This is a genomic window from Spartobacteria bacterium UBA695, assembly GCA_002298145.1.
Classification (GTDB): Bacteria; Verrucomicrobiota; Verrucomicrobiia; order Chthoniobacterales; family Chthoniobacteraceae; genus UBA695.
In genome coordinates this window covers 1-55,978 of the sequence record DBMP01000001.1, presented here as the reverse complement: position 1 = coordinate 55,978, position 55,978 = coordinate 1, and the positions used below count along the sequence as shown (strand labels likewise).

The following is a 55,978-nucleotide window of genomic DNA, read 5'->3' as shown; positions in this document are numbered from 1 at the left end:
CCAGCCTCCCCGGGGACCGGCCCTGGAAAAACGGCGCGTATCCCTCGAGCGGCCCGTGAAGGGAGGCGGCGCTCTTCGGTTCCAGGATTTATTCGACCTGGGGGAAATCCAGCGCATCCAGGACGCGTTTTCCACCGCCACGGGCGTAGCCTCCATCATCACCGACGCCAACGGGCGCCCCCTCACCAAGCCGAGCAACTTCTGTACGCTTTGCCAATTAATCCGCGCCACGCCCAAGGGCCGCCGGAACTGCTATCGATCCGACGCCACCCTGGGCCGGACCCACCCCGAGGGGCCCATCATCGCCCCGTGCCTCAGCGGCGGGCTCTTTGACGGCGGCGCCAGCATTTGCGTGGGCACCGAGCACATCGCCAACTGGCTGATCGGCCAGGTCCGGGACGAATCCATTTCCGACGAGCAGCTCATGGGCTATGCCCGGGACATCGGCGCGGACGAGGGCCGTTACCGCGAGGCCCTTGCCCAAGTGCCGCACATGTCGACCCAGCATTTCAAGCAAGTGGGGGAGGTGCTCTACCTCATCGCCGGGCAGCTCTCCAAGCTGGCGCTGCGCAACGTCCAGCAGGGCCGGGTGATCGACCAGCTCGAAGAGATCCAGGCCGAGCTGCGGGCGGCCAAGGAAACCGCCGAAGCCGCCAGCAGCGCCAAGGACCAGTTCCTGGGCGTCCTGAGCCACGAGCTGCGCACCCCGCTCACCGCCGTCCTGGCCACCGTCGCCATGCTTCGCGAAGAGAGCGGCTTCTCCGACGAATCCCGCGAAGACCTGGAGCTCATCGGCCGCAACGTCGCCCTCGAAGCGCGCTTGATCGACGACCTCCTGGACGTCACCCGCATCGGCAAGGGCAAGCTGGAGATCACCCCATCCGACACCGACGTCCATGCCTGCCTTCGCAGCACCGTGGAGATCTGCAAAAGCGACGCCGTGGCGAAAAAGCAGACCGTCAGCCTCCATCTGGAAGCCCCGCATCACCACGTCAACGGCGACGGAGCGCGGCTCCAGCAGGCCTTCTGGAACCTCCTCAAAAACGCCATCAAATTCACGCCCGAGGGGGGCCGCATCGACGTCAGGACCCGCGACGACGGCGACCGGATCGAGGTCGAAGTGGCCGACACCGGCATCGGTATCGAGCCCCGGGACATCCCGCGCATCTTCGAGGCCTTCGAGCAGCTGGGGCAGAAACGGGGCTCCGGCGGGCTGGGCCTGGGCCTCAGCATCGCCAAGGCCGTCGTGGATCTCCATCACGGCTCGCTGAGCTGCCAGAGCCAGGGCCTTAACCGCGGCTGCACGTTCACCGTGGACCTGGGCTGGGTCCCCGCCCCGGAGGCCATTTCCGAGGCCGTCTCCGTGCCCGCCGCGCCGCCGACGGAGGCGAAAGGCGTCCGGGTGCTGCTGGTGGAGGACCACCGCGACACCCTGCTCGTCCTCTCCCGGATGCTCCGCAAATGGGGCTACGCCGTGACCCCAGCCGATACCTATGCCGCCGCGCTCGAACACGCCCGCAACGCCTCTTTCGACATCCTCGTAAGCGACCTCGGCCTGCCCGACGGAAGCGGCCTGGAGCTCATGCGCCAGCTGCGGATTCCCGGCATCGCGCTCAGCGGCTACGGCACCGAGAACGACCTACGGGCGAGCCGCGCGGCGGGATTCAACGAACACCTCGTCAAACCGGTAGGCCTGGAAGCCCTGCACAAAGCGCTTCAAAAGGAGGAAGGGCGGCTGCTAAGTAGATTTCCGTTGCCATAAGCCAAAAACGCCGATACTCTCTCTCCTCCCAAACGGCGCGTTCGTCTAGAGGCTAGGACACAGCCCTCTCAAGGCTGGTGCAGGGGTTCGATTCCCCTACGCGCTGCCACTTTTTCGGATCTCTCTGAAAGTGGCTTGCATAAAGAACCCACGGGCGACTCTCCCTCCGAGCCGCATCCCGAGGCGGGAAAAACGCATCGCCTTTCGCTACGGCCAACGGAAATCATTGTTCGGGGTGATCGCGCAAAAATGACCCAAAGCTGCGGAGCTGCTTGGCATTCTGTTAAAATCCTATATACCTAGTGCGTATGATTAACCTCCTTCGAAAACGCCGCAGCATCCGCCGGTACACCTCCGAGCCGGTGAATCGGCAATCCCTGGATTTACTCGTCGAGGCGCTGCTCCGCTCTCCCACTTCGCACAATGGCAAGTCGTGGGAATTTATTGTCGTGGACGATCCCGCGTTATTGGAAAAGCTTTCCACGGCGAAGCTTCGTGGTGGGGCCTTTTTAAAAGGAGCCCCGCTGGGCATCGTCATCGCGGCCGATAGCGCCAAGTCCGACGTTTGGATTGAGGACACCTCGATTGCGGCCATCCTGGTGCAGGCGCAGGCAGAGTCGCTTGGCCTGGGTAGCTGCTGGGTGCAAATTCGCAACCGCCCCCACGACGCCGAGACGTCGGCGGAGGCTTTTATCCAGGAGCTGCTTGGCTTGCCTGAACAGATCAAGGTTACCGCTGTGATCAGCATCGGTCACCCCGACGAAACCAAGCCCCCCATCGCGGCCGACAAACTGGATTACCACAAGGTAAAATATAACCACTACTCAAAGCAGCTATGAGCCAGCAGGGGGCCGCACCGCTCACGAAAGCGGAAATCATCGCCGAGGCGAAACGGCTGGGCGCGGAGCTGGTCGGCTTTGCATCCGTCGGGCGCTGGGCGGAGCACGGCGATCTCTCCTGGGAGTACGATCCCCAGCGGCTCTGGCCATTGACCAAAACGGTCATCGCCATTTCCATTCCATCGCTCCTGCCGATCACGGAAACGAAGATCAATGCGGTCTACCACGCGCAATACACGAACACGAACCAGTTGCTGGACGAAATCGCCTACCGCTTATCTGCGTTTCTGAACCGCCACGGCCACGCCGCCTTCAATATTTGCCGGGACGGCTACGGGGTCGACGCCATGCGACTCCGCCCCGTTGCCGTGTTTTCCCATGTTTGGGCGGCTCATTATGCGGGCTTGGGCGAAGTGGGGTGGAATCATTGCCTCATCACGCGCGAGTTCGGCCCTCGGCATCGACTCGTTTCCGTGCTGACCGCGCTCGAACTGGAGGGCGACCCCATGGTCGAGGAGGGTTCGATTTGCAACAAGTGCCAACTCTGCCAGAAAGCCTGCCTCACGCAGTCCTTTTCCGGCAACAAGCACAAGGACCGGCGCTCCAATATGAATAAGTACGCCTGCTTAAACCGGCGTGCAAAATTCAAAGGGGAGCCCTGCGGCTACTGCCTTAAAGTCTGCCCCGTGGGCGAGGATCGCAAGCGCTTCCAAAGCCGCAAGGTCAACCACTATTTCGAAGAACGCACCGCCTTCTTTGCCAAAAACAGGGTGTCGCTGGACCCAGTTCATCCCATGAATCTGGGGCCGCTCCCTTCGTCGGAATCCTGAAGCAAAATTTTCCAAGTCTTATGCCCGCCCCAACCTTGACCAAAAATGAAATTATTGCCCGCGCCCTCGAATACGGGGCGGAATCCGTGGGTTTTGCGCCGGTGAGCCGCTGGGATGACTTCGCCGAGGTCCCGCCGGAATTCCGACCCCTCGCGATCTGGCCGCTGGCGAAAACGGTGATCGTCCTCGGGGTGCCTCTCTGGTTGCCCATCGTGGAAGCCGCGCCCTCGGAGCTTGGCCGCGAACAATACCTCATCACCAACGACCTGCTGGACGAAGTGGCCTACCGCGTCGCCGGGTTGCTGAACCGCAACGGCCATGCCGCCATCAATCTGCCGCGCGACGGCCAGGGCGAACCCGAGGTGCTGGCGGAACCCCCCACGGCGATTTTCTCCCACGTTTGGGCCGCCCACCTGGCGGGCCTTGGCACCGTGGGCCGCAGCCGGGCATTGCTGACCCGGGCCTTCGGACCCCGGCAAAGGCTGATTTCCGTCTTCACGGAGCTGGAGCTGGAAGGCGATCCGCTGCCCACGGAAACCCTCTGCCGCGACTGCCATCTTTGCGAGCAAATCTGCCCGGTCAAAGCGCTCTCCAGCCAGGCGGGGCGCCCCTACGCGGACTTCGACCTCGAGGCTTGCGCGGCCAACGGCAAGCGGCTCCGCGCCGCCTTCCGCAACCCGTGCGGATTCTGCATCAAGGTCTGCCCGGTCGGCGAAGACCGCCAGCTTTTTCAAAGCACCAATACGCAGAAGTATTTCGACGAAGCCGCGGTGCTCGCTGAGGACCCCTTCGCGCCCGAGTACCAGGACTGGCTGCATATCCGCAAATATGGCGGATTCCAGTTACCGGAAGATCCCGTTTCCATTCGATGAGGCATCACCTCATCACCACTCGATCGATGCACAGCCTGTTCCCAGGAATAAAAAAACGGCGAACGTTGCCAGGTAAAACAATCTCATCACGGTCCGGGTATTCACGAGAGCTGAGCATTGCCGTTCGCTAAAACAGGGGCCAGTTAATTCCACGGGGGTTTCCCTGCACGATCGGTCGGGCTTTTTTGTATCACCCGATTGGTCCCGCAGCGAACACCCCCAAAGGTGCTCTTCATGGCTTTTTGTCTATTAGGTGTCTAGAATAATACGATTTACACAGATAAAAGGCATTAAGTCTCACGCAAAGACGCAAAGAAGAAACGCATCTGCCTTCTTTGCGTGAGATATTTTTTATAGAGAGGCCGTTTAGTGGCGTTTGACTATGAAAGTCGTATAAAAAGTCATGAGCACTCATCCGCAAAACCATCCTGCCAGGGTCGCCATCGTCACCGGGTCCTCCCGCGGGATCGGGGCCTCCATCGCGCGCCGCCTGGCCGCTGATGGCATCGCCGTCGTCATCAACTACGCGGGCCGCAAAGCCGACGCCGACGCGGTCGTCCGGGAGATTGGCGAACAGGGGGGGCAAGCGGCGGCCATCCAGGCCGATGTCTCGGTTCCCGCGCAAGTCGCCGCCTTGTTTGACCAAGCGGCTGCGCTTTTCGGTGGCGTGGATATTTTGATCAACAACGCCGGGATTATCCAGCCGGGCCAGACCTTGCTTGCCGATACCGATGACGATCTTTTTGATCGCCTGGTGGCGGTGAACCTCAAGGGAACCTTCAACACGCTGCGGGTCGCGGCTTCGAAGCTTCGCCCCGGGGGGCGCATCGTCAATTTTTCCAGCAGCGTCAAAGCCCTCGCGCTGCCGGGTTACTCGATTTACGCCGCGACCAAGGCGGCGGTCGAGACGATGACGAATATCTTTGCCAAGGAACTGCGGGGCCGGGGCATCACCGTCAACGCCATCGCCCCTGGGCCGACCGCCACCGAGCTTTTCCTGAAGGACAAAACGCCGGAACAGATCGAGCACCTTGCCAAGCTGCCCCCCATGGGACGGCTCGGACAGCCCGAGGATATCTCCCGCGTCGTGGCCTTCCTGGTGGGCCCCGATGCCGGGTGGGTTGACGGCCAGACGCTGCGGGTCAACGGCGGCATCATCTAGACGCCGCCGTCCTCCCAAGAGGGGTTTACGCCTCGTGCAGCGCCACGATCTGGTGGCAGGTGAAGGAGGGGATCGTGAACTCGATGCGCCCTTCGCGGCAGGTGATCGGCAGTTCCTCTCCCTGAGGCTCCAGCGTGGCCCGTGCGATGGGGGCTTCTGAGCAGACCGATACCCCGATGTTCGCCAGCGGCTCCAGGTCTTCGATGACTTCCACCACCGCGCTGTTTTCCTGCCACTCTTTGGCCAGGCCGCCCCGGGTTTGCTTGCTCGCGTAAAGGAGGTGGAGCACCTGGCGCTTCTCGGGGGCCTGGCGGTGAAGCGTCACCCGCGCGCCTGTGGGGAGGTTGGTTCGCACCGTCCGCGTCTCGCCCAGGAGCGCGTCGATCACCTTGAGGGCCAGCTCCCGCTGCACCAGCGTGCCGTTCCAGCGGTAGATCGAGAAAACCGGGTGGGCGAGGTAGGCGAGGTTGCCGTGGATGACGCCCGCGTCGTAGCCGGAGGGTTCGGGCTGGTAGGGGGTGTGGCGGTGACTGCAAAAATGGGCGTAGGTGCGGTTGAAGTACGGGTCAAAGATCTGGCCGAGGCTTTGCCCTGTGGTCGCCTTGATCCGGTGCGAAGCGCCGTAGGAGACTGAGGGCGTGCGGATGAACGCAGGCCGGAAGCCGGGCGCGGGCAGCAGGTAATCGGGCGAGAACGGGCTCTCGCCGGAGTAATCCGCTCCGAGGTCCCAGGCGAACGCCGCCGTCCCTTTTTTCAGCCCGCTGGCGCCGGAGAGGAGCAGCTTGCCGCCGCCCGCCAGGAAGCCGTCGAGCCGGGCCCGGAGGTTCTCGTCGATGGCGATATTATCTGGTAACACCAGCAGTTTGAACGCTCCGAAATCCGCCGTCCGGTCGACGAGCGCGAAGAGGTGGTGGCCCTCCAGCAGGATGCGGCATGCGCCGGTGTCCGCTGCTCCAGTCGCTTCGCTGCGGCCGTTCTCGGCTTCGCTGGAGAGGATCGCGATGTCGGCCACGGGGAGTGTGCCGGTGCACCAAGGCTCGGTCGCGGCCAGCTCGTTGTAGGCCTCGCCGATGATCTCGTAGGTCGAGGGGTCGAGCCGCCCGTCGGGGTGGAGCTGGTCGCCCACGCTGCACTTCGCGCCAAAGGCCGTCATCGCGGCGCATTCGTAGCGCAGGGCGTTGGGGTGCTTGAAGCCGCCGAATTCACCCCAGGAAAGGTGGAACTTCCCGGTCATCCCGAGGTAGTCGAGCCCCACGCGCGAGGCATAGGCCGCCGACTCGGGGAAATGGTCATAGCCCCAGCCGCCGGTCGGCAGCGATTCCAGCTCCAGGTGGCTCTGGTATTGCAGCAGGTCGCGGTCCTCGCGGCTCACGTTGCCGCTGTTGTGGAATACCGGCATGGCGGCGTCCTTGATCTTGCAGGCAGCGGTCGTGGCCCGGTAGTAGCGCTCCAGCGCGAGGCGGGCCGACGCCTTGCGGTCTTCCTCCTTGAGCGGGTCCAACCCCAGGCGCTTCATTTCCTTCATGCACCAGTTGCAGCAGCACTCGCCTTGGTAGATAATATCCAGGAATATCCCGTCGGCCTCGGGGAAGAGCGTCACCGCCTCCTCGATCTGGCGGCAGAGGTAGTCGAGGTAGGGCGTGTTGAAACAGAGCTTGTGGAAGCCGGGCTGGAGAGGGGTAGTATTATTCCATACCGCGCCGCCGGGGCCTCCCGAGGCGTTGAGTTCGCGCCACTCCGGGTGGGTCAGGGTGATGGTGTTGTCGAGCCCCGCCGAGAGGTAGACCGGCACGCGCACGTCGATTTCCTTGCAGGCGTCAATCTGCTTGCGCAGCAGGTCGAACTTCAAATGCGGGTGCATCACGCCCACCCGCGTCGGGTGGTAGCTTAGGCCGTGGTGACATTTGGAAAAGCAGGTGATGGAATCGACCGCCGCGGCCTGGAGCGTCTCCTGCCAGGCCTTTTTGTCCCACGCGGTCCCGATGCCTTCGATGTCGGGGGAGGTGTGAAAGTCGAGGTGGACCTGGCGGAAGCGAAGTTTTTTGGGGATCATAGCGCGGTATGTCTTTTAATGATGGACTTAGGGAGGGTTGAGATTGTCATATCCTAGCGCTTGAGGCATAAATACGTCTGTGCCGAATCGTGCTTTTGTTATATCCAAAAATGATCTGATCCGGTGGAAAGACCCCCGGCAGCTGCGTTCCGCGGCGCTCCACGATGTAGCCCCCGCCGGAGGGGGCGGCTTCCAGCTTCACGAATGCGGCTTCCTGCCCGACTGCGGCGACTGGAACTACGACGGCCTCTGCAACCCGTTCTGGCGGCTTTACTACAACGGCAAAAAAGGTTCGGCGGTGGTCGTGGCGGGCCGCCGGTTGGCGCTCTCTCCCGGCGAACTGCTCATCATCCCGGAAAACACGCCCTTTGACTCCCGGGGAGCCTCCGGGGTGCCGCATCTGTGGGTCCACTTTTCGCCGCCGCTGGTAATGGGCCTGGCCCACGAGGTTCGCCGCGTCCCGCTCACCGGCCCGATGGGGGCCAATCTTGCCGCCTTGCGCGAATGCCTGGCCGAAGCCGTGCCGCCGCCCGAGGGAAAATGGCGCCTCTACCAGCTTACCCTAAGCCTGCTCCACGCCTGGGCGGCGGAAATGCCCGGCCCGGGCCCGGGCTTCCCCCCCGCGCTGGGAGCCGTGCTGGAGCGCATCGAGCGTTCCCTGCCGGGCGACCTCTCCAACGCCCTCCTTGCCTCCCAGGCAGCCATGAGCCTGGAGGGATTCATCCGCTGGTTCAAGGAATGGACCGGCGCCACGCCCGCCCGGTACGTTGCCCGGCGGCGGATTCGCGAGGCGTGCCGCCTGCTGCTCTTGTCAGACGCCTCCATTGAGGAAATCGCCGAGGCCACCGGGTTCGCCAACCGGCACCATTTCAGCCGGGTCTTCCTGCGCTACACCCGGCGCGGGCCCGCCCAATTCCGGCGGGAAGAGCGGCGCTGGTAGGAGATGCCCCTACGCCTCCCAGAATCCCCAGAATCCCCAGAAGCACCCACCAGACCGACGACCGGCCCGCGATTCAGGGAGTATGAGGCTCATTCCCTTTTTGATCATCACGGCCGCCCTGACCGGTTGGGTAAACGCAGATTCGGCGCTGAAATGGGACCGCAAAACGGTCGAGGCCCAGGGCGTCCCGGGAGAAAAAACCGTCCGGGCGGAGTTTGGCTTCACCAACGTCTCGAAACAGCCGGTGGTGATCGACTCCGTCAAGCCCGGCTGCGGCTGCACCACCGCCGCGCTCGATAAGAAAGTCTACCAGCCCGGCGAAAAAGGGCAGATCGACGCCATATTCACCCCCGGCTCGCGCAAGGGGACCCAGGCCAAGGCCATTGCGGTGAAAATCAAGGGCGAACCCGAGCCCGTCACGCTGACCCTCGTTGCCCGCATTGGCGACGCCGTCCAGCTCGATCCGCCGCTCGTCTTCTGGCGCACCGGCGAAGAGCCCCGGCCGAAAACGATCCGCGTCCGGGTGCCTTCGGAAGCGGGGCTTAAAATTGTCGGTGTCTCCTCTAACAACCCGCTGTTCACCGCCAAGGTCTCGACGGTCAAGGAAGGGGCGGAATACCAGCTGAGCGTAGCCCCCTCCGCCACCGGGGAAAAGCAAACGGCCGTTCTCAAGCTCCAGGGCGTCACGCGCTCGGGAGAGAACAAGGACTTCCAGGCCTATGCTCAGGTTAAGTAGAGAGGCGCTTCGGCGGGCTGCCTGCCAGGCCGTGGCGCTCGTGGCCCTGGCCGCTTGCGGCGCGGGGATCACCGCATGGCTGCGGGGTGGTCTGCCGCAAAAGCCCGAGCCGGAGCCGCAGGAAATCACTTTGGAAGAGGCCTTGCGCGAGAAGCCGCTCTGGATCGACGCCCGGCCGAGGGCGGACTACGAGGCCGAGCACATCCCGGGCGCGCTGCTGCTCAACGTGGCGGAGTGGGACGCGGCCCTCCCGGTGCTGCTCGAAAAATGGGAGCCCGGGCGTGCCGTTGTCGTCTATTGCGCCTCTCCGGCGCAGGCCGACAGCCACGAGGTGGCCTCTCGGCTGCGGGACTTTAATCTCGGCACCGTCGGGATCTTGCAGGGAGGCTGGAACACATGGAAAACGCGCTGAAGCCGTGGGGCCGCCTGTTGTTGCGCTGGGTCATCGGCTGGCTCTTCATCGTCGCGGGCGTGCTCAAGGTCGTGGACCCGGTGGCCTTTGTGCAAGCCGTTGAGGGCTACCGGATTCTATCCGGCCCGGCGGCGTCGCTGCTGGCGCTTTACCTCCCGTGGCTAGAGATTTTATGCGGAGCGGGCCTGGTGGTGCGGCGTTTTTACACCGGCTCGATCGCCCTGCTGGCGGCCCTCACCGTGGTCTTTATCGTCGCCCTGGTGAGCGCCTGGGCGAGGGGGCTGGATATCGAATGCGGATGCTTCGGCCCGAGCGGGTCGGTCGGGCAGATCGGCGTCGCGCTCTTTCGCGATCTCGTTCTGCTGGCGGCGCTGGCCTGGCTCTGGCTTGAGGAACAAAAAAGCGCGCGCCCGGTGTAACCCAAGCGCGCGCTGTTTTTTTTAAAGGTTGAGTTAACCCCGGAAGCTAGGGATGTACCTGGCCATCGGGTTGTCCCGGGAGAGGCTTTTTCTTGCGGGGATCATCTTTGCGGTGATCGACCGGCTGCTGGTTATTCGTCGGCTGCTGGGCTCCCGGGCGCTGGGCTCCTGGCTGTTGGCCGCCAGGGCGCTGAAACTCAGGCCGTTGGCCGCCAGGGCGCTGAAACTCGGGCCGTTGGCCGCCAGGGCGCTGAAACTCGGGCTGTTGGTTGCCGGGGCGCTGAAACTCAGGCCGTTGGTTGCCGGGGCGCTGAACTTCAGGCCGTTGGAAATTCGGGTGGTGATAGTCCGGGCGGTGATCCGGGCGGAAATCCCCCCGGTGGTGCGGCGGCGGCATGCGGAAGCGGTCCGGATACATCATCCGGTCCCGGCGATAGATCTCGGGATGGCGTTGATAGAAATACCGGTCGTGGCGGATGCCCCTTTCAATGATGACAATCTCGGGAACAAAAATCTCGTCCGGAGGATACGGGGCGGCCTCTACATAGCCGCCACGATAAATGGGGCCGTTGGGTGGGGGAGGAAGCGGTTCGACAACGCAACCGGCTGAGAGGCAAGCACCTGCCAACGCGGTAATCAGGGTAATATTGGGTCTCATGATGAGGGGTGCCACTCTGCGGATTTAGCGGAATAAGGCAAGCTACATCCGCTCCGTGGTCTCGATGCCCAGCAGCCCGAGCCCGGAGCGCAGCACGCGGGCGGTCAATTCGCACAGGGCGAGGCGCGATTCCCTCACCGCCCCCTCGCTCTTGAGCACGGGGCAGGCCTCGTAGAAGCTGTGGAACGTATTGGCCAGTTCAAAGAGGTAGTTGGCCAGCAGGTTCGGGCGGAAGTCGCCCAGCGTCTCTGGCACCGTCTCCCCGAAGGCGAGGAGCTTCTTGGCCAGGGCCCATTCGGCGGGCTCGGAGAGCGTCAGCGCCGAGGGGGGCGTGAACTTACCCTCCAGCTTGCGGAAAATCGACTGAATGCGCACGTAGGCGTTTTGCAGATACGGGGCCGTGTTGCCCTGGAAGGAGAGCATCTTGTCCCAGGAGAAAACGTAGTCGCTCATGCGGAACTGCGAGAGCTCGGCATACTTCACCGCGCCGATGCCAATCACGCGGGCGATCTCCTGCTGCTCCGCCTCGGGCAGGCCGGGGTTCTTTTCCGCGACGATTTTCAGCGCCCGGGTGCGGGCTTCCTCCAGCACGTCGCGCAGGCCGACGTTTTCCCCCGAGCGGGTCTTCATGAGCTTGCGGTCCTCGCCCAGGATGCTGCCGAAGGGAATGTGCTTCAGGTTGGCCTCCAGGCCGATGCGCCGGGTGGCGGCGAAAATCTGCTCGAAATGAAGCGCCTGGGGCGCGCCGACCACGTACCAGATGGCGTCGGCGTGCCAGCGCTTGATGCGGTACTCGATGGTGGCCAGGTCGGTCGTGGCATAGAGGAACCCGCCGTCGCTCTTGCGGATCAGCGCCGGTTTATCGGCCAGGGCCGGGAGGTCGCGGAAGAAAATACAGACGGCCCCCTCGCTCACCTCGGCGATGCCGGAGGAAAGCAGGCGGTCCACCAGGGGCCCCAGGTCGTCGTTGTAGAAGCTCTCCCCCAGGTGCTCGTCGAAGCGGATATCAAGGAGGTTGTACATCGCCTCGAATTCCTTCCAGGAGAGGGCCACTGTGTTTTTCCAGATGCCGAGATTCTCCGGGTCGCCCGCCTGGAGCTTCACCAGCTCCTCGCGGCACTCTGCCAGGATGGCCGGGTTCGAGTCGCAGAGGGCGTTGGCCTCTTTATAGAGGCGCACCAGTTCGTGGATCGGGTCGGCCTCCAGCGCCGCATCGTCGCGGAAGTGCTTCCAGCCGTAGATCACCTTGCCGAACTGCGTTCCCCAGTCCCCCACGTGGTTGTCTGTAATGACCTCGTGGCCCAGGAAGCGCGCGATGCGGGCCAGCGTATCGCCCAGAATGGTCGAGCGGATGTGGCCCACGTGCATCGGCTTGGCGACGTTGGGCGAGCTGAAGTCGATGACGATCTTCTGCGGCTTTTCGGCCTTGGGCACGCCGAGTTGGGCGTCGCCGAGGAGCGCGAGGGTCCGCTGCGCTACGAACTCCGGTTTCAGGCGGAAATTGATGAATCCCGCCCCGGCGATTTCGAGCGGCTCGCAGAAGTCGGCCACGTTGATGCGCTCGATCAGCTCGGCCGCGATCTTGCGGGGATTGGCGCGCTGGGCCTTGGCCTGGACCATCGCCACATTGGTCTGGTAATCGCCAAAGCGGGCGTCCGCCGTGGCGGAGACCTGGGCCGGGGCCCCCAACGCTTCGGAAAGCCGGGATTCGAGGAGAGTCTGGATCGTCGTCATACGAGAAAACCCCGAGCTTAACTCACTCCGGGGGGTGGGGGGAAGGCCATTTGTCCCCAGGCCCTCGCGCGCGGGCAAAAAAAAGGCGAACCCCGCGCGCGGTGTCCGCCCAATGGCGTCTGGTAGTTTAGGTACGGGCCAAGCCTTACTTCATGGGCGAGGAGGCCTCGAAAATGGACAGAATCTCCTGGGGATTAGCCGCGGTCGCCAGGTGGTCGCGAACCGAGCGGTCATTCAGGAACTTGGCAATGGCGGCCAGGGTGCGGAGGTGGGTCTGGAACTGGTCCTTCGGTACGATGAAGAGCACGATGAACTTCACCGGCAGGCCGTCGAGGGAATCGAACTCGATCCCGCTGCTGGAGCGGCCAAAAGCGGCGACCACCTCGCCCACGCGGTCGGAAGAGGCATGGGGAATGGCAATGCCGAAGCCGATACCGGTGCTCATGGTCTCCTCGCGCGCCCGGAGCGCCGCCAGCACGCTTTCCTGGTCGGCGGCTTTGATTTTTCCCAGCTTCACCAGCATTTCCACCAATTCGACGATGGCGGACCATCGCTCGGTCGCCTTCATCTCTGGTATAATTTGATCAACGGATAATAGATGCCCCAGGGTCATGTTTACCTCATCACAGGATTTTTGAACTCTAGGGGGTCAAATCTCGCATGGCAAGAGCCTTTTCTCTGGCTTTTTTGGCGGGGGGAATTCGCGAATCAAGAGCCCTCTTTTCGTTCAGAGAGCGGTGCTGATAAACTGTTTCCTCATAGCGTTTCCATTAAATAATGTGTTTATCGTGGTTTTGCCGATCGGCACGCTGCCTTTAACATGGTCGCCAACGCCGTCATCGGCGGCTTCCAGCTGAGTTTCTAGGATTTCCGGAAAAAAATCCCCACCGCCGCGCAATGGATTGCCTTATGTCCATCGCGCGGCTTCTTTTTTCTATCGCGCGAAGGAACCTCTCGTTTATAAAACTCGGCATGAAGATATTGATGGCGAGCACGGAAATGGCGCCCTTGGCGCGTACAGGCGGCCTGGGCGACGTGATCGAGGCGCTTTCGGCGGAGCTTTTGAAGCGGGGTCACGAAGTCAGCGTGGTCCTGCCGCTCTACCGGAGCATCCGCGAAAACAAGGCGCTCGCCCTGAAAAGCACCGGCGTGGACGTCAAAGTCAACGTCGGCAGCAAGCGCCTTGACGCCGAAATTTTCGAGTGCACCGCCCCCACCGGCGTCCAGGTCTTCCTGGTGCGCCGCGACGAGTACTTCGACCGCAGCGGCATCTACGGCTCCGAGGGTCGCTCCTATGACGACAACGCCGAGCGGTTCATCTACTTTTCCCGCGCCGTCGTCGAGCTCGCCCGCCACATGGACCCCGCCCCGGATATCCTCCACGCCCACGACTGGCAGTCGGCCCTCGTCCCCGCCTTTGTCAAAGAGCGCGGCCTCCCCTTCGGCACCGTCTTGACCATCCACAACCTCGCCTACCAGGGGAGCTTCTGGGGCGTCGACTTCGGCCTCACCAACCTGCCCGGCCACTACTTCAGCCAGAACGGCCTGGAATTCCACGGGCGGCTCAACTTCCTCAAAGGCGGCATCGTCTTCGCCGACAAAGTCACCACGGTGAGCGAGCGCTACTGCCGCGACATCCAGACCCCCGAGGCTGGCTGCGGCCTGGACGGCATCCTGCGGGCCCAGGCCCACAAGCTCGTCGGCATCCTCAACGGCGCGGATTACGACATCTGGAACCCCGCCATCGACAAAACCATTCCCTCCGCCTACACCCCCGCCAACCTCGCGGGCAAAGCCTGCTGCCGCAAAGCGCTGCTGGAGGAACTGGGCCTCAACGCCGCTCCCACCGGGCCCGTTTTTGCCATGATCAGCCGCCTGGCCCAGCAAAAAGGCCTCGACCTCCTGATCCCCCTCCTGGACCGCCTGCTTTCCGACGACGTCCGCCTGGCCATCCTGGGCGAAGGGGAGGAAGAGTACGAGCGCGAGCTGATGATCGCCGCGCGGAAATACCCTGGCAAATTCGTCTTCCGGAAAGGCTTCGACGACGCCCTGGCCCACCGCATCGACGCCGGGGCCGACGTCATGTTCATCCCCTCGCACTTCGAACCGTGCGGCCAGACGGCCATGTACACCCTCAAATACGGCACGCTTCCCGTCGCCCGGATCACCGGCGGCCTCCACCAGATCATCCAGGACTACGACCCGACCGAAGCGACCGGCAACGGCTTCGTCTTCTTCGACGAGACCCCGGCCGCCCTCTGGGACGCCATCCGCCGGACGAAAGCCGTCTTTGCCCAACCGGCCAAGTGGCAGGAAGTCATGCGCCGGGCGATGGCCTCGGACTTCTCCTGGCCCGCCGCCGCCGAGAAGTACGAGAAAGTCTACGAGAGCGTCTCGCGCGGGAAGTAAAAAAACAAGCGACCAGCGGCCTCGTTCCCGAGAGTTCAACTCGGGAACGAGAGCGACAACGCGCGGCGTCCGCCCGAACGAATTTTTTGTGCCTTTTGCGCCGTTTTGCGTTTAAGTTCTTCGCAATGAACCAGACCGCCTGGATCATCCTCATCACCAAAGGCATCTTGAACGACCGCACGATGCGCCGCCAGGTCCTCTTTTGGATCGTCGTGGCCGCGCTCGCATGGCTCGGCGTGGGAGCTGTGCTGCTCGATGCCTGGCTCTCCCAGCACCCAATCCTCTTCCTCCTCTACTGGGGCGCCTGCCTCTGGCTCACCCTCACCTCCGCGCTGCTGGCCCTCTACGACGCCCTTAGTGTCCGCGCCGAGGGCATCCGCGCTCGCCAGGAACTCAAGCGCCGCATCCTGGGCGGCGACCACGAGCCATGATCCGCACCCGCGAAGCCACCATCGCCCAGGAAGCCGCCACGCTCGCCCCCTACGCCCAGCGCTCTGGCCAGTCCGCCGGACGCCGCCACCCCGAGCCGCCCCACCCGCTGCGCACCGAGTACCAGCGCGACTACGCCCGCATCATCCACTCCCGCGCCTTCCGCCGCCTGGAGTACAAAACGCAGGTCTTCCTGAACGGCACCGGCGACCACCTTCGCACCCGGCTCACCCACACCATGGAGGTCGTCTCCATCACGCGCTGCATCGCCCGCGCCCTGGGGCTCAATGAGGACCTCGCCGAGGCCATCGCGCTCGCCCACGACCTCGGCCACGCCCCCTTCGGCCACGCCGGAGAGGAGGCGCTTGATGGCTTGATGCGCGCCCATGGCGGCTTCGACCACAACGAACAGAGCCTGCGCCTCGTTGAGCTGATCGAAAAAAAATACCCCCACTTCGAAGGCCTCAACCTCACCTTCGAGCTCCTCGAAGGTCTGCAAAAACACCGCGAAATCTACCTCCCGCCCCCCGGCAGCCACGCCCTCTGCTACCTGAACCCGTCGCTCGAAGCCCAGGTGGCCAACCTCGCCGACGAAATCGCCTACTACAGCCACGACCTGGACGACGGCCTCGACTGCCACCTGATCCACCCCGCCCAGCTCGGCGAACTGGACGTCTGGCGCGAGTCCCACGACGACGTCAAGCGCCGCTTCCCCGAGATCGAGGGGCGCGAACTCAATGCCTACGTCATCCGGTGCATCATCGACCGGGAAGTCGAGGACGTTGTGACCACCACCGACGCCGCCATCCGTGCCTCGGGCGTCAGCTCCGTGGAGGAAGTTCGCCGCCAGCCTCATCCGCTAGTCAGCTACAGCGAGGGCCTGGCCCGCGCCAACCAGCAGTTGCGCACCTTCCTTTACGCCCATCTCTACCACCACCCCGACGTGGCCCAGATGAACGGCCGAGCCTGCGAAATGCTTGGCCGGGTCTTCGAGGCCTACCTGGCCAAGCCCCATCTCCTTGGCTCCATCACCTCGGCCCGCGTTGAGTGCGACGGCCTGCACCGGGCCGTCTGCGACTACCTCGCGGGGATGACCGACCGCTATTTATTGGACGAATACGCCCGGCTTTTCCCCGCGGCGTAAGGCCACTGCGTCAGGTCAACACAGAAGGACCGGAGGATTTTCCCCCCCGGCCCCTCGGACCTACTGCAATTAGCGTTCTAAAGAGCGCTCGTTCTACTTCTTGTGGTGCGTTTTAGCCTTCGCCTCCTTGAACTTCTCAAGGACCGGCGCCAGCGACGGATCAGTCTTGATCATCGCCGAGCTGAGTGCCTGGTGGTAGTTCTTGCGGTCTTCCATCAGTTTTTTCTTCGCCTCGGCCACGACCGGATCGCTCTTGGCCGTTTCCCGGGCGGTTTTCAGTTTCTGGCGCTCCTCCGGGGTCAGCGATTGCCAGACTTCTTGCATGGCCGCTTTGCGAGCTTGCCATTGTTGAATGCCCGCCGGTGGCGTGGCTGTTTGCGGTGCCGTCCCCTCGGCGAGCACCGGGAGCGCCGTCAAAGCGCCCAATACCGTAACGATCAGCGTTCTTTTCATATCCATTGAACTGGGTTGATTGCTTCCGCGAAACCCCGCGAGACGCAGGGGAGGGGTTTCCACCTTTTTGCAAGGTATGGGAACTATACACCCAAACTCTGAACGTGGCATCTATCAGGCCGCATTTAGCAGACCGCGATTTTGCGCCCCTGCCGCCGCCGCAAGCGCGCCCAGCCGAGAGCGATGCCGCCGCCGAGCCCCAGGATCGCCCAGGTGGAGGGCTCGGGAACCACTTGCACCGTCACGGAGGTATCGCTGACGATCACCGTGGCTTCGGTCCCGTCGGCTGATTCAACCTGGAAGTCGCTGGCGGAAAGGTTCGAGCTGGAGAACGTAATGAGCGTATAAGTCCCCGCGGCTGCGGTGCCGCTCAGGCTTAGCGTGATGACCCCCGAGCCCGAATAGGTGAGCCCGCCCGAGACCGCGAGCAAATCCGAGGTGGCGAGGTCCGAGCCAAGCTCAAAGGCCAGCGTCGAGCCGCCTGCGATTTGCAGGTTCCCGGCGATGGCCAGCGTGCCGCCGCCGTTGCCCGCTGCGATCGCGCCGCCCGCATCCACAATGACATTCCCGCCAACCCCACCCGCGCCCGCCAGCGTGCCGCCATTCTGGACGTGAACCGTGCCCGTGCCGGTCGCGCTGCCCGCCGTGTTGGCCACCACGAGCTTGCCGCCCGAGGCGATGGTCGTGGAGCCGGAGTAGATGCTGGAGCCAGAGAACGTCACGATGCCCGCGTTGATCTGCACGTTGGCGAAATTCGAGATTGCCCCGGTATAGCTGAATTTATTCCCCGCCCCGGGCGTGATCGAGAGCGTGTTCGTCCCGCCCGTGCCGCCGCTGATGTCGCCGATGACGGAAGCCGCGCCGCCGGTGATGTTGAGCGTGTTATTGCCCGCGCCCATGTCGATGGCTTTGCCGGTGCCGTTGGCGCGGATCGTGCCCGCGTTGTTGATCGTGTCGTTATCCGCGCCGGTGCGGATCGCCGCGCTCGTGCCGCCGCCTTCGATCACGCCGCCCGCGTGGTTGGTGATGGTCACGGTGAAGCCGCTGGCCCCGCCGTCCACGGCGATGGCGGAGTCGTTCTGCCCCTTGATCAAGCCGCTGTTTTCAACGGAGCTGGCGGCGTAGATCGGCTCGGCGGTGCCGGTCGTATCCACGCCTGCGAAGGTGATGCCGCGCCCGACGGCCGTGGTATTGCCCGAAGCCACCTCGCCGGAGATCGTGCCGGTGTTGACGATGCTGCCGCCTCCCACCGTGATCCCCTCGCTCTGGGCCGTCCCCGTGGCGCTGTAGGAGTTGAGCGAGCGGATGACGCCTGAGTTGGTAATGTGAACCACGCCGTCCACGTCGATGCCGTCGCCGTCGCCGGTGCCGCCGCTGCCGGTGATGGTGCCGGAGTTGTTGATCGTCACGACCTCGTTGGCGTTGTAGCCGTCGACGTTGATGCCCGAGCCGTTGTTGCCGGTGATCGTGCCCGCGTTAGTGATGGTCATCGTGTACGCGCTCAAGCCCGAGGAGTTCGTGCCCGAGGCGATGCCGCCCGTGATGCCGTGGCGCGCACCCGTGATGGAGCCGGTGGCGTAATTGGAGATGGTGACGCCCGTATTGGCCTGGGCGTCGATGCCGTCGGAGCTCGTGTCGGTCGTCGCCGTGGCCAGGATCGTACCGTAGTTATTGACGGCCCCGTTGACGCCGGGGCGCACGGCGTCGGCGTCCCGGGCCTGGATCACGCCGCCCGCGTAGTTGTTGACGATGTTGCTGCCGGAGAGGATGGCGTTGAAGTCGATGGCCTGCGCGCCGCCCTTGGAGGCATTGAGGGAGGTCAGCGTGCCGTAGTTATTGAACGTGACGCTGGCGGCCGATTTGTTCATCTGGATGACATCCGCGTCCGCCGTTTGCATCAGCGCGCTGGCGTTATTGGTTACCACGAGGGCCGTGACGCCGGTGTTGTCGCGGATCAGGCGGCCGGTGCCCGTCTGGTTCATCGTGCCGCTGTTGGTGAGGGTGGCGTTGTTGCCGCTGATCGTCACGGCGACCGTCGAGCCGTTGACGCTCAGCGAACCGGCGGCTGTTACCGTGCCGGTCTGCGAGGCCGAGAGCGTCTGGGCGGTGGTCGAGGCGCTGCTGATCGTAAAGCTGCTGGCGTCCACCCGGGGCGCGAACGCCAGAGCGAACGTGAGCGCCAGCCCAGTGGCCAAAATGGAATGGAGAGGTTTCATACGTATTTTTGCCGGGGACGGTAGGGGCCTTCTGTGCAGGTTTGGCGGCGCAGAAGTGACAATTGAGTTACATCTCTCCCAGGGAATTGCCCCAACCGGATCCCTGCTTTAGCAAAAAAAGCGACCGGCGCTCTTGGTGATGCATTTTAGGTAATGCCAGTTATTGAAAACCACGGAAGCGGAATCACCGGGAAAGCAGAAAACAAGAGCCGTCGCGCTTTTCCGGAATTGCCCAAATCCGATAACGGCCGCGCCGCTCCCTGAGTCATTGTTTGAAAATCCGTTGCCGCCCGAGAGGGTTTGCCCTAAGCTTGGCGGACTATGACTTTGACCGAGAAGATCCTTGCCCGCGCGAGCGGAAAACCGTGGGTGCGCCCTGGAGATAACGTTTGGGTCAACGTCGATGTCTTGATGACTCACGACGTTTGCGGCCCGGGAACCATTGGCGTGTTCAAGCGCGAATTTGGCCAAAACGCCAAAGTTTGGGACCGCAAAAAAGTCGTCATCATCCCCGACCACTACATTTTCACCGCCGACGGGATGTGTAACCGCAACGTCGACATCCTGCGTGACTTCGTCAACGAACAGGGCATCGAGTACTTCTACGACATCATCGACGACCCGAAGGGCCAGTGGAAGTTCGACACCGTCAAGGGCGACTTCACCCGCCAGTTTGGCAAGCACTACAGCGGCGTGTGCCACTCCACCCTCGCCCAGCGCGGCCACAACCGCCCCGGCGAAGTCCTCTTCGGCACCGATTCGCACACCTGCCAGTCCGGCGCCTTCAACCAGTTCGCTACCGGCATCGGCAACACCGACGCAGGCTTCATCATGGGCACCGGCAAGCTGCTCATTAAAGTCCCCGAGACCATGCGCTTCTTCCTGGAAGGCGAGCTTCCCAAGGGCGTCTCGGGCAAGGACGTCATCCTGCACCTGATCGGCGAAATCGGCTTCGACGGCGCCACCTACCGCGCCATGCAGTTCGAGGGCCCGGGCGTGGGCTCCCTCTCCATGGACGACCGCATGACCATCACCAACATGGCCATCGAAGCGGGCGGAAAGAACGGCATCTTCACCTGCGACCAAAAGACGCTCGACTACGTCAACGCCCGCGTGGCGGAGAACGGCACCAAGAGCACGTTTGAGCCCGTCGAGCCCGACGCCGACCAGCAACTTTTCTACGACAAGGCCTTCGACCTCTCCAAACTGGAGCCGACCGTCGCCTGCCACCCCGACCCCGGCCAGCGCAAGCTCGCCAAGGAGCTGGGCCACATCGCCCTCGACCGCGCCTACATCGGCTCGTGCACCGGCGGCAAAACCTCCGACTTCCTCGCCTTTGCCGAAGTCGTCAAGGGCAAGACCGTCAAGATCGACACCTTCGGCGTGCCGAGCACCACCCTCGTCCTCGACGAACTGAAAGCCACCAAGTGGGAAGGCAAGTCCGTCTGGAACATCCTCGTGGACGCCGGCGTTCGCATGACCGAGAACCCGGGCTGCGCCGCCTGCCTGGGCGGCCCCGTTGACACCTTTGGCCGCGTCAACAAAGCGGGCATCAAGTGCATCAGCGCCACCAACCGCAACTTCCCCGGCCGCATGGGTCACAAGGAATCGCAAGTCTTCCTCGCCAGCCCCTACACCGTGGCCGCCTCCGCGCTCACCGGCAAGATCACCGACCCGCGCGAGTTCATCTGCTAATCCTAATTTAAGGAGACCCTTACCATGGCCAAGACCATTACCAGCAAAGTTTTCGTCGTTGCGGACAACATCGACACCGACCAGATCATCCCGGCCCAGTACCTCAACCTCATCCCGACCATCAAGGAAGAGTACGAGAAGCTCGGCAGCTACGCCCTGGCCGGTCTCCCGGACGACGTCAACCCGATCAAATTCGTGCCCGAAGGCCAGACGAAGACCCCGTATGGGATCATCGTCGCGGGGCGCAACTTCGGCTGCGGCTCCTCCCGCGAGCACGCCCCCATCGCCCTCGGCGCGGCGGGCGTCGAAGCGGTTGTCGCCGAGTCCTTCGCCCGGATTTTCTTCCGCAACTCGGTTGCCACCGGCGAGCTATACCCGGTTGATACCCCCGTGCGCATCTGCGACGAAATCAAGACCGGCGACGAGGCCACCCTCGACCTGGACGCCAACACGCTCACCGTCAACGGCAAGACCTACGAGCTCAAGCCGCTGGGCGACGTCCGGCCCGTCATCGACGCGGGCGGCCTCTTTAACTACGCCCGCCAGAGCGGGATGATCGCGAAAGCGTAAGGCAGAACCGCAGCCCGGGTTTTTAGCAGCACCCTCGTTACGAATCTCCAGATTCGTAACGCAAGTTTTTTCCTCGTTTCCTCGTTCCCAAACTCCATTTGGGAACGAGAGTGCCGAGAGGGCTGGCCGCGATTTGGGCACGAGAGGGTCTTGGGCACTCCCTAAATACCTACACCGCTTCAAAGACCATGAGCCCGGCATTGGTGGTAACGACCACCTTTTGAGGCTTGCCTGAGTAGCAGAATTGCCTGAAGCGTTTGGACGTCGTGGGAGTGTCGAGCAGCAGCGTGAGCGACGCGCCATAGCCAAGCCGCAGAGGATATTCTGCTTCGGCAAACAAACCGGGGGTGTTTTCCACCGTGACGCCGAGAGGAAACGTCGCGTCCACATGGACGGCCTGGATCTCCACCTCCGGAGAGGCAAAACCGGTGATTTGCAACACCGAGATGACGAGGTAATCAAACGCCTCGATGCCCAGGAGCTCGTCGCCGGGCGGGCTGCACTGCCGGTAGCGGCGGATGTGTTGGGCGTGGGACGCCGGGAGGTAATAGGTTTTGCGATCGTCCGAAAATCCGTTCTCTTTTGTGTTCATAGCCTGAAAGGCACAGACAAAAAAGAGGGTGCGGCCCAAGCCGTATGTGTCCTTAGGTCCTCACGAGACCCACATCCAATACACGACCGGACCGCACCGATTCTTCGGTGCAGTCAGTGGTGATTGGATGTGTAAATTCGTGAGGTTTAAGGACACCAATCTCTCTGCCTGCGCAGATTCAATTTAAAATGTAAGGCAATATTCTCCCAAAAACCCGCCCATAGCGTCAAATCTCTTGTATTATTCCTGAGTTCCTGAGTTCCTGATAAATACCTTCCCGATGAAGAAATCCCGATTTGCCGTTGCTGGAGTAGTAGTTCTTGCGCTTGCCGCGGGAACCGCCGGATGCGGCTGGCTCGTGGAAAACGCTGGCAACGGGAAGCTTTACACGCGGGTGGACCAGGTTCCCGAGCGGGAAGTCGGCTTGCTCCTGGGGACCACCAACCTCCGGCGCAACGGCCAGCGCAACCCGTTCTTCGACTACCGGATCGACGCTGCCGTCGCCCTCTACCGGGCGGGCAAAGTGCGCCACCTCCTCGTCAGCGGCGACAACGGCACGCGCGGCTACGACGAGCCCACCCTCATGCGCACGGCCCTCCTCGCGCAAGGCGTCCCCGCCAGCGCCATCACCCTTGACTACGCCGGGTTCCGCACGCTCGACTCCGTCGTTCGCGCCCGGGAAGTCTTTGGCCTCTCGCGTTTCACCGTCATTTCCCAGCGCTTCCACGACGAGCGGGCGCTCTTCATCGCGCACTATTACGGCCTCGACGCCATTGCCTTCTGCGCCCGGGATGTTGGCCTGCGCCGCGGGGTCAAAACGAAAGTTCGCGAAACCTTCGCGCGGGTCAAAGCCGTGCTCGATCTCTACGTCCTCCACACCCAGCCGAAATTCCTCGGCCCCCGACAGCAGATCCCCCTTGCCTGATTTTTTTGGGCGGGCGCGCGGAGGGGCAGGGAATCCGCGGGGCCAATGTGGAGGCTTTATACCTAGGTAATTCAGGGCCAAAAATCCCCTCGCCTAATAGGTTCCCCCACGTAATATTGCCCGGACCGCTCCGCATCCCGCGTGGCAAGGACCCGTTATTGCTTTGATCCAGTTATCTGAAATCCGCCGTTCGACGTTTCGCGACGTACTGATCCTCCTCTTACTTTCTTACTTCGCCTTCTGGTGGAACCTCGGAAAGATGGGGTTGATTGATCCCGACGAGCCCTTTTACGCCCTCACCGCCCGCGAAATGGTGCAATCCAACGACTGGATGACGCCGCAGATTTTCGGCGCGCCGCAGTTTGAGAAACCGATCCTCTACTACTGGACCGTCGCCGCCTCCTTCCGGGCCTTTGGCGAATCCGAGTGGGCTGGCCGCTTCTCCGCCGCCGTGGCCGCCACCGTGCTGGTCTTTCTCACCTACGCCTTTGCCCGCCGCCTTTTCAACGCCCGCGCCGCCCTCATTGCCGGGGCCTTCATGGCCGGTGGGGTGGAGCTCTGCCTCATGGGGCGGCTCATGCTTACGGATATCCCGCTGGCCGTCTTCATCACCGCCGCGCTCTACTGTTACTGGCGAGCGCTGGAGGAACCGGCGCGCCGGGATCGCTGGGTCATCCTGCACTTCGTCTTTACCGGCCTGGCCGTACTGACCAAGGGGCCCATCGGCACGCTCGTCCCGCTCTTTTCCGCGCTCTGCTTCACCTGGCTGGGCAAGCGCCCGTGGGTCTTCCGGGGCCGGGGCTTCTGGATCGGGGCCGGGCTGCACCTCCTCATCGTCGGGCCCTGGTATGGCCTGATGTTGGAGCAGCACTGGTCGCGCTTTATCGAGGAATTCTTCTACCGCGATAACATCCTCCGTTTCGTCCGCGCCGAGCACCCCTCCAATAATCATTTCTGGTACTACCCCGGCGTGCTCTTGATCGGCTCCATCCCGTGGCTGCCCGCCGCGCTCCTGGGGCTGAAAAAACTCTTCTGGAAGTTCCGCTCCTCGCCCGCCACGCTCTTCTGCGCCTGCTGGTTTTTGCCGAACCTGCTTTTCGTCACCCTCGCCCAGTCGAAGCTTCCCTCCTACGGCTTCTACCTTTTCGTCCCGCTGGCCATCGCGATCGGCGCGGCCCTGGACGCCATCGTGGCCCGTGGCTTTGAATCCGCCGCCGAACGGCGCGTGGTCCTCGGCGCAGCCGCCCTGCAAGCCGTGGTCCCCTTTGCCGTCCCGTTCGTGCCCATGGCGCGGGGCTTTTCCGTCGCTGCCATTGGCTTTGGCGTCGTGCTGAGCGTCGCTCTGGTCGCCTTCTGCCTCCGGCGTTACCGGCTCTGGATCGGAGCCACCGCCTGCGCGACCGCCGTTCTGCTGGTCGGCCTCGTCTCCTTCTCCTTCGAGACCCTGGACGCAACCGTCTCCATCCGCGCCACGGCCCTGAAAATGGCCGCGGAGCGCCGCGACGGCGAGCCGCTGCTCTCGGGCAAATTCGGCATGCGCGGCGTGGCCTATTACACCCGCGAGAGCGTATCGGTGCTTTCGCGGAAAAAATCGCCCTTCTGGGCTGATCATCCGGTGCCGATCATCCACTTCGACGGTCTCTCCGCGTTCATGGAAAAATACCCGAGCGCCCTTTGCACCATGCGCCAGTCCGATTGGCGAGGGTTTAGCAAATCGGAGGTGTTTGGCACTTCCGACGGCGAGTGGATCGGCGAGAACATCCTCATTCGCGCCACGCGCCCGGCCGCCTCCGGCTCCATGGCCCCCGATCCCGCCCAACCGAAGGCCAAAAGCCTGTAGCTCACCGTAAAAGGCCCTTTTTTTCCCATCGACTCACGCTTCCACTTGGAAGCCGGGCCCGGGCGGGTATGCTAAAGGCACCATGAATCTTGCCGACGTACGCTCCGACTACCGCAAAGGCAAATTGCGGCGCGAGGACCTCAAGCCCGACCCCATTGATATGTTCAACTTCTGGTTGGACGAAGTGATCGAAGCCAAGGTCGTCGAGCCCACCGCCATGAGCCTGGCCACCTGCGGAGCCGACGGGCACCCCCTGCTGCGTACCGTGCTTTTGAAAGGCCTCGACGCGCGCGGGTTCGTCTTTTTCACCAACCTCGAAAGCCGCAAAGCCCAGCAGCTCGGCGAAAACCCGAACGTCTCGCTTCTCTTCCCGTGGCTGCCGCTGGAGCGCCAGGTCATCGTCCGGGGCCGCGCCGACAAAATCCCGGCCATGGAATCGCTGAAGTACTTTATGTCGCGTCCGCGCGAAAGCCAGCTTGCCGCCTGGGCCTCGCGCCAGAGCCACGCCATTTCCTCGCGCACCGTGCTGGAAATGGAGTGGGGTAAATTGAAAGAGAAATTCGGCGCGGGGAAAATCCCGCTCCCCTCCTTTTGGGGCGGCTTCCGCGTCAAGCCCGAGACCATCGAATTCTGGCAAGGCGGCTCAAACCGCCTGCACGACCGCTTCGAATACACCGCCCAGCCCGACGGCTCCTGGGTGATCGAGCGCCTCGCGCCCTGATTACGCAAACAGCCACCGGCAGACCGCGATGGAGGCGATGACGCCCACGCAATCGGCGGTGAGGCCCGCGAGCACCGCGTGGCGCGTTTTGCGGATGCCGACCGAGCCGAAGTAGACCGCCAGCACGTAAAACGTCGTCTCCGTGCTGCCAAAGATCGTTCCGGCCATCAGCGCTTGCAGGCTGTCGGCCCCGAAATTGTGGACGATCTCCGTGAAAATGCCCGTTGTCGCGCTGCCGCTCAAGGGCCGGATCAGCACCATCGGCAGCAGATCCACCGGGAAGCCGACCGCGCCCAGCACCGGCCCGAGCGCCTTGGAAATCAGCCCGATGCCCCCCGCGCTGCGGAACATCCCCACCGCCACCAGGATCGCCACCAGGAACGGGATGATCCGCGTTGCCACCTGGAAGCCCTCGCGCGCCCCTTCCACGAATTCCTCGTAGACCTTAACCCCGCGCAGCCAGGCGTAGAGCGGGAAAAACGTGAACGCGAACGGCAGCGCCAAAAGCCCCGCCACGCTCAGGAGCCGCGTCGCCAGGTGCAGCCGGGCCAGCTCGGGCCCCAGCGGCTCGAACGAAAACGCCGGGATCACCCGGGGTAGCGCCGCGTGCAGGGTGGCAAAGCCCTCGTTGGCCAGCGCGGGGAAGGCGAGAATGAAAAACATCGCCGCCATCGCAAGCGCATAGAGCGCCAGCAGATACCGGCCCTCGCGCGAAACCGGCGTCGGCTCCGGCGGAATTTCGGTTGGCGCATCGGCGGCTTCCGGCTCCGCTTTTCGCGGGGCGGGGTTTGCCGGAACGGGCGGGAGCTTAAAGCGGGGCAGCTTCTCCAGAAACTTCACGCTCACGAGCCCCGCGGTGAAGGCGCAGAGGGTTGCCAGGAGCGCGCTCGGGACAATCGCCGCGGGGCGGGTCGAACCGTTCACCGCCAGAATCCCGATCGCCGTCGCCGGGATCAGCTGAATGGAGGCCGTGTTGATTGCCAAAAAGGTACACATCGCATTGCTGGCCAGGCCGGGGTGGGGGTTCAGGCCTTCCAGATGCTTCATCGCCTTGAGGCCCAGGGGCGTCGCGGCATTGCCCAGGCCGAGCATGTTTGCCGCCATGTTGAGCGCCATCGCCCCCAGCGCCGGGTGCCCCTCCGGGACGTCCGGGAAAAGCCGCCGCATCAAAGGCCGCAGCAGGCGCGCGAGCACGTTGACCAATCCCGCCAACTCCGCCAGCCGCATCATGCCGAGCCAGAGCGCGAACCAGCCCGCGAGCGGCAGGGCGATGCCCATCACGGCGTTTTTCGCGCTGTCGGCAGCGGCGGCGGTTACCGGGCCGAGGTTGCCGGAAAACCCGCCGATAAAGACGGCCAGGAGCAGAAGAGAAAGCCAGATCGGGTTAAGCACGCGCGCATTATCATCGTGTCGCGGCGATTCGCCAAGCGGGAGTTTTTTGGAAACGCACGCGCTCTATTCTTCCGGCTCGTAATAGGCGGCTTCGTTCATGGTGAAGCATTGGAGACCGGGTTTGATCACGAATTTGCCGGGTGTGTCGGGATAGGTGGCGATGTCGGCCCGGGGATGGTTGGCGATGACGTAGTAGGTCAGGTCGGAGGTCCCGGTGTTGCGGATCTGGTGGGGCTCGCCGGGAGCGCATAGGATGTGATCCCCGGCGCTGACGGGCTCGCAGCCTTCCGCGCCGCGCACTTCGCCGCTGCCGCTGAGGATCAGGTACATTTCCCATTGGGCCGCGTGCGCGTGGAATGGAAACCCAGCCGCGCCGGGCGGGAGGGTAAAGTGCTCCACGTCGAACGGGTGGCCGCCGCCCCATTCGCCGACGTCTTTGGTGCCGCCCAAAGCCTGCGAAACCGAGCGGCGTTCAAGCTGGTATTTACCGTGCGGCGAGCGGGTGGATTTCGCGGGGATTTCGGAGAGCCGGGCGATCTTGATCATAGGGAATCGTGCGTTTTCTTTTGGGAGGCTAATTGGAGGCTAATTTTTCCGGTAAACCCGCCGCCCGCCCACGAATGTCGCGAGCACGCCGAGGTCGTCGTCCAGGATTACCAAGTCTGCGTCCGCGCCCGCTTCCAGGCGGCCTTTGGTTTCGAGGTGGAGAGCTTGCGCGGGGTTGAAAGTCGCCATGCGCACCGCTTCGCAGACGGGGATATCCGCCTCGCGCACGAGCGTCTGGACCAGGTGGCTCATCAGTGACGTGCTGCCCGCCAGCGCGTGGCCATCGGCGGTCAGGCCCACGTGATTGCGCACCACGCACTCCATTTCACCCAGCCGAAAGGGCGTCCCCTCCGGCAGCCCGGCTCCGGCCGTGGCGTCGGTGACGAGGAGGATCCCTCCCGGTCCCTTGGCCTGGTAGAGCATCCGCATCAAGGTCGGCGAAACGTGCCGCCCGTCGGCGATCAGCTCGCAGGTGATCCCCGGTTCGCTCAGCGCGAACTCCAGGAGCCCCGCCACGCGGAATGGCCCCCGGCGGCGGGCCGAGGACATGGCGTTGAAAGCGTGCGTCACCCCCTCCATCCCATGGGCGAACGCTGCGCAGGCCTCTTCGTCCCACGCGTCGCTATGGCCGCCGCTGACCCGGATGCCGAGCGCCCGCAGCGCCGAGATGAGCGCCAGCGCCCCGGGCCGTTCGGGGGCGAGCGTTACTTGGGTAATCACATCGGCCCATTCCAGCAACGGCGCGTAAAGCTCCGGCTTGGGGTCGCGGATCAGCTCCGGGCGGTGCGCGCCGATTTTCTCCGGTGAAAAATAGGGCCCCTCCAGGTGGATGCCCAGCAGCGCCGCCCCGTCGTGTGGGCTCTGGCGGTAGGCCCGGGCGGTTTTCAGCACCCTGAGGAGATCCGCGTTCTCCGCCGCCACCGTTGTGAGCGCCAGCGCCGTCGTGCCTCCCTGGGCGTGGGCGCGGCAGATCGCCTCGAACGCCTCGGGCGTCGCCTCCATGGCGTCGTGGCCGTCCGCCCCGTGGAGGTGGATATCGATGAACCCCGGTGCGAGAAAGCGTTCGCCCAAGTGCTGCACATCGTCCCCCGGTTCGGGCTGGAGAGCGCGCCCCACGGCCACGATCTTCCCGTCGACGACGCGCAGATCGGCCTGCGGCACCACTTGGTCAGGGAAAATCAGGCGGGCGTTTTTAAAAAGAAGGCTGGGCATGGCGGTTAGGGTCTTGGCGCGGCGTGGAAGCGCTTGCCGCCGCCGCGCTCAGCCGGGCCCGGGCTTCTTCGAGGTAGCCCTCGTCGATGTCGAACCCGATGAACCGGCCTGCGCCGCACTTCATCGCCGCCAGGGCAGTATGGCCGATTCCGTTGAACGGGTCGAGCACGACGCTCTGGCCCCCCACGCCGTGGAGTTTCAGGCACATTTCCGCCAGCTCCACCGGGAACGTCGCCGGGTGGGGGCGCTCGGCCCGGTGCTCAATCGTTTCGTAGGGGACGAACCACGTATTCCCCCGGCACCGGCAGTCCCGCCCCCCGGTGTGCCGCCAGCGAGTGACGTTGGATTTATCCGCGTAGGGCACCCCGACTGCCAGGCGGTCCAGGCAGACCTCCCCGGTTTTCGTGAAGTGAAAAAGGTATTCATGGCAGTCGCTGATGAACCGGGGCGAGTTAATCGGCTTAAAATGCCCGGCGGAAACCAGCTCCCCCGCCGCCGTGCGCACCGTGATCGACTTGACCCAGTGGAGCGTATTCTGGAGCACGAAAAGCTCGCTAAAACCCAGCGCCAACTGGTGCGGCAGCAGCGGATTGGCCGGAGCCGCCCCGATATTGAGGAAAAAAGAGCCCTCCGGCTTCAGCACCCTTTTCAGCTCCTCCCCCCAGCGCATCGACCACTCTAGGAAATCCGCCCGCCGGGCCGTATCGCGGAAATGGGCGTACCGGGTCCCCAGGTTGTACGGCGGCGACGTCACCGCCACGTCCACCGAGCCCGTTTCCAGCGCGCGCATCCCCTCCACGCAATCGCCGTGACGGAGATCGAAAACCTGCCCCACCGCCCATCCGTGTAAAATCATTGTGACGAGGATGCAAAACCCATTGCAAACCGGCGTGAGAAAACTAGGATTCCCACCTTGCCCATGACTCCTCCTGATTGGAACATCGACTCAGCCATAGAACTCTACAACATCGACCGATGGGGTACGGGTTACTTTTCCATCAACCAGCGCGGAAACGTAGAGATCCTCCCCACCACCGATCCGGCGACCGCCATTGACATCATGGAGGTCATCGAAGATGCGCGCGACCGGGGCCTTACATTTCCTCTCGTTTTGCGTTTCCAGGATTTGCTGCGTCACCGGGTCGAGACGATCAACCTCGCCTTCCAGTCGGCCATCAACGAGTTCGGCTACAAGAACAACTACCGCGGCGTCTTCCCCATCAAGGTCAACCAGCTCCGCGAAGTCGTTGAGGAGATCTTCGACGCGGGCCGCCCCTTCCACCTCGGCATCGAGGCGGGCAGCAAGCCGGAACTTCTTGCCGCCCTCGCCATCAACAGCGATCCCGAGAGCCTGGTCATCTGCAACGGCTACAAAGATTGCCAGTTCATCCGCAGCGCGCTCCTCGGCAACAAGCTCGGCAACCGCGTCATCATGGTCGTTGAGAAGCTCGAGGAGCTCTTCCAGATTTTGAAAGTCTCCAAGGAAATGGGCGTCGAGCCGATGATCGGTCTGCGCGTCCGGCTCCAGTCCAAGGGAGCGGGAAAATGGGCCACCAGCGGCGGCGAAAACGCCAAGTTCGGCCTCTCCACCGCCGACTTAGTGCGCGCCAGCGAGACCCTGCGCGCCGAGGGCCTGGCGCATTGCCTTAAGCTCGTCCACTTCCACGTCGGCTCCCAGGTGCCCGACATCGGCACCATCAAGCGCGCCGTGCGCGAGGCCGCCCGCTTCTACTCCAAGCTCGCCAAGCTCGGCCACGACCTCGGCTACCTCGACGTCGGCGGCGGCCTGGGCGTCGATTACGACGGCTCGAACACCGCCTTTGACAGCTCCGCCAACTACACCCTCCAGGAATACGCCCGCGACGTCATCTACAACATCATGGACGTGTGCGACTCCGAGGAAGTCCCGCACCCCATCGTCATCAGCGAAAGCGGCCGCGCGCTCGTGGCGCACCACTCCGTCCTGATCGTCGAAGCCTTCGGAGCCATCGAGAAATTTGACAACGGCAACGACGCCAAGGCCCGCCAGGACGACCACAAGCTCGTTCGCGACATCCTCGACATCGAGAAAAATCTGACCGCCTCCAACCGGACAGAAATGCTCCACGACGCCCAGGAAATCAAAGAGCAGACGCTCTCGATGTTCAACTTCGGCTTGATGGACCTGGAGAGCAAAGCCAAGGTCGAGCAATCCTACTGGCGCATCGCCGCCCGCATCGTCAAGCTCTTCCAGGAGGAGCAGGACGAAGTCGAGTACGTCCCCGACGAAGTCAAGGAACTCGAAGTCGCCCTGGGCGACCAGTACGTCTGCAACTTCTCCGTCTTCCAGAGCCTGCTTGACCACTGGGCCCTCGGGCAGCTCTTCCCCGTCATGCCGATCCACCGCCTTGCCGAGGAGCCGACCCGCCATGCCACGCTGGTCGACATCACGTGCGATTCCGACGGCAAGGTGAGCAAATTCATCGACCTCCAGGACGTCAAGGAAACCCTCCCCGTCCACACCCTCAAGGGCGACGAACCCTACTACATCGGCTTCTTCCTAATGGGCGCCTACCAGGACATCATGGGCGACCTCCACAACCTCTTCGGGCGCGTCAACGAAGCCCACGTCTTCTTGGACGAAGACGAAGAGGACGGCTTCTACATCGAGGAGACCATCGAGGGAAGCACCATCGGCGAAGTCCTCTCCATGACCCAGTGGAGCCAGTCCGACCTCATCCGCCGGTTCAAGAAACAGGTCGATGCCGCCATCAAGAGCGACCGCCTCAAGCCCAACGAAGGCATGAAACTGCTCACCGCCTACGAGCGGAGCCTCAAGAACTACACCTACCTGCACATCAACTACGGCAGGTAATCGCCGTGGCCCCGGGCGCGCGGCGGTTTCCCCGCGAATCTCCGATTCCGAATCTGGAGATTTGCGGCGGAATGGGTTAAGATCGTGCGTTCGCCTTCCATCCTCATGATCACCCCGCCCTCTCCCGCCCTTTCGCCCGCGCGTGGCAAGCGCCGGGCCCTGCTGCGGAAGATCGTCACGCGCACCTTCTGGGTGGCGGTGATCGCGGCAATGTTGACCGTCTTTTGGGCCCTCTGGTACGTGAGTCACCGGGGCTTCTCCCACAAGTGGCGCCGGACGCTCACCGAGGAGCTCTCCAAGCGCGGCGTCCACATCACCTTCTCGCGCCTCACGCTCAACCCCCTGCAAGGCTTGGTCGCGCGCGACGTGCGGATACGCGACTCCCGCGAGGGCGGCCGCGCCATGGCCGTCATTAACGAGGTCGTCCTCGACATCAACTACTCCAACCTCGTCCACCACGAGCCGTTCCTTAACGCCATCGAGCTGCGCAACGCCACCGTCTCCCTGCCGCTCGACGTCGCCGCCGGACCTCGCGGGCCGCAGCTTCCCATCTCCCACCTTAACGCCCGCATCCTCTTTCCCCCGCATCACCTCGATATCCAGCGGGCCGAAGCCCGGGTGCGCGGCCTCAATATCGGCCTCACCGGCCGCTTCGTGAACCCCGAGAAGCTCCAGATGCCCAACCGGGAGCCGTCCGACTCGCACCCGCTCGACCGCCTGCGCGAATTCCTAGACCGCCTTGAGCGCCTCGGCCTCAACGGGGGCCGCCCCACGCTCGACTTGAACGTCAGCGGCGACCTGGCGAAGCCCTCCAGCCTCTTTGTCGAGGGCCTCTTTACCTCCGGAGCCTTTACCCTCCAGGGAGAGAAAGCCATCGAGTCCGTCCGGATCGCCGCCACGCTTTCCGAAGGGAGCGTCCGGCTCGACCAGTGCGAAATCACCGACCGCGCCGGGAGCCTCGAAGCCACCGGCAGCTACCAGATCGGCACCGGCGAGGCCTTCCTCCAGGCCCGCTCCACCCTCGACCTGCCCACGCTCATCCACGCCGTCGATCCCACCAGCGCCGTCAACGAACTGGTCCTCTACCGCGAGCCCGTCCTGGAAATCAACGCCTCGGGCAGCTTCCTTAACGCCCCATCGCTGAGCCTCTACGGGCGCTTCTCCACGGGGCGCTTCGCCGCCCGCTCGCTCGTTTTTGAAGGGGCCGAGGCCGATTTTTCCCTCAACAGCCCCGACTTCACCAAGGAGAACCTCAAGTGGTACCTGCACGGGGCCCGGATCCGGCACAAGGACGGCGAATTCCGCTTGAACGCCATGCAGGTCCCGGGAGACTTCCGCTTTAACCTGGATAGCCAGATCAACCCCGCGGTCTTCCTGCCGCTGATGCCCGGCGCGGTCCGGGAAAAGCTCACCGAATGGGAGTTTCGCACCGCGCCGCTCGTCCACATGGAGGGCTTCGGGACCAAGTGCGACCCGCAGGCCATCGAAGTCTCCGGCCAGATCCAGCTCGGCGCGACCAAGGCGCGCGGCGTCCCCTTAAAGAGCGTCTCGGCTCAGGTCGGCTTCAAGGGGAACGTCCTCAGTATCGGCAACATCAAGCTGGAACGCGCCGAGGGGAACGCCAGCGGCGCCGTCGCCTACGACTTCAACACCGACGAACTGCAATTCAAAAACGTCCGGACCACGATCAACGCCGCCGAGATTGTGCGCATCTTCGACCGCGAACTTTCCGACGACCTCGCCCCCTACCGCTTCAAGACTCGCCCCCCCTCGCTCGTGGCCAACGGCAAGGTCGGCTGCGCCCATGACGACTGGAACCGCAACCGCCTGCGCATCGAGGTCGACAGCCCGCAGGGCATGGACTACACCTTCCTGGGCAAGAACCTCTCCGCCACGAAAATCAACGGCGTCGTCAGCGTCGTGGGGGACCGCCTTAAGATCGACAACCTCGACGCCCTCCTCTTCGGCGGCCACCTGCGCGGCAAGGCCGATATCTCCTTGCGCAAGACCGCGGGCGACTACACCGCCGAGCTCTACACCGAGGCGATCGATTTTCCGAGCCTCACCAAGCTCTACTTCGACTTCGACACCTCGCAGGGGAAACTCTACGGCGCGTTCAACTTCTCCGGCCTACACGACCTCGCCCGAGCCATCGACGGCACCGGGAACATCTACATCGCCGATGGCAACGTCTTTGCCATCCCCATCTTCGGCCCCTTTTCCGGCATCCTCAACGAAGTCCTGCCCGGCACCGGCTACAACGTCGCCCGCAAGGGGACCTGCACCTTTCAGATGCGCGACGGCGTGGTGAGCACCGAGGACCTCGTCATGGAGGGTCGCGGCTTCTCGATCCTGGGCCGGGGCAAGCTCTTCATCCTGGAAGACCGGATGGACTTCTTCGCCCGCATCAACGCCCAAGGCCTGCCGGGGAAAGTGCTCACCCCGATCAGCCACCTGCTGGAGTACGTCTCCGACGGTAGCCTAATCAAGCCCGCCTGGAGGCCCCGGCGGTTGCCCAAAATCATTTTCCCATACAACCCGCCGCACCCGAACGCCTCGCCATCACCGTCGGCCTCGCCCTCGCCTTCCGCAGGCCCGGCTCCGGCCTCCGGCGCAAGCGCCACGCCGGGGACTTCGGGGTCTTCACCCGCCGCCCCCTCGCCCAGCCCCAGCGCTTCGCCTTCCGCCCTCCCCGCGCCCGCGCCGGTCGGCTCCGGCACGCAGGGGAAAATCTGGCAGGCCCCGTGGCGGGCGGTCACGCGCGGGATTTTTACGCCGCGTAGTGGAAGGTGACCGGCTTCTCGACCTCCGGATGCAGGCTCTGGTGTACCGGGCACGTGTGGGCCGCCCGTTCCAGCGCCGGGTTGGGAGCGATCCCCGCCGGGAGCCAGATTTCCGTGGTTAGCCGGGCGATGCGCCGGGGCGGGGTCGTGGTCATCTCCTTGCTCACCTCGATCTTCATCCCCGTGAGGTCGAGCCCGTGGCTCTCCGCATAGATGCCCATGATCGTCGCCATGCAGGCCCCCAGTGCGGCGGCCACCAGATCGGTGGGGGAAAACGCTTCCCCTTTGCCGTGATTGTCCACCGGCGCGTCGGTTTCGATGGATTTGCCCGAGGGGCCGTGGGTGGCGACACAGTGAAGGCCGCCCTGGTATTCGAGTGAAGTTTTAACCATGCCAGGGGATCGTCACCCGGAAGCCCAGCGAGCGCAATGGGAAAAAGTTTACTCGTTTCCGGCGCGGAAGTGGGATTTAATATGCGCAGTTTACGGTTCCGAATGTCCCTTTTACGCCTCAGAATAGCCACGCCCGACGCCAGTCTTTTTGAAGGCAACGGGACCCTCGTGGAACTTCCCACCACCGAGGGGCAGATCGGCATTTACCCCGGCCACGTGCCGCTGGTCGCCACGCTGGGCGAGGGGGTGATCCACTTCCACTCGCCCGAGGGCCCCCTTTCCTGGGTGGTCATGGGCGGGTACGTCGAGGTGGAGCCGGAGCTGGTGACCGTCCTGGCGCTTTTCGCCTCCGAGGAGAGCGAGCACATCCAGATCGAAGAAGCGTGCAGCCGGGCCGAGGCGGCGCTGGAGCTGGCGGAAAAGCAGCCGCACGAGGTGGTCGAAGACCGCCTGGCGAAGCTGCGCATCGAACTCTCGCGCGGAAAATCCAAAGGCCTCGGGATCTCCGGGCCTACCGGATAAGACATTTTTATGAAATCAAGGAGCGATCTAGCAGAAGAGAAACTCGTATCCGGCTACAACTGTGCCCAAGCGGTGCTTTATTCCATGTGCGACAAAGTAGGCATGGACGCCCAAACGGCACTGAAGCTGGCCACCGGCTTTGGTGGCGGCATGGCCAGGGGCGGGCACGTCTGTGGAGCCATCAGCGGCGGCATTTTGGCGCTCGGCCTGAGCCTGGGCCGGGGAGAGAACGACGACAAGACCGCCACGGAGTACACCTACGCCCGCGTGCAGGAGATGATGGAGGCCATCCAGGCGAAGTACGGCTCGTGCCTCTGCCGGGAACTGCTGGAGGGCCGGGACCTGAACTCCCCCGAAGACAAAGCAAGCTACCAAGCCGCCGATTGCCTCCACAAAACCTGCGTGCCGCTCGTACGGGCCGTGGTGGAGTATGTGGAGGAGCGGGTGTAGAGGCTAATTGGAGTCGGGAAGTCGGTTGCCGATTTCTTCAAGAATCGTTCGTGCTTCTGCTTCGTCGACTCCTGCGCCAAAGCGGAAGGTTCCCGCCCCATAGTCGAACGCGATCCAGCCGCTGCCGATTCCCCAGAAGGCCAGCCCGGAGCGGAAATCCATGGGGTTGTAAGCCATGGGCGAAAGCCTGACATTGCACACGGCGGCGAGGTCGTAATCGCGGGTCCGGGGAAGAGCCCTTCCAAATAATTCTCGTTGAAGGACGAGGGCAACCGGCGAAATCGTGATCACTTCACGCCCGCCGAGCTGCCAGAGTACGAAGAATAGTGCCAAACTGCCGCCAATCGTCCAACCGAGGAGCCAGATGATGAGAAACGGCTCAGGGGCTTTTCCTTGATGAAAAAAAAGGCTGGCGAAGACTGCGATTTCACCGGCTGCCCAGCCACATAGCCAGAACAAAAGAAAGCAGACAATAAACCAATTCCGCTTTGCCGGAATGCGGATCACAAAATTTGCGCCTTCTTCCGATACCGTGTGGCGTGGTCCCGGTAATTTGACAAACATATAAAAAAAACGCCCGGAGAACGAACTCCGGGCGCAGAATTTAGAACGGGATATCGTCGCCTTCCACGTCCAGGTCGGGATCGACCGGCGGCTTGGGCGCTTGGGCGGGACGGCCTTGCGGGCGTCCGCCTCCCTGCTGCCCCTGAGGCGGGCGGGCCGGGCGGGATTGCTGGCGCGGGGGCTCGTCGGAGTATTCGCGGTCGTAACCGCCCCCTCCGCCGCCTTCCCCTCCACCGTTCTCACGGCTTCCGAGGAATTCGATGTTCTCCCCAACGACGCTGAGCTTGCTGCGCTTTTGTCCGGTTTGCTTATCGTCCCAGGAGTCCAAGCGAAGCCGCCCTTCCACAAACAGGGGACGGCCTTTCTTGAGGTACTGGGCGGCGACTTCCGCGGTTTTGCCCCACAGGGTCACGTCGATAAAGGTGACTTCTTCGCGCCGTTCGCCGTTGTCGGCGCTGTAGCGGCGGTTCACGGCTAACCCAAGCTCCGTCACGGCGGTTCCCTTGGGCGTATAACGAATTTCGGGATCGCGGGTGCAATTGCCGATCAGCATGACTTTGTTCAGACTGGCCATAGGCTTTTACCTCGGAAAAGTTGGGTGCGGTTGGGGTTGATGGGGTTAACGGGAAGCCCCGGAGGAAACTTACGCGGCGGCGGCGACCTTCTTGGCGGCCAGCTTGGTGTAGTTTTGGCGGAAGACCTCGGCGTCGAGTTTGAACTTCGCGCGGAGTTTTTCCAGCACTTCCGGGGTGCCGGTGAAAATAAAGTTCACGAAATAACCGGCGTCGACTTTCTGGGCGACGTAGGTGAAGTGGCGGCGGTCCATCTTCTGGACGGATTCGATGGCTGCGCCTTCTTTTTTGAATTCGCCTTCGATGCGTTCGACGGCTTCTTTCACGGCTTCGTCGCCGCCTTTGACGTTGAGGATGAGGAGTGCTTCGTAACGGTTCATTTTGTGGATATCTAGTTGAATTGATTCATCGCGGCTGGCAAGCCGTTATTTTGGGCAAATTCGATGGCGCTGACGGCCCGGTCGAGGGCGGCTTCCAGTTCGGGCGCTTCTTCTGGTGAAAAGCGTCCGAGCACGTGGCCGACCATGCCTCCGGGTACCGCGGCTCCGATGCCAATGCGCAGCCGGGGCACCGTGGGGGTGCCCAAGCGCTCAATGATGGATGCCATGCCGTTATGCCCTCCGGCTGAACCGCCGGTGCGCAGGCGCAGCTTGCCCAGGGGTAGGGCGAGGTCGTCGTAAACCACGAGGGTTTCCGCCGGGCCGGTTTTATAAAAACGGGCCACGGCGTTGACGGGTCCTCCGCTGAGGTTCATGAAGCTCGACGGTTTGCAGTAGACCACCCCTTCGGCGGCGGCTACCTCGGCCTTCCATTCTTTCTCCGTGCGCCAGTTGGCGCCGGAGCGGGCGGCGAGTTTGTCGAGCACCATAAAGCCCACGTTGTGCCGCGTGCGCTCGTATTCCCGCCCCGGGTTTCCTAACCCGACTATTAGGCGAAACATGGGCCGCGCGGCGTTCAATTACTTCTTGCCGGATTCCTTCTTGGGAGCGGCTTCTTCGGCGGGCTTCTTTTCCTTGATCACTTCGGGACCGGCTGCGGCGCCTTCAGCGGCGGGAGCGGCTTCGGGTTCGGGAGCCACGCTCGGTTCGGTGACGATGAAGATGGCCGTTTCAGGGGCTTCTGTGATGGTGACGCCAGCCGGGAGCTTGATGTCCTTGGCATGGAGGGAATCGCCAATGCCGAGCGCGGAGACGTCTACCGTGATGATTTCGGGCAGGTCTTGCGGTAAGCAGGAAATGGTGATCGTGCGGGCGAGCTGTTCGAGGATGCCGCCGTTGTTCTTGACGCCGGTGGCTTCGCCTACGGCTTCCACGGGGATGGCGCTTTCGAAGGTCTCGGTGGCGGAGACGCCGTGGAAGTCCACATGCTGGACTGCCTGGGTGACGGGGTGCCGCTGCACGTCCTGGATGAGTGCCAGGCGGTTGCTGCCCTCGGAGAGCTGGAGATCGACAAGGAGGTGCTCGCCCACGGCGTGGGCAAGGACGGTGTCGATGTCGCTCACGGTCACCTTAAGGGAGACGGGCGCTTCGTTGTGGGCGTAGATGACGGCCGGGACAAATCCCTGGGCCTTGATTTTTTTCACCGCGATGCGACCCACTTCGGAGCGGATCTGAGCGGCAAGCTTCACTTGTTTGGCCATACCTTACTTTTTTGCTTTGAGTTCAAATAGCGAACTGACGGATTCGTCATTGTGAATCCGCTTAATCCCTTCGCCGAGGAGTTCCGCGATGCAGAGAACGGTGACGGGCACGCCGTCACAGGTCTGGACCGGCACGCTGTTGGTGGTGATTAATTCTTTGATATCGCTCTTCCGGAGGCGCTCGATGGCGAGGTCGGAGAGGACGGCGTGCGAGACCGATGCGTAAATTTCTTTGGCGCCGTGGGCGCGCAGGATGGTGGCGGCGCTGGTGAGCGTGCCGGCGGTCTCGGTAAGGTCGTCGACGATGAGGACGTCCTTATCTTTTACGTCACCGATGATGTGGAGGTGCTCGATCTCGGTCGCGCTTTTGCGTTTCTTGGCGACGATGGCCAGGCTGGCGCCGAGGGCTTGGGCGGTGTAGGTGGCGTTTTTGACGCCGCCGACGTCGGGCGATACGACGACGAGGTTGTCGAGGTGCTTTTCAGCGAAATAGCGGTGGATGACGGGCAGGGCCTGGAGGTGATCGACGGGGATGTCGAAGAAGCCGGCGACCTGCTGGGCATGGAGGTCCATGGTCAGGACGCGGTCCACTCCGGCGGCGGTGAGGAGGTTGGCGATCAGCTTGGCGGTGATGGCGACGCGGGGCTGGTCCTTGCGGTCCTGGCGGGCGTATCCAAAGAAGGGGATGACGGCGGTGATGCGGGCCGCGCTGGCGCGGCGCGCGGCGTCGACCATAATCAGAAGCTCCATGAGGTTCTGATTGGTGGGCGGGCAGGTCGGCTGAACGAGGAACACATCCCGGCCCCGAACATTTTCGTTAAACTTAACGAAAGTTTCCCCATCGGGGAAAGAGTCAACGGTCGCATCGCCAAAAGGTACGCCGACGTAGCGTGCGATACGGCGGGCCAACTCGCGATGAGCGGAACCGCTAAAAATTTTCAATTCGGAGGACTGGGACATTTTCTGTGTTTTGACGAAAGGAGAGAGACTCTATGACGCCGAAAAATAATATCAATCGCAAACTTTCGGGTTTTAACAGAAGGATTCGCTATTGGGTGTTCGGAAAATGCGCAAAGGCTGTCATAAGGGAAATGGAGTTTCCTTAAGATGGGTGCCGTGGGAGGGGCTGCTGGTTGCAAGGGTTTGGGGAGGATAAGCGCCTTTAGGATAAGCGCCCGGGGCGCTTGGCGGATTCGCTTCGCTCTCCAGAATGAGCAAGGCGGGGCGATGGCGGCCTTTGCGCAAGACGCAGTTTTTTTGCGCCCGCCTTGCTGATGTTTTGGCTTCCGGGGCTCTGTCCCAGACCCCGGCAAGGGGCGTTTGCCCCTTGCATCCCATGGAAACTTCGTTTCCTTTAGTGGCACTTGGGCACTTCTTGCGTGCGCGGCGGCTCGACGAAGTGGTTCAGTTCTCGGATGAAGCGGGTGTTTTGCTCCATGGTGCCGACGGTAACGCGTACCCACTCCAGCAGGCCGTAGGAGTCCATGGCCCGGATGATGACGCCCCGTTTTTGCAGTTCTTCAAAGAGTCGCTTGCCGTTGCCGACTTTTACCAGGATGAAGTTGGAGTAGCTCGGTACGTATTTCAGCCCCAGGGAGGCAAAACAGCGCTGGAGGTAGTCCCTTCCTTCTTTGGTGAGTTCGCGCGTGGCCTTCTGGTGATCCTCGTCAAGCAACCCGGCGAGCGCGCCCACTTGGGCGATCAGGTTGGCGTTGAAGGGTTCCCGGGTTTTTTGCAGGACTTCGGTAAGTTCCTTGCTGGCCAGCCCGTAGCCGATCCGCAGCCCTGCAAGCCCCTGGATTTTGGAGAAAGTGCGCAGGGTAATGACGTTGGTGCGCCCCGCCTGGATGTACTTCACGGTATCCAGCGGTTCATCCAGGAACTCCATGTAGGCCTCGTCGAATACGACGACGACCCGCTCGGGGATCTTATCAATAAAGGCATCGAGCTGAGCCTGGCTGACGATGGTGCCGGTCGGGTTGTTCGGGTTATTGACGAAAACGATCTTAGTGCGCTCGTTGACGGCGGCGGCGATGCCATCGAGGTCGTGAGTGAAGTGCGGATCGGGAACCTCGATGGTCTCGGCTCCGAAGAGCTGGGCCATGAGCTTATAAATGGAGAATGTGTGCCGCGAGACGACGATATTGTCGCCGGGGGTCAGAAAGGCGTGCCCGACGAATTCGATGACTTCGCTGGAGCCGTTGCCCAGGATGACGTTGGGGCGTTCGAGGCCGAATTTCTTGGCAATGGCCTCGCGCAGGTAATAAGCGCCGCCGTCCGGGTAAATGTGGGCCTGTTCCACCGCGACCTTCATGGCTTCGACGGCCTTGGGGGAGGGGCCCAGCGGGTTTTCGTTGGAGGCGATCTTGATAATCTCGGAGGGATCCAGCCCGAGTTCGCGCGCCACGTCATCGATCGGTTTTCCCGGTTCGTAGGCGACGAGATCGCGAAGCTGAGGGTTGGCGTAATTCCAAATGGACATAAGAGGGGTAGTTTAGGACAACGACAGAAAACTTCAAGAATGAGAAAAAGCGAGGGGCTTGATTGGAATCTTTGGGCGGTATGTGGCTAAATGCCTCTCGATCCCGCTAGTTGCTTCCTGCATAAGCGGAATCGTTCCAAAAACTTTTTTTGCAATTGTCCCAGTCTCCGTTGAGCCGTTTGACTAATTCCGATTCCATTAGCCCGAACAGGCTCCGAAGGTATATATACAGGATGGTTGGAATAAGGATCAAAACCGCAGCCATAACATAAACGGCAGTGGTGCTGGTTATGTCGACATGATAAGTAATGCTGATTAGCCCGGCTAGAAAAAGGAAATTCACGATGAATTTTGGCCTGTAATATGCCTCGGCTGCGGATTTGAAGTTGACGGTCCTTTTTCCTAAGTGCAGACGGGTAAATTTCTCGGGCAATCGCCGTACGAATATTCCTGATTCAGGGTCGTTCAGCAGATCAACAGGATCTTTTGCCCAATTTTTGAACCAATCGAAGGACCTCATTTGTTGCGGATTCCTTTTGGCTTGATTGAAGAGACGATCAATGACCCCAAAATCGTTTTGCTCGCGGAATCTGCAAATGGCGAATCCGTCGGCAATGCTTTCCGTCACGTTGAGTTTTTTATAACTCAGATGGAGGCGAATATAACTGCCAATCCATACCAGGTTACCGATAAAGCCGAAAAGCTGTATCAAGGGGCTTTGCCGGGAGAACAGAATAATGGCTAGTAGTAAAAATGAGGCTTTCCAGCAAGCACTGAAAAGCGCTGTTTCTATGAGAAATTGGGCATGGGAAAGGTGGCCAAGTTCGTGGAAAAATTTAAATTTGGCAAAAGCGCCACTCTTGCAGCATCGAGGGTCTTCAGTAGCAACCACGATGGATGGGGGGCCAACACGGGGAAATGCGGTTTGTGTTACAACGCCCGCTTTGTGGCTCTCTGTTTCAATTGTGCATAAATACCCTAAATTGCTATCCATACCTTCTTGAAGGATGCATGCCTTGATATCATCGACATCGTCAAAGTGGCTTATGATCTCATCAAGAGGGGTTAGGGTGATTTGCTTGGACTTGAATTGATCCAATAAATTTAATAGCTGGGCTGTAATATTGATGTTGTGACGGAAGATGCGAATATATGCACTTAGGATGGTAAAAAGAATGGCGCAAATAAACAGGCATGTTGTTTCTACGTTGCGGTTGTATCCCAAGAGTAGTCCGAAAAATATAGGGATGGGTTGTTCTGCAAGTGCATCCAGCAACCCGTGTAGAGAAGCTTGGAGAAATCTCATTTTCTGAGCTTGGAAAGCCAATGCTTGAGCACGGTCTGGATCTCAGTCCATTTCTCTTCGGATATCTTGTGGGCTTGTTGCAGCGTTTCTTTTGCGCTGATGATCAGAACTGATTGATCGATTCCTCTGCGCTCCAGCTTTTCAATGAGGCTTAATGTGGTATCTAGGCCTCTAATTAATGCGTATAAATAGATAATAATCTCCTCGATGCTAATGTTATGCCCATATTCAGGCATCGAAAATTCTTGAATTGTGATTTCCGGGTTGGAAATACAGACGTCCACCATTCGCTCGGTGGTGTTCATGCCAATAATTGCAACTTGGTCCTCTGCGCAAATTGCGATGAGTTGTATTATAACATTTTTTAGTTCAGCGTCTTGTAGGTCAATATCTTTGGGCATAAACTGGGTAATTCGTTTTTAAATCCTTTCGTGAATTCTAAATTTTTGCCCGAACGCCCAGGATTTGCTAGACTTTTTTGCCTGACACAAGAGGGAAAGCGAGCCGCGCGTCGAATAGCAATGGATAACGCCGCGCAAGGATTTAGTATGGCATATTGCAGCTTGCCTTGCGGGTCTATTTCGTCAGCACAAATGTAAACCGCTCCCTCGTCCTAGGGAACTCAACCCGGACGCGCAGGGCGGTAGCCGTCTGGCTGAGCTGCGCCGTCCAGGGGGCTTGCGCGCCGGGGGCGGAGTGGAGCGTGGCCGAGGGCGCGGCTCCCTGCTCATGCACCGCGGCAAAAACTTCCCGCAACGCCGCCCAGCTTGCCAGCCGCCCGCGAACATGCACCGGGTCGCCCTGCCAGCTTCCGCCTGCAAAAACACCCTCCATCCGGGCCGAATTGCCGCTCTCTTGCAGGCGCATCAGCGGCACGCCGGGGCCTGCCAGGTAGTCGAGCTGGAAATCCTGGAGCCCATTGCCGCTTAAGACCGTCTCGCCGATCACTGAACGCTTCGGCGTCGTATATTGAAGCTGCCCCTGGGCGTTCTTCCAATGCGCGCCGGGAGTGGGGAATTCACGCGTCGTCTGGCAGGCCGAAAGCGGGAGCAAACACAGCGCCGCGAGCGCGGCTTGAAGGGCGGTTCTCATTGCAACTTTTTCGTTACCATTTTTTTACCAAACACGAAAGAACTGTCTTCCGATTCAATGCCAATGAGTTATGATCCCGCCATGATGCAACCCCCCTCCCGCATTGAAGAGGACTCTATGGGGAAAATGGAAGTTCCCGCCGGAGCCTTGTATGGCGCATCCACCCAACGCGCCGTGTTGAATTTCCCCATTTCCGGATACCGGTTTAGCCGGGAATTTATCCGGGCCTTGGGCCTCGTAAAATGGGCCGCCGCCGAGGCGAACCTGGAGCTCGGCCTTCTCGACGAAGAGCGCACCACCCTCATCTCCCGCGTCGCCGAGGAAATGATCAAAGGCAGCCTGGACGACCAGTTCGTGGTCGATATTTTCCAGACTGGCTCCGGGACGAGCACCAACATGAATGCCAACGAGGTGATCGCCAACCGCGCCTCCCAGATCGCCGGGACCCCGATCGGCTCCAAAGAGCCCGTTCACCCCAATGACCACGTCAACATGGGGCAGTCCAGCAACGACGTCATCCCCACCGCCGTCCACATCGCCGTCGGCGAAATGCTCCGCAACGGGCTGCTCCCCGCGCTGGAAAAGCTGCACGACTCCTTCGAGCGCAAGGAGCTGGAATTTTGGGAAGTCGTCAAAATCGGCCGCACTCACCTGATGGACGCCACCCCGATCCGCCTCGGCCAGGAATTCAGCGGCTACGGGCGGCAGATCGAGTTTGGCCTCCTGCGAGTCGGCAACGGCATCGCGGCCATCGAGGAACTTCCCCTGGGCGGCACCGCCGTCGGCACCGGCCTCAACTGCCACGCAGAGTTCCCCGCCAAGGTCATGCACCACCTCTGGAACCGCACCGGCATTGCCTTCCGCGAGGCCCGCAACCATTTCGAAGCCCAGGCGAGCAAAGACGCGCTCGTCCAGGTCTCTGGGCAGCTCAAAACCGTCGCCGTCTCTCTATATAAGATCGCCAACGACATCCGCTGGCTTGGGAGCGGCCCGCGCTGCGGCCTGGGCGAGATCACGCTGCCCGCCACCCAGCCCGGCAGTTCCATCATGCCCGGCAAGGTCAACCCCGTCATGTGCGAAATGCTCATGCAAGTCTGCGCGCAGGTCATCGGAGCCGATGCCACCATCACCTGGGCCGGGGCCAACGGCAACTTCGAGCTCAACACCATGATGCCCGTCATGGCCTACAACATCATGGAGGCCATCCGCATCCTGACCAACGCCGTGGAAGTCTTCCGCACCAAGTGCGTCGATGGCATCGAAGCCGACAAAGAGCGCTGCGAAGCCTTGATCGAAATCTCCATGTCCATGGTCACGGCCCTCACGCCGCTGATCGGCTACGACCGGGCGTCGGAAATCGCCAAAGAGAGCAACGAAAAAGGCCGCACCATCCGGGAAATTTGCCTCGACTGGAAAGTCCTTCCCGAGGAAGAAATCGCCCGCGTGCTCGATCCGGTGACCATGACCAGGACCGTGGATTAGGAAAACATAGCCGCTCCAAAGGCGCGAAAGGTCCAAAAAGCGCAAGACGAGAGCTCCCGTCTTTTTTTGAGCCTCCTGCGACTTTTTGCGGCTAAATCTTTGGCAAAATGGCGGCCTCTTCCCGGTTTTCCACTTGCCAAGCCAGAAATTTTGTCGATACTAACCCCTCCTCAAAAATAAGAATATGGCAACGACGAACGAACTTCAGGGCATCAGATTGCACGACAAAGACACCGGCTCCGCCGACGTGCAAGTGACCCTCCTTACCCAGCGCATCCAACAGCTGACGGAGCACCTCAAGATCCACGCCAAGGATCATGCTTCCCGCCGCGGGCTCCTCATGATGGTGGCCAAGCGCCGCAGCCTTCTCGACTACCTCAAGCGCACCGCCAGCGAGCGCTACAAGGTTCTCCTTGAGAAGCTCAATCTCCGTAAGTAACACCCTTTTGGACAACTCCCGGGCCGGACGATCTCCTGCCCGGGGTTTTCCATTTCAGAGTAAGTGAACCATCTTTCACTTGCTCTTTTCTCATATAAACCACCCCGTTCCATAGGGGGACGGGATTATCCAAACAAAGCGCGGCGCTTGCAAGGGCGTAGCCGGAGGCACGAGAAATCAAGAACTATGAATTACGAAGCAAAAGACGGGCTCCCGTTGCGTGCTTCCTACTTCATAAGTCCTGATTTCTCCCGCTCCGGCGAAGCGTTCGCCAGCGCTGCATTGAAGCTAGAGTATGCAACAATCGATCTCCATCGAGGTGGGCGCGCAGCCCATCATCATTGAAACTGGCAAACTTGCCAAACTCGCCGACGGCGCCGTAACGGTCCGCAGTGGCGACACCATTATCCTCGTCAGCGCCGTTTCCTCCACGACGGTCAAAGAGGGACAGGATTTCTTCCCCCTCACCGTTGATTACCGCGAGAAAGCCGCTTCCGTGGGCAAAATCCCCGGCGGTTACTTCAAGCGCGAAGGCCGTCCGTCCGAGAAGGAAATTCTCACCGCCCGCATGACCGACCGTCCCCTGCGTCCGCTCTTCCCGAAAGGGTACCTCTACGACACGCAGATCATCGGCACCCTCTTGAGCGCCGACGGCGAAAACGATCCCGACATCCTCTTCATCAACGGCGCTTCCGCCGCCCTGATGGTCTCCGACATCCCGTTTGCCGGACCCGTGGGCGCGGTTCGCGTGGGCCGCGTTAATGGCGAATTCGTCATCAACCCCACCCACTCCCAGCGTCAGGGCAGCGACCTCGACATCGTCTACGTCGGCAACGAAACCGACGTCGTCATGATCGAAGGCGCCGCCAACGAAGTGCCCGAAGAGGAATTCATCAACGCCCTGGAATTCGCCCAGCCCTTCGTCACCCAGATCGTTCTCGCGCAGAAGGAACTCGCCGCCAAGGCCGGAAAAGAAAAACGCCAGGCCCCGCTCTTCGTCGTTAAGGAAGAAGTGCTCGAAATCGCCTACCAGGTCGCCAGCGACCGGATCGAAGCCGCGCTCTACACCCCCGGCAAAGTCGCCCGCTCCAAGGCCGTCGACGCCATCAAAGCGGAAGTCAAAGCCGCCATCCTGGCCAAGTTCCCCGAAGTCACCGGGTTCGAAATTAGCCAGGCGTTTGATTACCTCCAGGAAAAAACCGTTCGCAAGAGCGCGCTGGACAAAGGCATTCGCGCCGACGGCCGCGGCTACCGCGACCTTCGCCCGCTGACCGCCGAAGTCGGCCTCCTGCCCCGCGCCCACGGCTCCGCCCTCTTCTCCCGTGGCGAGACCCAGGCCGTGACCTCAGCCACCCTGGCCCCCGCCGACGAAGCCCAGATGCTCGACGCCTACACCGGCGGCGAGACGGAAAAGCGCTTCATCCTGCACTACAACTTCCCGCCCTTCTCCGTGGGTGAAACCGGCCGCACCGGCAGCCCTGGCCGCCGCGAGATCGGTCACGGCGCCCTGGCCGAGCGTTCCATCGCCCCGGTCATCCCGGCTGAGAACGAATTCCCTTACGCCATCCGCATCAGCAGCGAGATCCTGGAATCCAACGGTTCCAGCTCCATGGCAACGGTTTGCGCGGGTGTCCTCGCCCTCATGGACGCAGGCGTGCCCATCAAGAAGCCCGTCGCGGGCATCTCCGTCGGCCTCGTCACCGAATACGACGCCAATGGGACCCTCGTGCGCTACCAGACCATGACCGACATCCTCGGTTCCGAAGATCACTTCGGCGACATGGACTTCAAGCTTTGCGGCACCGACACCGGCGTCACCGGCTTCCAGCTCGACCTCAAGCTCACCAGCCTGCCCCACAAGATCCTCGCCGAAGCCATTCGGCAGGCGCGTGAGGCCCGCACCACCATCCTGGGCGTCATGGCCGCCGCCATCGCCGAGCCGCGCAAGGAACTCAGCGTCTACGCTCCGCGCATCGAGACCGTCAAGATCCCCGTCGACAAGATCGGCCTCTTGATCGGGCCTGGTGGCAAGACCATCAAGGGCATCGTTGCCGAGACCGGCGCCGAGATCAACATCGAGGACGACGGCTCCGTGCACATCTACTCCAACAACGGCGAGAGCCTCCAGCGCGCGAAAGACATCATCGCGGGCATGACCAAGGAGATCGAAGTCGGCACCACCTACCACGGCACCGTCGTTTCCACCAAGGAATTCGGCGCGTTCGTCGAAGTGCTCCCCGGCAAAGAAGGCCTGGTCCACATCTCCGAGCTGGCCGACTTCCGCGTGAACAAGACCGAAGACGTCGTCCGCGTGGGCGACGCCATCTGGGTCAAGTGCATCGGCATCGACGACAAGGGCCGCGTGAAGCTCAGCCGCCGCGCCGCCATGAAGGAGCGCAACGAAGCCGCAGCCGCTGCGGGCGAAGCTCCCGAGAAGTAAGCCGCCAAAGTTTAGCAGCGAACTTTTACAACGCCTCACCAGGGAAACCGGGTGAGGCGTTTTTTTGCTGGCATTTTGGCTCGCTAAGGGACTACTTTGACGCACCATTCGGTTTGTTTTCCCCTCCTTATGAAAATCCGTTTCCCTCGTCCCTTCGTCGGGCTTGCCCTTGTCTCCGTACTGGGTGCATCGGCGTTCGCGCAGCTCCAAGATGGCCCGGCGGTCAACCTTGGTCAGCTCATCAAAGAGCTCAAAACGCTCAAAGATAAGCAACAGAGCACCAGCAAAGCCCTGGTGGCGAAGGTCATCAACGACTTCCGGAACGCCTCGGCCAGCAACGGCAACGCCATCGTGTTTTACCAAAACGCGCTCATGGCGACGAAGAACGAAACGGCCAACGACGTGCAGGACATCTCCAAAATGGATTCCATCCAGAGCGCCGCGCGCCTGCACCTCAACTACCTTGTCATGACCGTCCAGCGTGCCCTGGGGGCCACCACCCAGCAGCTGGAGCCCTCGCTTACCGCCCACGTCGCCGCCCTCCAACAGGCTGGCGCAGGCGACGCCGCCCTGTGGGTTCGCCGCGAAAAGGCCCGCCAGCTCATGGAAGGGGGCAACCGCGCCGCCGCGCCGAAAAAGGGAACGCTCCCGGACGATAAACTGCCGCTGTTCTGGGAACAGAAGCTCATTACCGGCTCCGTCAAAGACAGCATCTTCGTAAAGTGGTACGCGATCCAGAACCTGATCGCCGACGTGAAAGACTGGGCCGACAGCCCCGGCGACATCGACGGCATCTACCAGAGCACGCTCCTGCCCTACTACCGCCAGAGCAAAGACCCGCGCACCATCGGCTACTGGGACCAGAAGCTCCAGATCGAGACCCAGAAAGCCACCCAGACCAATTCCGCCTTCCAGATCGACCTGTTCAACCGCGTCAAGCGCCCGCAGATCCTTTGGAACCGCGCCAAGGATGAAATCGCCATCGGCCTGAAGAACAAAGGCATCACCGACATGGCCGACATCATCCGCGCCTACCCGGATCACCAGGACGCCGCCGACTGGATCGGTCAGCTCGAAGCCATGCTGCCCGGCGGCACGCCCAAGGCCGATGCCTCCGCTTCGCCAGCGGGCCAGCCCGCAGCCCAGCCTTCCGCCAGCACCCCAGCGCAGCCCGCTGCGGCCCCGGCTCAGTAAAGAGTCCGGCGGTTAGCCATTTTTACCCCTCGTTGCCGCCCGTCCCCGGTTGGCAACGAGGTTTTTTTTACGACGATGAAATTTCGCTCCCTCCTCCGCCTCCTTCTCCTGGCGCTCCTTTGTGCGCCCGGCCTGCATGCCGCCCAGGTGGTCGAAACCGATGTCTGCGTCTACGGTGGCGCTGCGGGTGGCGTCACGGCGGCAGTCGCCGCGGCGCGGCAGGGTAAAAAAGTGGCCCTCCTCGTCTTTAACCGCCACCTCGGCGGCATGAGCTCCTCCGGCCTCGGCTGGACGGACGTCGGCCACCTCGGCGACGCCTACATCCAGGGCCTGGCCCGCGAATTCTACACCCGCATCGGCGCAAAGTACGGCGCGGACAAAGCAAAGTGGACCTTCGAACCGCACATCGCCGAGGCCGTCTTCAACGAAATGGCCCGGCAGGCCGGAGTGAGCGTCTACCTCGACCAGCGCCTGGCCAGAACCGCCATGAACGGCCCCAACATCGCCGAGATCACCATGGACAACGGCAACGTCTTCCGGGCGAAAGTCTTCATCGACGCCTCCTACGAGGGCGATCTGCTCAAACAAGCGCACGTCAGCTACACCGCCGGGCGCGAAGCCAACGCCCAGTACGGCGAAACCCTCAACGGCATCCAGACCAAGACCCACGGCAACAACCTCCCGCGCGGCATCGACCCGTACCGCGTCAAAGGCGACCCCCAGAGCGGCCTGTTGCCCGGCGTCAACGCCGATCCCGGTGGCCCCGTGGGCAGCGCCGACAAAAAAGTGCAGGCCTACTGCTACCGGATGTGCCTCACCAACATCCCCTCCAACCGCATCCCCGTCGCCCAGCCGCCCGGGTACAAAGAGGCCAATTACGAACTGCTCTTCCGCGCCATCGAAGCCGGGCAGCAGGGGAAATTCTTCCAGACCAGCCCCATGCCCAATGGCAAGACCGACTCGAACAACGCCGGGGGCATCTCCACGGACTACATCGGCTACAACTACGACTACCCCGAAGCCGACTACGCCACGCGCGCCCGCATCGCCAAGGCCCATGAAGCCTGGCAGCGCGGCTTGATCTGGACCTTGCAGAACCACCCGCGCGTTCCGGCGGAAATCCGTGAGCAATACGCCCAGTGGGGCCTGCCCGCCGACGAATTTGCGGACAACAACCACTGGCCCTACGAGCTCTACGTGCGCGAGGCCCGCCGCATGGTCTCGGACTACGTTATTACCCAGAGCCACTGCCTGAGCGAGCTCCCCGTGGAGGATTCCGTTGGCCTCGCCGCCTACATGATGGACTCGCACAACTGCCAGCGCATCGTCCAAGCCGGGCAGGTGAAAAACGAGGGCGACGTCGAAAAGAAATTTGCCAAGCCCTTCGGCGTCCCCTACCGCGCCCTGGTGCCGAAGAAAACCGAGTGCGCCAACCTGCTCACCCCGTGGAGCGTCTCCGCCAGCCACATCGCCTTTGCCTCCGTGCGCATGGAGCCCGTCTTCATGATCCTGGGGCAGTCGGTCGGCACCGCTGCCGTCCTCGCGATAACGCAAGGCCGCGCCGTTCAGGACGTTCCCTATCCCGCGCTGCGGGAGCAGCTCCTCAAAGACGGCCAGGCCCTGGAACCGTAATCCGCCGCCCTCGGGCCGGGAAAAAACGCGGTGGAATTTTGACTTTCCGGCCCAAGCCTGATTGACTGTTCCTCTTATCATTTATGGAAGAGACCCATGCCCTCTTTGAAACCCGCCGCCAAAAGATGCTCGCCCTGCGAGAGAAAGGCGTGGACCCGTACGGCCACCGCTTTGCTCTCACCGGCTCCGTAGCCGAGGTGCGGGAACGCTTTGCCGAAGGCCGCTGCGAATGCATCGCCGGCCGCATCACCGCCCATCGCGACATGGGCAAAAGCCACTTTCTGGACCTCACCGACTCCACCGGCCGCATCCAGGTATTCGTCCACGCCAAGGAAGTGGGCCCCGAGGCCTACGAAATCTTCCAGCTCCTCGACATGGGCGACTTCCTCGGCGTCGAGGGCGAGACCTTTACCACCCGCACCGGCGAGCCGACCCTGCGCGTCAAGAAACTGACCGTTCTCTCCAAATCGCTCCGCCCGCTGCCCGACAAATGGCACGGCCTCGCCGACGTGGAGACTCGCTACCGCCAGCGCTACCTCGACCTGCTGGCCAACCCGGAGTCCAAAGAAGTTTTCAAAAAGCGCATCGCCATCATCCGCGAAATGCGCCGGTACCTGGAGGATCGCGGCTTCCTGGAAGTCGAGACCCCCATGATGCAGCCCGTGGCGGGCGGCGCGGCGGCCACGCCGTTCAAGACCCACCACAACGCGCTCGATATCGACCTCTACCTGCGCATCGCCCCGGAGCTGTTCTTGAAGCGCCTGCTCGTCGGCGGCTTCGACCGCGTCTTTGAGCTCAACCGCAGCTTCCGCAACGAAGGCGTCTCCCGGCGGCACAACCCGGAGTTCACCATGCTGGAGATCTACCGCGCTTACTCGGACTTCGAGGAAATGTCCGCCATGGTCGAGGAGATGGTCTGTACCGCAGCGGAGAAAGTCATCGGCACGCTCAAGATCGAGCACAAGGACGCCGAGGGAAACGTGATCCGTACGATCGACCTCACCCGCCCGTGGCGCCGCGCCCCGTACCGCGAACTCGTCAACGAAGCCGTCCCCGGGTGGTTCGAGCTGACCCCCGAGGCCCGCCGCGAACGCTGCCAGGAAATGAAGATCGAGCTTTCGCCCGAAATGGCCGACTTCGAAGTCACCCAGCACGTTTTTGAAAAGCTGGTGGAGGAAAAGACCTTCAACCCATGTTTCGTCACCCACTGCCCGACGGAGCTCGTGCCGCTCGCCAAGCAGAACCCGAACGACCCGAGCGTCGTGGACGTCTACGAACTGGTCATCAACGGCCAGGAGATTTCGCCCGGCTACTCCGAGCTGAATGACCCGATCGTCCAGCGCCAGCGGCTCGAAGCTCAGGCGGGCGAAGAGATCCAGAAGATCGACGAGGATTTCCTCGCCGCGCTGGAGCACGGCATGCCCCCGGCGGGCGGCGTTGGCATCGGCATCGACCGCCTGGTGATGATGCTGACCGGCGCGGAGTCGATCCGTGACGTGATCTTATTCCCTCATATGAAGTCGCGCCCTGCGGACTTCAAACAGTAGGGCTGCTTTTCAAGCTTCACGCAAAGACGCCAAGGCGCAAAGGGAGTTTCTCTTTGCGCCTTGCGTGTTATTTAGGGTTCCTTCGTTCCCAATTCTGGAGATTCGCTACAAGGAAGAGGCCATCCGCAGGAATTTAGGATTGAAGCCCGAAGCACGACAACGATGGATTCCTTATTTGGGGAAGTCGAGTTTTTGACGAATTGTACAATCAATGAGTGGCCATCATCCACGTGAAGAATCGATTTGGCCGTTAATTCCATGGGCTTTTTCCCACCTTCTGGAAGCACGTTGAGAAAGTAATCTAAAGTCATATCGATGGTGGCCCCATCGGCTCCGATTACAGGTAAAAGCTTGGCGTGGCTTCTCTCTTTACCGCCACGTTGGGTTGCTTCGGCGATCTGGCCGCTTTTGACAACACAGAGCAGACGATTGATGAGTCTGCCTTTTGCTTCCAGCTGCTTTAGCGTTTCCGGCAGAAGGTTCCGCTCGGAGTGTACAAGCCGGATGTGGGCCGAAGATATTTCATAGGCGCTGATTTCGCACTGGACCTGGGGCGGATGGCTATCGTCGAACGTCACGAGAAGGGAATCCACTTGTTCCAGATTTTTGGCGGTTTGGCGAACGATGAGACACCGGGCAGCCACGTCGTAGGCCGCCTCGGCCCCCGGAGGAAAGGCGACGCCCTGTTCTTGAAGATACTTTTTTACATCAAGCTGTTCCCGCTTGCCTTCTTTGCTTGTGGGGTAAGGCTTTGTGAAGAAGCTGAGAGGGACGTTGTAAGCTCGAAGCAAAAGCGGCTCCTCCGAGGATTCTGCCGCGCTAAGCTGGACTCCAAGAAAACAGCAAAGTGCTATCGTAAAAATTCGCAGGGAAAAAAAGGCGTCCATGCTCTCGGTGAAGGGAAAGCCTACCTTCCGCCCTCGGACCTCACCGCCAGCAGCGCCAGCATGCGGCCCGTCTGGCCTTTTTCCATGCGGTAAGAGTAGTAGCGGTCTGGTTCCGCCCCGGTGTCCGAGCCGCAGTCGACCACTTCGCCCACGCCCGCTTCGTGGCATTGCCGCACGATGTCGGCGGCGAAATCAACCTCGTAGTGCGGCGGACGGATGCATGGGCTCAGCTGCACGACCACTTTTGCCGGGTCGGTGCCAAAGGCGCAGTGCATTTGCTCCAGCATGGCGGGCACCACGCCGAGTTCCGTCCCTTTCCGGCCCGAGTGGGCCAGGCCGATGACGTTATTTTCCGTGTCCACCGCGTAGACCGCGCAGCAGTCGGCCACGTAGATGCCCAGGCAAATATTGCGCTGGTCGGTAATCAGCGCGTCGACGCCGGGAACCACCGGGATGGGGGCCGGTTTGCCGATCCGGTGCAGCGGGGAGGCGCTCGGCTTGGCCGCCGAGCTATCCACGATGGCCACCCGGTTGCCGTGGACCTGTTCGGCGGTGACAAAGGGCATCCCCTGGAAGCCCAGGTCGCGCCGGGCCTGCTCGTGGTAGCGGGCCAGGCGGGTGAGGGCCGTCACGCGGTCGGTGTGGACGTCGAGGTCCGATACGCGGCCAATAAATGCGTTTTGCACCGGGCCGCCCACTGAAAGGGCGGGGAAGGTTTCCACGAGAATGCTCATAGGGGAAGTTTTCTACGGTTCTTGCCCGGATTCAAACGGAATTTCCCGCCCAGGGCCGCTTTGAGCCCCTTTTATAGCCTCCTAGGCGGAAGCCGGTTGCGCCCCCATGGAGTAAACCCTCGGAACGGGCGTGGGCGAGGGGGAGGGCGTCGGGGTCGGCGAAGGGGGGACGACCCCCGGGTGGTCCTTCGAGGAGCTGCCCGGCAGCGGACAGATGCCCGGCTCGATCAATACCGAGGGGCGCACGCTGTGCTGTTCGTAACGGCCCAATGCATCGCGCAGTTCGGTCTCGGCCAGGGTGCAAAGGGAGGGGTCGATTTTTTCGATCCGCGTGTAGAGCAGCAGGAAGTAGTTCCGCATCAGGATGCGGTGGCCCTCGGGGGTTTTGGCGGCGCGGGCGCGGGCCAGCTCTGCCTGGATAATGGGGTCAGAAAGCAGGTCAGTCTTGAGCTGGCGCATCCGGATGGCCTGGCGGAGCTGCGCGGAGGTCCCTTTTTTCATGGATTCGGGGACATCCGGAAGGGGGGGGCGGGTGGGGGCTGGAGTGGGCCCGGCGGTGGGGCGTTCGGTGGCTTCGGGAGTAGGTAGCGGGGTGGGCTGGGCGTCCAGAGCGGGGATCGACGGGAAAAGGTCTGCCGGGGGAAGCAAGTCAGTGGCCGAGCCGGAGACGATCGGGTCCTGGGCGCGGCTGGTCAAGGCGAGCGCGGCGGCAAACGCGGCGGCGAGAAGGAAAGTGGTTTTCATGGGTCGATGCACCAGCGAAGCTTTAGGCAACCAGAAATCGCCCGGTTTGAAAAGCAGGCTTTTAAATAGGAAGAATGGGATCGGCCCTTGTAATTTCGAAAATTCATTTGAATGTTTGCCGGGCTGATGAGTCTCATCGGTATGAAACGGTGAAAAAGATCTCCCCGGTCCTTTCCCGCTTCCCCAACAACCTTGGATATGAAATCAAAAACAATCGTATTTGCAGCCCTCCTGGTAGCCGCCGTGATGGCGCTCTTTGCCCCGCGACAGGCGCAGGCTGGCGTGACTTTCTCTTACTTCTACGAGAGCTTGCTCCCGTACGGCGACTGGGTGGACGTGGACCATTACGGCTACTGCTGGGCCCCTCGCGGCGTGACCCCCGACTGGCGCCCCTACATCGACGGCTATTGGACCTACACCGATGCCGGGTGGACCTGGGTTTCGTACGAAGATTTTGGCTCGATTACCTACCACTACGGCCGCTGGGTGCGCCTGGAGGACGTGGGCTGGGTCTGGAAGCCCGATTACCGCTGGGGCCCCGCCTGGGTCTCCTGGCGCCAGAGCGACCGCTACATGGGCTGGGCCCCGCTACCGCCGGATGTCGCCTATAACGAGGATAACGGCGTCGGCGTCTGGGTGGACCGCGATTACGATATCGGCCCCTCTGCTTACGCTTTCTGCGAGACGCGCTACTTCGGCGCTCCGGCGATCCGCAACGTCATCGTGCCGGTCCAGCGTAACGTGGATATCCTGGACGTGACGGTGAACATCACCAACATTACCTACATCAACACCCGGGACCACGGGCGGCTGGTCTACTGCGGCGGGCCCGACTACCGCTGGCTGGCGGCGCGCAGTGAGCGCCCCATCAACCGCCTGGAGTTGGTGCTCCGGACCGACGGCGACTGGGTGCGCCGGGGCCGTCCCGAGTTCGCGCGCAACGCGGGCCTGCAACTCTTCATCGACGCGCCGGTCATCGAGCCGCCGCATGAGCGCTTCGCCCCGCCGCACGTGGCCCGTGAAATCCGCGCTCCGCGTATCGACCGGGGCTGGGGCATCGTGGCCGATCCCGGCATGCGCGAACGCATTCACCAGCGTTACCAGGAGCAGACCCGTGGCCTCACCGCCCAGAGCGCCCCGGCCTACCGGGTGAACGAGAACGAGGTTCGCAGCTTTGTCCGGGAGGCCCGTCCCGCTCCGGGCGTCGTGCAGACTGCCGGAGCGCAGGCCTCGGCCCAGCCGACGCCGGGTTCGCACCGGGGACCGGGCGCGGGTCAACCGCAAGCGGTGCCGCCTCAACAGCCGGCGGTGCAGCCCCAGCAACAGGTGCCGCCTTCGGCCCAGCCGACGCCGGGTTCGCACCAGGGACCGGGCGCGGGTCAACCGCAAGCGGTGCCGCCTCAACAGCCGGTGCAGCCCCAGCAACAGGTGCCGCCTTCGGCCCAGCCGACGCCGGGTTCGCACCGGGGACCGGGGGCGCGGCATACGCCCGCGGCGCAGCCTCAGCAGCCGGTACAGCCTTCGGCCCAGCCGCAGGCCACCACGGCTCCGCAGCGCGTTCAGCCATCAGCGCAGGCGGTCCAGACGCCGAACGCCATCGCCACCCCGGCCCAGCAAGTTTCGCCAGGGCAGCGTTCGGGCCAAGCCGAGCAGGCCCAGCGC

General features: G+C 62.4%; 53 protein-coding genes and 1 tRNA gene (1 of these 54 cut by a window edge). 30 read left to right on the top strand and 24 right to left on the bottom strand.

What is annotated here, in order from left to right; all coding sequences use genetic code 11:
* From B2828_RS00270 to B2828_RS00245, 6 genes are all read left to right on the top strand, one after another.
* Window positions 1–1,762, top strand: the 3' portion of a protein-coding gene (locus tag B2828_RS00270) for a PocR ligand-binding domain-containing protein (RefSeq protein WP_479631668.1). The gene continues 44 nt to the left of window position 1, outside the view; the window shows 1,762 of its 1,806 coding nt (coding positions 45–1,806); its start codon lies beyond the left edge, outside the window; it ends in the stop codon at window positions 1,760–1,762.
* 34 nt (window positions 1,763–1,796) lie between these two features.
* Window positions 1,797–1,871 (top strand) — tRNA-Glu (locus B2828_RS00265).
* A gap of 199 nt (window positions 1,872–2,070) precedes the next feature.
* A complete protein-coding gene (locus B2828_RS00260; RefSeq protein ID WP_479631667.1) occupies window positions 2,071–2,601 on the top strand; it encodes a nitroreductase family protein in 531 nt (176 codons plus the stop codon).
* On the top strand, window positions 2,598–3,431 hold the full coding sequence (locus B2828_RS00255) for a 4Fe-4S binding protein (RefSeq protein WP_479631666.1): 834 nt from the start codon (window positions 2,598–2,600) through the stop codon (window positions 3,429–3,431). Before B2828_RS00260 ends, B2828_RS00255 begins: the two co-directional genes overlap by 4 nt.
* A gap of 20 nt (window positions 3,432–3,451) precedes the next feature.
* Window positions 3,452–4,303, top strand: a complete 852-nt coding sequence (locus B2828_RS00250) for a 4Fe-4S binding protein (RefSeq protein WP_479631665.1) — start codon at window positions 3,452–3,454, stop codon at window positions 4,301–4,303.
* A 403-nt stretch (window positions 4,304–4,706) separates the two neighbouring features.
* Complete coding sequence (locus tag B2828_RS00245; protein ID WP_479631664.1) at window positions 4,707–5,465, top strand: SDR family oxidoreductase; 759 nt, start codon at window positions 4,707–4,709, stop codon at window positions 5,463–5,465.
* Between the two features lie 25 nt (window positions 5,466–5,490).
* On the opposite strand, the gene B2828_RS00240 is transcribed toward B2828_RS00245, so the two are convergent.
* Window positions 5,491–7,518, bottom strand: coding sequence for an alpha-amylase family protein (locus tag B2828_RS00240; RefSeq protein WP_479631663.1), 2,028 nt, complete (start codon window positions 7,516–7,518; stop codon window positions 5,491–5,493).
* Window positions 7,519–7,597: 79 nt separating this feature from the next.
* Here B2828_RS00240 and B2828_RS00235 point away from each other — a divergent pair, with 79 nt between their 5' ends.
* The 5 genes from B2828_RS00235 (at window position 7,598) to B2828_RS00215 (ending at window position 10,635) form a co-directional block, all read left to right on the top strand.
* The gene (locus tag B2828_RS00235) at window positions 7,598–8,458 is read left to right on the top strand and encodes a helix-turn-helix domain-containing protein (protein WP_479631662.1); all 861 of its coding nucleotides are present in this window, start codon (window positions 7,598–7,600) and stop codon (window positions 8,456–8,458) included.
* 82 nt (window positions 8,459–8,540) lie between these two features.
* On the top strand, window positions 8,541–9,194 hold the full coding sequence (locus B2828_RS00230; RefSeq protein ID WP_479631661.1) for a DUF1573 domain-containing protein: 654 nt from the start codon (window positions 8,541–8,543) through the stop codon (window positions 9,192–9,194).
* Window positions 9,178–9,606, top strand: a complete 429-nt coding sequence (locus tag B2828_RS00225) for a rhodanese-like domain-containing protein (RefSeq protein WP_479631660.1) — start codon at window positions 9,178–9,180, stop codon at window positions 9,604–9,606. Before B2828_RS00230 ends, B2828_RS00225 begins: the two co-directional genes overlap by 17 nt.
* Window positions 9,591–10,025, top strand: a complete 435-nt coding sequence (locus B2828_RS00220) for a MauE/DoxX family redox-associated membrane protein (RefSeq protein WP_479631659.1) — start codon at window positions 9,591–9,593, stop codon at window positions 10,023–10,025. Before B2828_RS00225 ends, B2828_RS00220 begins: the two co-directional genes overlap by 16 nt.
* A 52-nt stretch (window positions 10,026–10,077) precedes the next feature.
* Window positions 10,078–10,635, top strand: coding sequence for a hypothetical protein (locus B2828_RS00215; protein ID WP_479631658.1), 558 nt, complete (start codon window positions 10,078–10,080; stop codon window positions 10,633–10,635).
* Window positions 10,636–10,725: 90 nt separating this feature from the next.
* Here B2828_RS00215 and argS read toward each other — a convergent pair whose 3' ends face one another.
* Together argS and B2828_RS00205 are read right to left on the bottom strand one after the other, a co-directional pair.
* Window positions 10,726–12,417 carry an arginine--tRNA ligase gene (gene argS / locus B2828_RS00210; protein WP_479631657.1) on the bottom strand — a complete coding sequence of 564 codons (1,692 nt, stop codon included), beginning with the start codon at window positions 12,415–12,417 and terminating at the stop codon, window positions 10,726–10,728.
* A 145-nt stretch (window positions 12,418–12,562) separates the two neighbouring features.
* Window positions 12,563–13,030 (bottom strand): PTS sugar transporter subunit IIA, encoded by a 468-nt coding sequence (locus B2828_RS00205; RefSeq protein ID WP_479631656.1) that lies wholly within the window; start codon window positions 13,028–13,030, stop codon window positions 12,563–12,565.
* Window positions 13,031–13,389: 359 nt separating this feature from the next.
* Here B2828_RS00205 and glgA point away from each other — a divergent pair, with 359 nt between their 5' ends.
* The 3 genes from glgA to B2828_RS00190 all read left to right on the top strand — a co-directional run bounded on the left by glgA (window position 13,390) and on the right by B2828_RS00190 (window position 16,399).
* Entirely contained in the window at window positions 13,390–14,826 is a 1,437-nt protein-coding gene (glgA, locus tag B2828_RS00200; protein ID WP_479631655.1) for a glycogen synthase GlgA, read from the top strand.
* A 125-nt stretch (window positions 14,827–14,951) separates the two neighbouring features.
* Window positions 14,952–15,257, top strand: a complete 306-nt coding sequence (locus B2828_RS00195) for a hypothetical protein (RefSeq protein ID WP_479631654.1) — start codon at window positions 14,952–14,954, stop codon at window positions 15,255–15,257.
* A complete protein-coding gene (locus B2828_RS00190) occupies window positions 15,254–16,399 on the top strand; it encodes a deoxyguanosinetriphosphate triphosphohydrolase (RefSeq protein WP_479631653.1) in 1,146 nt (381 codons plus the stop codon). The genes B2828_RS00195 and B2828_RS00190 overlap by 4 nt, the downstream gene beginning before the upstream one ends.
* A 93-nt stretch (window positions 16,400–16,492) precedes the next feature.
* Here B2828_RS00190 and B2828_RS00185 read toward each other — a convergent pair whose 3' ends face one another.
* Window positions 16,493–16,852 (bottom strand): hypothetical protein, encoded by a 360-nt coding sequence (locus tag B2828_RS00185; protein ID WP_479631652.1) that lies wholly within the window; start codon window positions 16,850–16,852, stop codon window positions 16,493–16,495.
* Window positions 16,853–16,977: 125 nt separating this feature from the next.
* Entirely contained in the window at window positions 16,978–19,068 is a 2,091-nt protein-coding gene (locus B2828_RS00180; RefSeq protein ID WP_479631651.1) for a beta strand repeat-containing protein, read from the bottom strand.
* A 321-nt stretch (window positions 19,069–19,389) separates the two neighbouring features.
* Between B2828_RS00180 and B2828_RS00175 the strand changes: the two genes are divergently transcribed.
* The gene (locus B2828_RS00175) at window positions 19,390–20,763 is read left to right on the top strand and encodes a 3-isopropylmalate dehydratase large subunit (RefSeq protein WP_479631650.1); all 1,374 of its coding nucleotides are present in this window, start codon (window positions 19,390–19,392) and stop codon (window positions 20,761–20,763) included.
* A gap of 24 nt (window positions 20,764–20,787) precedes the next feature.
* Window positions 20,788–21,333, top strand: coding sequence for a LeuD/DmdB family oxidoreductase small subunit (locus B2828_RS00170; protein WP_479631649.1), 546 nt, complete (start codon window positions 20,788–20,790; stop codon window positions 21,331–21,333).
* A gap of 169 nt (window positions 21,334–21,502) precedes the next feature.
* Here B2828_RS00170 and B2828_RS00165 read toward each other — a convergent pair whose 3' ends face one another.
* A complete protein-coding gene (locus B2828_RS00165; RefSeq protein ID WP_479631648.1) occupies window positions 21,503–21,925 on the bottom strand; it encodes a hypothetical protein in 423 nt (140 codons plus the stop codon).
* A 280-nt stretch (window positions 21,926–22,205) separates the two neighbouring features.
* On the opposite strand from B2828_RS00165, the gene B2828_RS00160 reads away from it, so the two are divergent.
* From B2828_RS00160 to pdxH, 3 genes are all read left to right on the top strand, one after another.
* Window positions 22,206–22,850: a SanA/YdcF family protein gene (locus B2828_RS00160; RefSeq protein WP_479631647.1), complete on the top strand. Its 645-nt coding sequence runs from the start codon at window positions 22,206–22,208 to the stop codon at window positions 22,848–22,850.
* 163 nt (window positions 22,851–23,013) lie between these two features.
* Window positions 23,014–24,690 (top strand): ArnT family glycosyltransferase, encoded by a 1,677-nt coding sequence (locus tag B2828_RS00155; RefSeq protein WP_479631646.1) that lies wholly within the window; start codon window positions 23,014–23,016, stop codon window positions 24,688–24,690.
* A gap of 82 nt (window positions 24,691–24,772) precedes the next feature.
* Window positions 24,773–25,411: a pyridoxamine 5'-phosphate oxidase gene (gene pdxH, locus B2828_RS00150; protein ID WP_479631645.1), complete on the top strand. Its 639-nt coding sequence runs from the start codon at window positions 24,773–24,775 to the stop codon at window positions 25,409–25,411.
* On the opposite strand, the gene B2828_RS00145 is transcribed toward pdxH, so the two are convergent.
* From B2828_RS00145 to B2828_RS00130, 4 genes are all read right to left on the bottom strand, one after another.
* Window positions 25,412–26,803, bottom strand: a complete 1,392-nt coding sequence (locus B2828_RS00145) for a nucleoside recognition domain-containing protein (protein ID WP_479631644.1) — start codon at window positions 26,801–26,803, stop codon at window positions 25,412–25,414.
* Between the two features lie 63 nt (window positions 26,804–26,866).
* The gene (locus tag B2828_RS00140; RefSeq protein WP_479631643.1) at window positions 26,867–27,349 is read right to left on the bottom strand and encodes a cupin domain-containing protein; all 483 of its coding nucleotides are present in this window, start codon (window positions 27,347–27,349) and stop codon (window positions 26,867–26,869) included.
* Between the two features lie 39 nt (window positions 27,350–27,388).
* A complete protein-coding gene (gene nagA / locus B2828_RS00135; RefSeq protein ID WP_479631642.1) occupies window positions 27,389–28,561 on the bottom strand; it encodes an N-acetylglucosamine-6-phosphate deacetylase in 1,173 nt (390 codons plus the stop codon).
* Entirely contained in the window at window positions 28,542–29,417 is an 876-nt protein-coding gene (locus B2828_RS00130; protein ID WP_479631641.1) for a DNA-methyltransferase, read from the bottom strand. Before B2828_RS00130 ends, nagA begins: the two co-directional genes overlap by 20 nt.
* Before the next feature lie 63 nt (window positions 29,418–29,480).
* On the opposite strand from B2828_RS00130, the gene speA reads away from it, so the two are divergent.
* Complete coding sequence (gene speA, locus B2828_RS00125; protein ID WP_479631640.1) at window positions 29,481–31,415, top strand: biosynthetic arginine decarboxylase; 1,935 nt, start codon at window positions 29,481–29,483, stop codon at window positions 31,413–31,415.
* Window positions 31,416–31,499: 84 nt separating this feature from the next.
* Window positions 31,500–34,208, top strand: a complete 2,709-nt coding sequence (locus B2828_RS00120; protein WP_479631639.1) for a hypothetical protein — start codon at window positions 31,500–31,502, stop codon at window positions 34,206–34,208.
* On the opposite strand, the gene B2828_RS00115 is transcribed toward B2828_RS00120, so the two are convergent.
* Window positions 34,186–34,590, bottom strand: a complete 405-nt coding sequence (locus B2828_RS00115) for an OsmC family protein (protein WP_479631638.1) — start codon at window positions 34,588–34,590, stop codon at window positions 34,186–34,188. The genes B2828_RS00120 and B2828_RS00115 overlap by 23 nt on opposite strands.
* 102 nt (window positions 34,591–34,692) lie before the next feature.
* On the opposite strand from B2828_RS00115, the gene atpC reads away from it, so the two are divergent.
* Both atpC and B2828_RS00105 read left to right on the top strand, forming a co-directional pair.
* Window positions 34,693–35,112 carry an ATP synthase F1 subunit epsilon gene (gene atpC, locus B2828_RS00110; RefSeq protein WP_479631637.1) on the top strand — a complete coding sequence of 140 codons (420 nt, stop codon included), beginning with the start codon at window positions 34,693–34,695 and terminating at the stop codon, window positions 35,110–35,112.
* Between the two features lie 9 nt (window positions 35,113–35,121).
* On the top strand, window positions 35,122–35,562 hold the full coding sequence (locus tag B2828_RS00105) for a C-GCAxxG-C-C family protein (RefSeq protein WP_479631636.1): 441 nt from the start codon (window positions 35,122–35,124) through the stop codon (window positions 35,560–35,562).
* Between the two features lie 3 nt (window positions 35,563–35,565).
* Here B2828_RS00105 and B2828_RS00100 read toward each other — a convergent pair whose 3' ends face one another.
* The 10 genes from B2828_RS00100 to B2828_RS00055 form a co-directional block, all read right to left on the bottom strand.
* On the bottom strand, window positions 35,566–36,126 hold the full coding sequence (locus tag B2828_RS00100; RefSeq protein ID WP_479631635.1) for a hypothetical protein: 561 nt from the start codon (window positions 36,124–36,126) through the stop codon (window positions 35,566–35,568).
* Window positions 36,127–36,166: 40 nt separating this feature from the next.
* The gene (gene ssb, locus B2828_RS00095) at window positions 36,167–36,700 is read right to left on the bottom strand and encodes a single-stranded DNA-binding protein (protein WP_479631634.1); all 534 of its coding nucleotides are present in this window, start codon (window positions 36,698–36,700) and stop codon (window positions 36,167–36,169) included.
* 69 nt (window positions 36,701–36,769) lie between these two features.
* Window positions 36,770–37,078 carry a 30S ribosomal protein S6 gene (gene rpsF, locus B2828_RS00090; RefSeq protein ID WP_479631633.1) on the bottom strand — a complete coding sequence of 103 codons (309 nt, stop codon included), beginning with the start codon at window positions 37,076–37,078 and terminating at the stop codon, window positions 36,770–36,772.
* 11 nt (window positions 37,079–37,089) lie between these two features.
* Complete coding sequence (pth, locus tag B2828_RS00085; RefSeq protein WP_479631632.1) at window positions 37,090–37,638, bottom strand: aminoacyl-tRNA hydrolase; 549 nt, start codon at window positions 37,636–37,638, stop codon at window positions 37,090–37,092.
* Between the two features lie 18 nt (window positions 37,639–37,656).
* Window positions 37,657–38,325, bottom strand: a complete 669-nt coding sequence (locus tag B2828_RS00080) for a 50S ribosomal protein L25 (RefSeq protein WP_479631631.1) — start codon at window positions 38,323–38,325, stop codon at window positions 37,657–37,659.
* Between the two features lie 15 nt (window positions 38,326–38,340).
* Complete coding sequence (locus B2828_RS00075) at window positions 38,341–39,297, bottom strand: ribose-phosphate diphosphokinase (RefSeq protein ID WP_479631630.1); 957 nt, start codon at window positions 39,295–39,297, stop codon at window positions 38,341–38,343.
* A gap of 394 nt (window positions 39,298–39,691) precedes the next feature.
* Entirely contained in the window at window positions 39,692–40,819 is a 1,128-nt protein-coding gene (hisC, locus tag B2828_RS00070) for a histidinol-phosphate transaminase (protein ID WP_479631629.1), read from the bottom strand.
* Between the two features lie 106 nt (window positions 40,820–40,925).
* Entirely contained in the window at window positions 40,926–42,125 is a 1,200-nt protein-coding gene (locus B2828_RS00065) for a hypothetical protein (protein ID WP_479631628.1), read from the bottom strand.
* On the bottom strand, window positions 42,122–42,526 hold the full coding sequence (locus tag B2828_RS00060) for a hypothetical protein (protein WP_479631627.1): 405 nt from the start codon (window positions 42,524–42,526) through the stop codon (window positions 42,122–42,124). The genes B2828_RS00065 and B2828_RS00060 overlap by 4 nt, the downstream gene beginning before the upstream one ends.
* Window positions 42,527–42,701: 175 nt before the next feature.
* Entirely contained in the window at window positions 42,702–43,217 is a 516-nt protein-coding gene (locus B2828_RS00055; RefSeq protein ID WP_479631626.1) for a hypothetical protein, read from the bottom strand.
* Between the two features lie 63 nt (window positions 43,218–43,280).
* Between B2828_RS00055 and B2828_RS00050 the strand changes: the two genes are divergently transcribed.
* The 6 genes from B2828_RS00050 (at window position 43,281) to lysS (ending at window position 51,951) form a co-directional block, all read left to right on the top strand.
* Window positions 43,281–44,699: a class II fumarate hydratase gene (locus tag B2828_RS00050; RefSeq protein ID WP_479631625.1), complete on the top strand. Its 1,419-nt coding sequence runs from the start codon at window positions 43,281–43,283 to the stop codon at window positions 44,697–44,699.
* Window positions 44,700–44,883: 184 nt separating this feature from the next.
* Window positions 44,884–45,138: a 30S ribosomal protein S15 gene (rpsO, locus tag B2828_RS00045; RefSeq protein ID WP_479631624.1), complete on the top strand. Its 255-nt coding sequence runs from the start codon at window positions 44,884–44,886 to the stop codon at window positions 45,136–45,138.
* A gap of 295 nt (window positions 45,139–45,433) precedes the next feature.
* A complete protein-coding gene (locus B2828_RS00040; RefSeq protein ID WP_479631623.1) occupies window positions 45,434–47,578 on the top strand; it encodes a polyribonucleotide nucleotidyltransferase in 2,145 nt (714 codons plus the stop codon).
* A gap of 129 nt (window positions 47,579–47,707) precedes the next feature.
* Window positions 47,708–48,772, top strand: coding sequence for a hypothetical protein (locus B2828_RS00035; protein ID WP_479631622.1), 1,065 nt, complete (start codon window positions 47,708–47,710; stop codon window positions 48,770–48,772).
* Between the two features lie 75 nt (window positions 48,773–48,847).
* Window positions 48,848–50,404: an FAD-dependent oxidoreductase gene (locus B2828_RS00030; protein ID WP_479631621.1), complete on the top strand. Its 1,557-nt coding sequence runs from the start codon at window positions 48,848–48,850 to the stop codon at window positions 50,402–50,404.
* Between the two features lie 83 nt (window positions 50,405–50,487).
* Window positions 50,488–51,951 carry a lysine--tRNA ligase gene (gene lysS, locus B2828_RS00025; RefSeq protein WP_479631620.1) on the top strand — a complete coding sequence of 488 codons (1,464 nt, stop codon included), beginning with the start codon at window positions 50,488–50,490 and terminating at the stop codon, window positions 51,949–51,951.
* A 71-nt stretch (window positions 51,952–52,022) separates the two neighbouring features.
* On the opposite strand, the gene B2828_RS00020 is transcribed toward lysS, so the two are convergent.
* From B2828_RS00020 to B2828_RS00010, 3 genes are all read right to left on the bottom strand, one after another.
* Complete coding sequence (locus B2828_RS00020; protein ID WP_479631619.1) at window positions 52,023–52,838, bottom strand: hypothetical protein; 816 nt, start codon at window positions 52,836–52,838, stop codon at window positions 52,023–52,025.
* A 20-nt stretch (window positions 52,839–52,858) separates the two neighbouring features.
* Complete coding sequence (locus tag B2828_RS00015; RefSeq protein WP_479631618.1) at window positions 52,859–53,572, bottom strand: purine nucleoside phosphorylase YfiH/LACC1 family protein; 714 nt, start codon at window positions 53,570–53,572, stop codon at window positions 52,859–52,861.
* Window positions 53,573–53,653: 81 nt separating this feature from the next.
* Entirely contained in the window at window positions 53,654–54,316 is a 663-nt protein-coding gene (locus B2828_RS00010) for a hypothetical protein (RefSeq protein ID WP_479631617.1), read from the bottom strand.
* A 198-nt stretch (window positions 54,317–54,514) separates the two neighbouring features.
* Between B2828_RS00010 and B2828_RS00005 the strand changes: the two genes are divergently transcribed.
* Window positions 54,515–55,978: DUF6600 domain-containing protein (locus B2828_RS00005; RefSeq protein ID WP_479631616.1), on the top strand; the 1,464-nt coding region annotated here is incomplete at its 3' end.

What these genes read in the sequence shown, in the direction of transcription:
- ssb (WP_479631634.1), bottom strand. Translation starts at nt 36,700, where the DNA reads ATGGCCAGTCTGAACAAAGTCATGCTGATCGGCAATTGCACCCGCGAT.
- B2828_RS00035 (WP_479631622.1), top strand. Translation starts at nt 47,708, where the DNA reads ATGAAAATCCGTTTCCCTCGTCCCTTCGTCGGGCTTGCCCTTGTCTCC.
- B2828_RS00240 (WP_479631663.1), bottom strand. Translation starts at nt 7,518, where the DNA reads ATGATCCCCAAAAAACTTCGCTTCCGCCAGGTCCACCTCGACTTTCAC.
- B2828_RS00020 (WP_479631619.1), bottom strand. Translation starts at nt 52,838, where the DNA reads ATGGACGCCTTTTTTTCCCTGCGAATTTTTACGATAGCACTTTGCTGT.
- B2828_RS00175 (WP_479631650.1), top strand. Translation starts at nt 19,390, where the DNA reads ATGACTTTGACCGAGAAGATCCTTGCCCGCGCGAGCGGAAAACCGTGG.
- B2828_RS00060 (WP_479631627.1), bottom strand. Translation starts at nt 42,526, where the DNA reads ATGCCCAAAGATATTGACCTACAAGACGCTGAACTAAAAAATGTTATA.
- B2828_RS00030 (WP_479631621.1), top strand. Translation starts at nt 48,848, where the DNA reads ATGAAATTTCGCTCCCTCCTCCGCCTCCTTCTCCTGGCGCTCCTTTGT.
- B2828_RS00170 (WP_479631649.1), top strand. Translation starts at nt 20,788, where the DNA reads ATGGCCAAGACCATTACCAGCAAAGTTTTCGTCGTTGCGGACAACATC.
- B2828_RS00190 (WP_479631653.1), top strand. Translation starts at nt 15,254, where the DNA reads ATGATCCGCACCCGCGAAGCCACCATCGCCCAGGAAGCCGCCACGCTC.
- pdxH (WP_479631645.1), top strand. Translation starts at nt 24,773, where the DNA reads ATGAATCTTGCCGACGTACGCTCCGACTACCGCAAAGGCAAATTGCGG.
- B2828_RS00160 (WP_479631647.1), top strand. Translation starts at nt 22,206, where the DNA reads ATGAAGAAATCCCGATTTGCCGTTGCTGGAGTAGTAGTTCTTGCGCTT.
- glgA (WP_479631655.1), top strand. Translation starts at nt 13,390, where the DNA reads ATGAAGATATTGATGGCGAGCACGGAAATGGCGCCCTTGGCGCGTACA.
- B2828_RS00105 (WP_479631636.1), top strand. Translation starts at nt 35,122, where the DNA reads ATGAAATCAAGGAGCGATCTAGCAGAAGAGAAACTCGTATCCGGCTAC.
- B2828_RS00220 (WP_479631659.1), top strand. Translation starts at nt 9,591, where the DNA reads ATGGAAAACGCGCTGAAGCCGTGGGGCCGCCTGTTGTTGCGCTGGGTC.
- lysS (WP_479631620.1), top strand. Translation starts at nt 50,488, where the DNA reads ATGGAAGAGACCCATGCCCTCTTTGAAACCCGCCGCCAAAAGATGCTC.
- B2828_RS00130 (WP_479631641.1), bottom strand. Translation starts at nt 29,417, where the DNA reads ATGATTTTACACGGATGGGCGGTGGGGCAGGTTTTCGATCTCCGTCAC.
- B2828_RS00195 (WP_479631654.1), top strand. Translation starts at nt 14,952, where the DNA reads ATGAACCAGACCGCCTGGATCATCCTCATCACCAAAGGCATCTTGAAC.
- rpsF (WP_479631633.1), bottom strand. Translation starts at nt 37,078, where the DNA reads ATGAACCGTTACGAAGCACTCCTCATCCTCAACGTCAAAGGCGGCGAC.
- B2828_RS00010 (WP_479631617.1), bottom strand. Translation starts at nt 54,316, where the DNA reads ATGAAAACCACTTTCCTTCTCGCCGCCGCGTTTGCCGCCGCGCTCGCC.
- B2828_RS00245 (WP_479631664.1), top strand. Translation starts at nt 4,707, where the DNA reads ATGAGCACTCATCCGCAAAACCATCCTGCCAGGGTCGCCATCGTCACC.
- B2828_RS00225 (WP_479631660.1), top strand. Translation starts at nt 9,178, where the DNA reads ATGCTCAGGTTAAGTAGAGAGGCGCTTCGGCGGGCTGCCTGCCAGGCC.
- pth (WP_479631632.1), bottom strand. Translation starts at nt 37,638, where the DNA reads ATGTTTCGCCTAATAGTCGGGTTAGGAAACCCGGGGCGGGAATACGAG.
- B2828_RS00040 (WP_479631623.1), top strand. Translation starts at nt 45,434, where the DNA reads ATGCAACAATCGATCTCCATCGAGGTGGGCGCGCAGCCCATCATCATT.
- B2828_RS00205 (WP_479631656.1), bottom strand. Translation starts at nt 13,030, where the DNA reads ATGACCCTGGGGCATCTATTATCCGTTGATCAAATTATACCAGAGATG.
- B2828_RS00250 (WP_479631665.1), top strand. Translation starts at nt 3,452, where the DNA reads ATGCCCGCCCCAACCTTGACCAAAAATGAAATTATTGCCCGCGCCCTC.
- B2828_RS00050 (WP_479631625.1), top strand. Translation starts at nt 43,281, where the DNA reads ATGAGTTATGATCCCGCCATGATGCAACCCCCCTCCCGCATTGAAGAG.
- B2828_RS00015 (WP_479631618.1), bottom strand. Translation starts at nt 53,572, where the DNA reads ATGAGCATTCTCGTGGAAACCTTCCCCGCCCTTTCAGTGGGCGGCCCG.
- B2828_RS00180 (WP_479631651.1), bottom strand. Translation starts at nt 19,068, where the DNA reads ATGAAACCTCTCCATTCCATTTTGGCCACTGGGCTGGCGCTCACGTTC.
- B2828_RS00215 (WP_479631658.1), top strand. Translation starts at nt 10,078, where the DNA reads ATGTACCTGGCCATCGGGTTGTCCCGGGAGAGGCTTTTTCTTGCGGGG.
- B2828_RS00055 (WP_479631626.1), bottom strand. Translation starts at nt 43,217, where the DNA reads ATGAGAACCGCCCTTCAAGCCGCGCTCGCGGCGCTGTGTTTGCTCCCG.
- B2828_RS00230 (WP_479631661.1), top strand. Translation starts at nt 8,541, where the DNA reads ATGAGGCTCATTCCCTTTTTGATCATCACGGCCGCCCTGACCGGTTGG.
- rpsO (WP_479631624.1), top strand. Translation starts at nt 44,884, where the DNA reads ATGGCAACGACGAACGAACTTCAGGGCATCAGATTGCACGACAAAGAC.
- B2828_RS00075 (WP_479631630.1), bottom strand. Translation starts at nt 39,297, where the DNA reads ATGTCCCAGTCCTCCGAATTGAAAATTTTTAGCGGTTCCGCTCATCGC.
- B2828_RS00140 (WP_479631643.1), bottom strand. Translation starts at nt 27,349, where the DNA reads ATGATCAAGATCGCCCGGCTCTCCGAAATCCCCGCGAAATCCACCCGC.
- B2828_RS00100 (WP_479631635.1), bottom strand. Translation starts at nt 36,126, where the DNA reads ATGTTTGTCAAATTACCGGGACCACGCCACACGGTATCGGAAGAAGGC.
- B2828_RS00255 (WP_479631666.1), top strand. Translation starts at nt 2,598, where the DNA reads ATGAGCCAGCAGGGGGCCGCACCGCTCACGAAAGCGGAAATCATCGCC.
- nagA (WP_479631642.1), bottom strand. Translation starts at nt 28,561, where the DNA reads ATGCCCAGCCTTCTTTTTAAAAACGCCCGCCTGATTTTCCCTGACCAA.
- B2828_RS00260 (WP_479631667.1), top strand. Translation starts at nt 2,071, where the DNA reads ATGATTAACCTCCTTCGAAAACGCCGCAGCATCCGCCGGTACACCTCC.
- B2828_RS00065 (WP_479631628.1), bottom strand. Translation starts at nt 42,125, where the DNA reads ATGAGATTTCTCCAAGCTTCTCTACACGGGTTGCTGGATGCACTTGCA.
- B2828_RS00185 (WP_479631652.1), bottom strand. Translation starts at nt 16,852, where the DNA reads ATGAAAAGAACGCTGATCGTTACGGTATTGGGCGCTTTGACGGCGCTC.
- argS (WP_479631657.1), bottom strand. Translation starts at nt 12,417, where the DNA reads ATGACGACGATCCAGACTCTCCTCGAATCCCGGCTTTCCGAAGCGTTG.
- B2828_RS00115 (WP_479631638.1), bottom strand. Translation starts at nt 34,590, where the DNA reads ATGGTTAAAACTTCACTCGAATACCAGGGCGGCCTTCACTGTGTCGCC.
- atpC (WP_479631637.1), top strand. Translation starts at nt 34,693, where the DNA reads ATGTCCCTTTTACGCCTCAGAATAGCCACGCCCGACGCCAGTCTTTTT.
- B2828_RS00165 (WP_479631648.1), bottom strand. Translation starts at nt 21,925, where the DNA reads ATGAACACAAAAGAGAACGGATTTTCGGACGATCGCAAAACCTATTAC.
- hisC (WP_479631629.1), bottom strand. Translation starts at nt 40,819, where the DNA reads ATGTCCATTTGGAATTACGCCAACCCTCAGCTTCGCGATCTCGTCGCC.
- speA (WP_479631640.1), top strand. Translation starts at nt 29,481, where the DNA reads ATGACTCCTCCTGATTGGAACATCGACTCAGCCATAGAACTCTACAAC.